The organism is Stenotrophomonas sp. Steno-C18 (assembly GCF_056393195.1).
Genome location: NZ_JBWJOX010000001.1, coordinates 565032 through 622534 on the forward strand (window position 1 = coordinate 565032; position 57503 = coordinate 622534).

Consider the following 57503-nt stretch of genomic DNA (forward strand, 5'->3'; position numbering starts at 1 on the left):
TCGGCCACCGGCCCGCTGAGCGATGCGCAATGGGAACGCCTGCTGGACGTGGTCCAGCGCACGCCGGTGACCCTGGTGATGCGCGAGGGCGCCACCATCACCAGCGAACGCCGCAGCTGAAGAGGAACTACACGCATGTATACGATCGTCGTGCTCTGGGACAACGACAACGCCGAAGTCACCCAATGGGAAGATGCCCCGATGGTGACCACCTGGAAGGACCGCGAGATCTCGCTGCGTGCAGGCCCGCGTGAGCGGGTGGACGAACACGGCACGGTCAGCCAGGTGGCGGTCTACCTGCCCGACGAGCTGAACGAGGAAGAGTTCCAGGAGCTGTTCGCCGTGCACGAGAAGCAGGTACCGGAACTGCACCTGCACGGATGACCGGACCGCCTCCTACGGTTGAATGAACAACGGCGCCTTTCGGCGCCGTTGTCGTTCAGCCCTTCTTCGCGCGGCGCCGGCGCAGCCACACGCGCAGGCACCACAACAGGAAGCCGCCGACGATCAGCAGCGGCAACAGGCCCGCCGCCACGCGGATCATGTAGGCCAGGCTGGTGGTGAAGATCTCGCCGGAATCGCCGAATGCACGGCCGATCTCGCTGCGATTGCGTTGGCTGTTGGTCGACTCGAAATCCAGGGTGACCAACTGGGTGTCGATGCGACGATGCTGTTGCGCGGCGTCGCGGTCGGCCTGCTGCAACCCGGCCTCGATCTCGGACAGCCGCTGCGAGATGGTCAACAGGTCGGCCACCGCCAGGTCACTGCGCTGCTGGTACTGGACCAGGCGCGCATGCTCGTTCTTCAGGCGATCCTGCATCAACCGGGTATCGGCGACCTGCTGGGCCAGGTCCTCGGCCTCGGTGTTGCGGTTGGTGACCTCGCCCTTGTCGGCGGCCAGGGCGATCAGTGGCTCCACGCCCTTGGGGGCGATGCGCACCTTGATCGTCCCGCGCGGCGCGTCGCCGGCCTGCTGCGAGACATTCAACACGGCGCAGTCGCCGAACGTCGCGCTCTGGCAGGCCTCGGCCACCGCCTTCACCCGCGGCGCGATCTCCTTGCCCGGCAGCTGCAGCTGCACGGTGTGTTCATAGGCCAGGAAGGCCCCTTCCGGCGATTGCACCGCCTCGGCCGCCACCGCGCCGGCGCTGGCCATTTCATGCTTGCCGCAGCCGGCCAATGCCAGCAATGCGCCCAACCCGACCGCCCAGCCCATTCCCTGCAGATACTTCATGCGTCCTTGTTCCCCGTGAATTGATCGTGCCGCGCAAGCATAACCACCTGCCTGAATACGAACGCTAAGGAAATGTGCAGGCGCGGTGGCGCCTGCCCCTGCCCGATCCGGCACGGCCCGCCCAACCAACGGCAGGTGCGCCCCGCCCCGCACCCGGCCTATGCTCGGGGTTTCCCAACGCTCCAGGATCAACGATGCGCAAGCACCTGCTCGCCGCCGCCCTGCTCGCCGGCCTGGCCGGTTGCCAGGACGGCCAAGCCCCCACCGCTCCGACCGCCAGCACCGAGCAGGCCGGCCAGAGCCAGGCCGACGCCCAGTTCGCCGAACTGTCGAAGAAGGCGCTGGATACCTGGATGCAGCTGTCCCCGGTCAGCGCCACCCAGATCGGCGACCACCGCTACGACGGCGAGCTCGACGACCTCAGCGCCGACGGGCAGAAGAAGAGCCTGGAAGCCAGCAAGGCCCTGCTCGCCGACCTGGACAAGGTCGACGTCAGCAAGCTCGGCCGCGAGAACCAGGTCGACGCCGCGATCCTGCGCAACCAGTTGCAGTCCGATATCTGGAACAACGAAACCCTGCAGTCCTGGCAGTGGGATCCGCAGGTCTACAACGGCCTGGCCGGCAGTGCCATCTATGGCCTGATGGCCCGCGAGTTCGCGCCGCTGCCCGAGCGCCTGAAGTCGGCTACCGCGCGCATCGAGAAGATCCCGCAGATCTTCGCCGCCGCACGTGCCAACCTGGACCCGGCCCGCGTGCCGAAGATCCACGCCGAGACCGTTGCCAAGCAGAACAAGGGCATCCTCAGCCTGGTCGAGACCTTCATCACGCCCAACATCGGCCAGCTCGAGGCCGCCGACCAGCAGCGCCTGACCGCTGCCATCGACGCCCTCAACAAGGCCGTGGCCGAGCAGCAGGAATGGCTGGACAAGACCCTGGTGCCGAACGCCAAGGGCGATTTCCGCATCGGTGCGGAGAAGTACGACCAGAAGCTGAAGTTCTCGCTCAACTCCTCGCTCTCGCGCGCCGAGATCGGCGAGCGTGCCCGCGCCGAGCTGACCCGCGTGCGCGCGGACATGTACGGCATCGCCCAGCAGGTGCTGAAGGACAAGCCGGGCGCACCGGAAATGCCGGCCAACCCGACCGACGACCAGCAGCAGAAGGCCATCGAGGCCGCACTGGAACTGGCCTATGCCGACAAGCCGGCGCGCGACAAGGTGGTCGACGACGCCAAGGCCTCGCTGGCCCAGTCCACCGAGTTCGTGCGCACGCATGACCTGATGACCCTGCCCGATGCACCGGTGGACATCATCCTGATGCCGGAGTTCCAGCGCGGCGTGGCCGTGGCCTACTGCGACTCGCCCGGCCCGCTGGACAAGAACCTGAAGACCTTCTACGCCGTCTCGCCGATCCCGGACGACTGGAACGACAAGCAGGTTGACTCGTTCCTGCGCGAGTACAACAGCCGCATGATCCACCTGCTGTCGATCCACGAAGGCACGCCGGGCCATTACCTGGAAGGCTGGCACTCGGGCAAGTTCCCGTCCACGCTGCGCGCCGTGCTGCGTTCGGGCCTGTTCGCCGAAGGCTGGGCGGTGTACACCGAGCGCATGATGCAGGAACAGGGCTACCTGGATAACGACCCGCTGTTCCACCTGGTGCAGCTGAAGTTCTACCTGCGCACGATCTCCAACGCCATCCTCGACCAGGGCGTGCACGTGGACAACTGGAGCCGCGAGCAGGCCATGCACCTGATGACCCACGACGCCTTCCAGCAGGAAAGCGAAGCGGCCGGCAAGTGGGTGCGTGCGCAGCTGACCTCGGCACAGCTGCCGACCTACTTCGTCGGTGCGCAGGAGCACTTCGACACCCGCAAGGCGGTGCAGGACAAGCAGGGGGCCAACTTCAACCTGAAGGCCTACCACGACCAGATCCTGTCCTACGGCGCACCGCCGGTGCGTTTCGCCCGCCAGCTGATGCTGGACCAGCCGATCCAGTAAGCACGCGGCCGGCTGTACGTCCCCTGCCAACGCCCGGGTTCTCCCGGGCGTTGGCTTTTCCGGCAGGCGTCCGCACGCACGGACCGCTCGCAGACGGTGGTGTAATGCCTCCCCTGCCCGTCCCGAGGCGTACCGCCATGAACCTTGCCGCCGTCGAGATCAAGGCCTCCGTTCCCACGCGCGAGCTCGTCCGGTCCATGGCGTTCCACAGTATGCTGGGCTTCTAGATCCCGTGGTCTTCCGACGCGCTGGCCTACGTGCGGCACGGTGGCACCCGCTTCCTGCTGCAGCCGTTCTTCGTGGCCGAGCATGCCGGCAATTTCATGATGCACCTGCGGGTGGAAAACGCCGATGACTGGCATCAGCACGTGCGGGAAAGCGGCGTGATCGAGCACTTCCAGACCCGGGTGGGCGAGATTGCCGACCCGCCGTGGGACATGCGCGACTTCACGCTGGTCGATCCAGCCGGCGTGCTGTGGCGCATCGGGCACAACCTCTGAGCCATCACCGGCCATTGCCGATGCACTGGATGGACGGGCATCACGCGCGTAGCATCGCTGCGTCATGACCACGCTCGACACCCGCCTTCCGCCACCGATCGTGCTGTTGCTGTGCGGCCTGCTCGCCTGGCTGTGTGCCCACCAACTGCCGGGCTTCGCCTTTTCCCTGCCGATGCGGGTCACCATCGTCACCGTGACGGCGACCGCCGGGGTACTGCTCAACCTGGTGCCCAAGCTGCTGTTCCAGCGCGCCGGCACCACGGTCAACCCACTACGCCCGCAGCGTACGGCGCACCTGGTGACGCACGGCGTCTACCGCTTCACCCGCAACCCCATGTACCTGGGCCAGGCGCTGGTCCTGCTGGCCGCCTGCCTGTGGCTGCGCAATGCCGTCGCACTCGGGGTGGTCCCTGTCTTCATCGCCTACGTCACGCGCTTCCAGATCCTCCCCGAGGAACGTCATCTGGCACAGCGCTTCGGCCCTGCCTTCGACGCCTTCCGTACCCGCACGCGACGCTGGCTGTAAGGTCCTCACCCCTGAAGGAATGCTGTATGCCCCTCGACCGTGAACAACTGCTGCGCCAGGCGAACGCCGTCCTCGACTGGAACCGCCGGCATCTGAATGCCACCTCGGTGCTGAGCGAAGCGCAGGTTGGCGAATGCTTCGCCGAGCACTTCGTGGTCGAGCCGAATGGGCGCCACTACGCCGCCAGCCGTGCCGACTACCTGGCCTTCCTCAACGGCATGAAGGCCGGCATGGCGGGCATCAACTACGACGTCGACCACGCGCTGGCCGATGGCGATGCCGTCACCCTGTCGATGCGGGCGCACATCGCCTACGGCGACGGCCGCCGCGAACACTTCCGCGCGATGCTGCTGATGCGCTTCGACGCGGATGGCAAGGTCGTGCTGTGGCACGAGGTCTACGTCCCCCTGCCGGCAGCCACCTGACGTCGGCAGTACTGCACAACCCGCATCGCCGTGGTGGCCTCATCCACCACCGCAGGATGAGCCACAACCACCGAGGCACCATGGAAACGATCGATTGGAATGACTTCACCAAGGTCGAACTGCGCGTCGGCCGCATCATTGCCGCCGAACCGTTCGCCGAAGCCCGCAAGCCTGCCTACAAGCTGCAGGTCGACTTCGGCCCGGAACTGGGCGTGCGCAAGTCCAGCGCCCAGATCACCGCCCTGTACGACCCCGCCACGCTGGTTGGCAAGCAAGTGGTGGCGGTGGTCAATTTCCCGCCCAAGCAGATCGGCCCGATCATGTCCGAATGCCTGGTCACCGGCTTCCACGATGCCGAGGGCCGGGTCAGCCTGTGCGTGCCCGAGCACGACGTCCCGCTGGGCACGCGGCTGCTGTGAGGCCGCCGGTGGATCCCGACGGCGCCCTCACGCCGTCGGCCGATACTGTGCGGCAACCACGTACCCACCACTGACCGGCAGAAACCACACATGGGCAAGGGCAGGCTTGAAGCATTCAGTGATGGGGTCCTGGCCATCATCATCACCATCATGGTGCTGGAGGTGAAAACGCCGGAGGGCGGCACCCTGCAGGCCTTGCGCCCGCTGATCCCCACCCTGCTGGCCTACCTGCTCAGCTTCATCTACGTGGGCATCTACTGGAACAACCATCACCACCTGCTGCAGGCCTGCAAGCGCATCTCCGGCAGCGTGCTGTGGGCCAACCTGCACCTGCTGTTCTGGTTGTCGCTGCTGCCGTTCGCCACGCGCTGGATGGATGACTACTACCTGCTGCCGCTGCCTACCGCCGCCTACGGCGGTGTACTGCTGGCCGCGGCCATCGCCTATGCATTCCTGCAACAACGCATCGTTGCCGCCGAAGGCCGGGAGTCGACCCTGCGCGAGGTACTCGGCCGGGACTGGAAGGGAAAACTGTCGCCGCTGCTCTACCTCACCGGCATCGGCGTCAGTTTCGTGCAGGTGCATGTCGCGCAGGCGATCTACGTCGGCGTGGCACTGATGTGGCTGATCCCCGACCGTCGCATCGAGCGCGGGCTGGCCGTCGACCCTCCCGCCCCCTGATCCTGGCCGGCAGGCCCGTGCGATCATGCGCCGACCCGGACACTGGCAGCGGCATGAACGACACCCCCGATGAACTGGAGCAGATCCATCACCGCGCCTATGCCGCGGTGGATGATGGCGCGCTGGAAGACGCCGCACGCGATTTCGGCACCCTGCTCCAGCATCACCCGGACAACCGCTACTACCACTACATGCAGGGGCTGGTGCACAAGTACCTGCTGGACTGGCCCACCTCGCTGCGGCACAACCTGCAGGTCATCGTCCTGAACGAGGAACACGGCCAGGCCGAGCATTGGAACGCGGCCATCGCCGCCACCGCGCTCGGCCGCTGGGACACCGTGCGTGAACTATGGACCGCCTGCGGCATCGCCCTGCCCGGCACCGAAGGCCCGATCGATGGCGACTTCGGCGTGGCCGTGGTTCGCCTGAACCCCTGGCAGGGTGGCGAGACCGTCTTCGTGCGCCGCGTTGATCCGGTGCGCGCACGCGTGCTCAACGTACCGCTGCCGGAAAGCGGCCACCGCTTCGGCGACATCGTGCTGCACGATGGTGCGTCGACCGGCAGCCGCTTCGACGGCGAGCGCGAGGTGCATGTGTTCAACCAGTTGGGCCGGCTGGTGCCGTCGTTGTTCCAGACCTTCGTGGTGTTCGTTCGCGCCGATGGCCAGGACGACCTGGATGCGCTGCTGCGGGCGACCGTGCCCGGCATCGGCCACGCCGAGGACTGGACGCGCAGCATCCGCCACTACTGCCTGCGTTGCAGTTACGGTGCGCCGCATCAGCACGCCGCACAGGAAGACGCCGCGTGGCAGTCCGAGCGCAACCTTGGCATCGCCGCGCAGAGCCGCAGGTCGGTGGAGAAGCTGCTCAGGGATTGGGCCGATGGCCATGCCGGGCGTCACGTTGACGCCATCGAAACACGCGAATGCGCGCCCCCGCCCCCGGTGGCCGTCAGCGCCTGGTGGCAGTCCCTCGAGGACGAGGGTGAAGAAGACGACGCGGACGAGGAAGAATGAGTCAACGGGCGCAGCGTTGATCGCAGCGCCCGTTGCCACTCACGCGCCTGCGAACACCGGCTCCAGCAGTTCGAATGTGCCGGCATCGGCGTCCATCGCCACCTTGCCGCCGACCGGCACGATGAACTGCTCGCGGATGTGGCCGATCATCGCACCGCGATAGGCCGGGATCTTCAGCGGCAGGATGTAGTCGTCGAAGATCTGGTCCAGCGTCAGCGAGCCGTAACCGTCGCCCGGCGTGCAATCGGTGCATTCGCCGAAGATGAAGCCGGCGACCTTGTCCAGCGCGCCCATCAGCTTCAACGTGCTGAACATGCGGTCGATGCGGTAAGGCGCCTCTTCCACGTCCTCCAGGAACAGGATCTTGCCGGTGAAGTCCGGCAGGTACGGCGACCCGGCCAAGGCGGTCAGCACGGTGAGGTTGCCGCCGACCAACTCGCCTTGGGCCGTGCCACCGCGCAGGGTCAGCGTGCGGTGGCGGCGCGGCACCAGCTCGTCGTCGGCATCCACCACCGGGTTCTGGTAGTGCATCAGCTCGCGCTTGAAGAACAGGCGCTCGAACTGGTCGGCGTTGAAGCGGTTCCAGGTGCCCGAGCCGATCTGCCCATGGAACGTCACCAACCCGGTCCGGGCCTGGATGGCGCTGTGCAGGGCGGTGATGTCCGAGTAACCCAGCAGGATCTTGGGGTTGGCGCGGATGCGGGCGTAGTCCAGCAGCGGCAGCAGCCGCGCGGCACCGGAGCCACCCCGCACGCAGACGATCGCCTTGACCTGCGTGTCGGCGAACATCGCGTTGAGGTCACCGGCGCGCTCGGCATCGGTACCGGCCAGGTGGCCATGGCGCGCGTCGTAGTGTGCGCCGGTCTTCACCTTCAGGCCGAACGCTTCCATCGCTTCGCGCGCCAGCTGCAGGCTCAATCGATCGCTGCTGGCCGAGGACGGGCTGACCAGCCCGACGGTGTCGCCCTTGTTCAGGGCCGGCGGCAGCAGACGCCCACGCGGCGCTGCCATCGCGCCCTGCAGGCCGAGCAGCGGCAGCGTGGCTGCCAGGGCGGTACCACCGATGAAACGCCGTCTATCCATGTTGCTGCCTGCTACCGGGAGTCAGCACAAGAGTAACAGCGCGCCGCGGTAGAGCGGAGCCACGCTCCGCTGCGGCCCTGCCGATACTGCAGGCTTCGTGCCGAGCATCGCTCGGCACTACCCGCTTCGATTACATGTTGCGGCGGTACTCGCCCCCCACGTCGTACAAGGCATGGCTGATCTGCCCCAGGCTGTGGGTCTTGACCGCCTCGATCAACGCTTCGAACACATTGCGGCGATCACGCGCGGTCTTCTGCAGATATGCCAGGCCATGGCCGTCATGCACATCGCTTTCATCAGCCGCCACGCCTTCAACCTCATGCGAATGCGAGGTCTCGCCGGCCGGTGCCAGCGCGTTGCGGTTGCGCTGCCAGTTGTGCACGTTCTCGATCTGCTGGCCCTTCTCTTCCTCGGTCGAGCGGATCAGCTCGATCTCGGTGGCCACCTCGCCGGCATGCTCCTTGGGCAGGAACATGTTGACGCCGACCAGCGGCAGGCTACCGTCGTGCTTCTTGTGCTCGTAATACAGCGACTCCTCCTGGATCTTGCCGCGCTGGTACATGGTGTCCATCGCGCCCAGCACGCCACCGCGCTCGCTGATCGCCTCGAACTCCTTGTACACGGCTTCCTCGACGATGTCGGTCAGCTTGTCGACGATGAAACTGCCCTGCCACGGGTTCTCGCAGAAGTTCAGCCCCAGCTCCTTGTTGATGATCATCTGGATCGCCACCGCGCGGCGCACGCTCTCCTCGGTCGGCGTGGTGATCGCCTCGTCGTAGGCGTTGGTGTGCAGGCTGTTGCAGTTGTCGAACAGCGCATACAGCGCCTGCAACGTGGTGCGGATGTCGTTGAACTGGATCTCCTGCGCGTGCAGCGAGCGGCCGGAGGTCTGGATGTGGTACTTCATCATCTGGCTGCGTTCGTTGGCGCCATAACGCTCGCGCATCGCCCGCGCCCAGATGCGGCGCGCCACGCGGCCGATCACGGTGTACTCCGGGTCCATTCCGTTGGAGAAGAAGAACGACAGGTTGGGCGCGAAGTCATCGATCTTCATGCCACGCGCCAGGTAGTACTCGACGATGGTGAAACCGTTGGACAAGGTGAAGGCCAACTGGCTGATCGGGTTCGCGCCGGCTTCGGCGATGTGATAGCCGGAGATCGACACCGAGTAGAAGTTGCGCACCTTGTGGTCGACGAAGTACTGCTGGATGTCGCCCATCATCCGCAACGCGAACTCGGTGGAGAAGATGCAGGTGTTCTGCGCCTGGTCTTCCTTGAGGATGTCCGCCTGCACGGTGCCGCGCACGGTGGACAGCGTCTCGGCCTTGATGCGCGCGTAGGTGTCGGCATCGACCAGCTGGTCACCGGTGACACCCAGCAGCGCCAGGCCCAGGCCGTTGTTGGTTGGCGGCAGTTCGCCGTGGTACTGCGGTCGGGTGCGCCCTTCGAAGATCCTCGCGATCTTCGCCTCGGCCTCGGCCCAGCGCACCGGGTCTTCCTGCAGGTACTTCTCGACCTGCTGGTCGATGGCGGTGTTCATGAACATCGCCAGGATCATCGGCGCCGGGCCATTGATGGTCATCGACACCGAGGTGGTCGGCGCGCACAGGTCGAAGCCGGAGTACAGCTTCTTCATGTCGTCCAGCGTGGGGATGTTGACGCCGGAGTTGCCGATCTTGCCGTAGATGTCCGGGCGCGGCGCCGGGTCCTCGCCATACAGCGTCACGCTGTCGAAGGCGGTGGACAGGCGCGCGGCCGGCTGGCCGACGCTGAGGTAATGGAAGCGGCGGTTGGTGCGCTCGGGCGTGCCTTCGCCGGCGAACATGCGGATCGGGTCCTCGCCGCTGCGGCGGTACGGGTAGACGCCGCCGGTGTACGGGTACGAGCCCGGCAGGTTCTCCTTCTGCAGGAACACCAGCAGCTCGCCCCAGCTGCGGTAGGTGGGCGCGGCGATCTTGGGAATCTGCTGGTGGCTGAGCGACTCGCGGTAGTTCTCCACGCGGATGGTCTTGCCGCGCACCTGGTACTCATTGACCGGCTCGGTGATCGATTTCAGGCGTGCGGGCCACTCGCGCAACAGGCGCAGTGCTTCGGAATCGAGCGACTGCACGGCATCGTTGTAGCGCTGGCGCAGGGTGCGGATGCTGTTGTCGGCAGCGGCGTCGGTCAGGGCATCGGCCGGGTACAGGTCGAGCGCGCCCGGCAATGCCGCATCACCCAGTTCCTTCAGCGCCTGCCACAGGCTCTGCGCACGCTCGGCCACCTCGGCCTGCGAGTCGATGCGGGCGTTGATGCCACGGCCCTGCTCGGCGATCTCGGCCAGGTAGCGCACACGGCTGCCCGGGATCAGCACGGTGGCGCGCGGCTCCTTGAGCGTCGTATCGATGCGCGGCTGCAGCCCGGTGTCGGCCTTGACCTTCTCGCGCAGCAGGCGGCACAGGTTGGCGAACATCCAGCTGATGCCCGGGTCGTTGAACTGGCTTGCGATGGTCGGGTAGACCGGCACGTCCTCGTCCTTCATCGTGAAGGCGGTGCGGTTGCGCTTCCACTGCTTGCGCACGTCGCGCAGCGCATCCTCGGCGCCGCGCTTGTCGAACTTGTTGAGCACCACCAGCTCGGCGTAATCGAGCATGTCGATCTTTTCCAGCTGGCTCGGCGCACCGAAATCGCTGGTCATCACGTACATCGGGAAATCGACCAGGTCGACGATCTCCGAATCGCTCTGGCCGATACCAGCGGTCTCGACGATCACCAGATCGAACTGCAGCGACTTCAGGAAGCCGATGCAATCGCGCAGCACGGTGTTGATCGCCGCGTGCTGGCGGCGGGTGGCCATCGAGCGCATGTACACGCGCTTGGAGCGCAGCGAGTTCATGCGGATGCGGTCGCCCAGCAGCGCGCCACCGGTGCGGCGGCGGGTCGGGTCCACCGAGATCACGGCGATGCGCATCTGCGGGAAGCTGGCCAGGAAGCGGTTGAGCAGCTCGTCGGTCACCGAGGACTTGCCGGCGCCGCCGGTGCCGGTGATGCCCACCACCGGCGTCCTGCCGGAGGCCAGCTGCCACTGCTTGCGCAGGTGCGCCAGCTCCGCCTCGGAATGGTCGCCGTCCTCCAGCTGCGACAGCACCCGACCGATGCCGATCTCGTCCTCGATCGCCGGGGCGGTGTCGCCGGACTCCACCGCGCGGGCGTCGCGCGCCTTGCCCGCGCGCGCCACCACGTCCTCGATCATCTCCACCAGCCCCATCTTCATGCCGTCGTTGGGGTGGTAGATGCGCTCCACGCCGTAGGCCTGCAGCTCGCGGATCTCCTCGGGGGTGATGGTGCCGCCGCCACCGCCGAACACCTTGATGTGGCCGGCCCCACGCTCCCTGAGCATATCGACCATGTACTTGAAGTACTCCACGTGGCCGCCCTGGTAGGAGGACAGCGCGATCGCGTCGGCGTCCTCCTGCAGCGCCGCCCGCACCACATCCTCGACGCTGCGGTTGTGGCCCAGGTGGATGACCTCCGCGCCCTGCGCCTGGATCAGGCGGCGCATGATGTTGATCGCCGCGTCGTGGCCATCGAACAGGCTGGCGGCGGTGACGAAGCGCAGCGGGGTGGACTCCGGCTGGACTTGCGGGAGCTGGGAGGCGGGAGTACTCATGGGCCGTGCAACATCCGGTTTCTGTTGAAACCGATGATAGAACCGCGCGCGCGGCAGGTCAGGTTGCAGCGCAGCGTGACCTTTTCGCCGTTTGCGCTATCGGGTGATGGCGACGCGCCCTGTCTGGGCAAAGCCAAGCGCCCAGTCAGGTACTACCGTCCTGAACATTCCCCTACCGGGAATGGATTAGAATGGCGGCCCGCGACCCCCGTCCTGCACACGAGGAAGTCGCATTTTTTGTTTTCCGGCCTGCTGTTTGCCTGCAGGATCACTGACGTTGTGGCAACAAACGCCATCGGAGCTTCCATGCTTTTCGAAACCCTCGAGACTTCCGGCCATGAACAGGTCGTGTTCTGCCAGAACCGCGAAGCCGGCCTGAAGGCAATCATCGCCATCCACAACACCACCCTCGGCCCGGCGCTGGGCGGGGTGCGCATGCGCCCCTACGCCAACACCGACGACGCCCTGCGCGACGTGCTGCGGCTCAGCCGGACCATGACCTACAAGAACGCGCTGGCCGGGCTGAACGTCGGCGGCGGCAAGGCGGTGATCATCGGCGACCCGCGCACCGACAAGAGCGAGGTGCTGTTCCGCGCCTTCGGCCGCCAGGTCGAGGCCCTGGGCGGGCGCTACATCACCGCCGAGGACGTCGGCACCGACGTCAACGACATGGAGAACATCTACCTGGAGACCGGCTACGTCACCGGCGTCCACCAGGTCCATGGCGGCTCCGGCGATCCGGCCCCGTTCACCGCCTATGGCGCCCTGCAGGCACTGATGGCCTCGGTCAAGCGCCAGTTCGGGCACGAGGAGATCGGCAAGCTCGGCATCGCCGTGCAGGGCCTGGGCCATATCGGCATGGAGCTGGTGAAGCTGCTGCGCGAGCGCGGCGCCAAGCTGTACGTGACCGACCTGGACCCGGTGCTGGTGCAGCGCGCGGTCAGCGAGTACGGCTGCGAGGCAGTCAAGCCCGACGCCATCTACGATGTCGCCGCCGACGTGCTGGCGCCCTGCGCGATGGAAGGCGCGATCGACATGGCCACGCTGGACCGGCTCAAGGTCAAGGTCATCTGCGGCACCGCCAACAACCAGCTGGCCAGCCATGCGGTGGGCGACGAGCTGTACAAGCGCGGCGTGCTGTGGGCCCCGGATTACGCGGTCAACGCCGGCGGCGTGATGAATGTGTCGCTGGAGATCGACGGCTACAACCGCGAACGCGCGATGCGCCTGATCCGCAGCATCTACCACAACCTCGGCAGGATCTTCGACCAGTCCGAGCGTGAGGATGTCTCCCCGCAGCGCGCGGCCGACCGCATCGCCGAAGCCCGGCTGGAAGCCATCGGCAAGCTGAAGATGCCGATGGGCCGTTCCACCCCGCGGATGAACCGCCTGCGCGGCGAGTAAGGCGCAACCTCCCCTGAGGGAGCGGGATGACAGGGCGGCAACTGCCCACGCGGCGCCTGGCCTCGGCTCAGGGGCTGATGAAGGAAGTAAGGAGAGGAGGCATTCCGGCCTCCCCGTCCATCGCCCCTCCATTGGCCTGCGCTCTTCTGCATTGCTGCAGCGCGGCCCAAGGCGAAGGCGATGCTGCCTTCGCCCCTGCCCCTTCCCCCAAGCCCTCAGAAAGCCTGGGAGAGCCGTAGCGACACCTGCTGGATGTCCTTTCGCGTTCCAAACCGCTGGTCGTAGCCCAAGAACAGCCGCGTGTTACGCGACAACCACGAATCCAGCGACAAGCCAAGCAGCCCCCCCGAGCGTGCCGGCTGCAGACCCGCCAACGGCGCCCATGCGTCGATACCGACAAAGCCTGCATCCAGCACCATGCCATTGGCGGAAAACGCGTGTTGCCATTCGGCGTAGCCGTTGACCGCCAATCCGCGCCACAGATACTGCCCACGTACACCCGCCAGCGCCTGTGTACGGTTGCTGCTCCAGCCCCCGGCTTGCAGGCCGAAGCCGTAGCCCCCCTGCTCGCGGAAGGCATCGTTGTCGATACGGGTGTACTCGGCCGCCAGATAGGGCGTGAGTGACACGCTGCCCTGCCCGCCCAGACGGTAGCCTCCCTCCACGCTGCCAGACAGGAAGTTACCGCTGTACCGCGCATGCACGCCGGCACGTTCATTGCCCAGCAGCAGGTTGCGATCCATCTCGCGCTGGTACTGGCCAAAGCCGGCCTGGCCCAACACGTACGCCTGGCCCATGCGCCAACCGGCGTACAACTGGGACTGGGCCTGTCGATCCCGGCTGCGGTCCTGCGCGCCACCCGCCGTGGTGCTGGCACGGGTTTCGCCGAAAGCGAAACCCAGTACGCCACCGCCGATACCGATCTCCTGTCCCATCATCCAACCACTTGCGTTGTAGTCATTGCCCAGATATCCCCCTTGGCCAGTTCCTCCCAACGAGCGCATCCAGCTCGCCGGGTTCGGCCCGTTGCCGGTGCTCTGTGCGAACTGGGTGGAGAGCGCCCGCCGGTTCATGTCGATGCTGTCGAAGGTCATCACCGTGGCTGCCGCGTGCGCCTGGCCGGACAGACTTTCGAGTGTCCGGTTCAATGCCTGCACATCCGGCACTCGCTGCACCTGGGCTGCAGCGGAAATGAAGTCATGGTCAACCACCACGTTCCTGTCGGGAGCGACCGGCTGCAGCACCGCATCAATCGCCTGGAATGCCCCCTCGACGCGACGCGCGGCCGATAACGACGCAGGGCTGATGTCCGCCATCCGCAGCGCGGTGGTGGCCACATCGGCGCGGTCCACATCCAGCCATACCCGATCAGCTCCATATCCCACTGTCGCATCCAGCAGGAGCCCGGCGTTGTATCCCTGCCAGGCAAACTCCCCGTTGACACCGCCATCGGCGATCAGGATTTCGGTCTTGTGCCGCGCTATGTAACCAGGCGCCAGCCCATGGATGTACAGACCGCCATCCAACGTCGCACTGCCCTCGATGTGCAGCGGGTCGGTCCCCAGATACGTCCAGTATTCACCGGTGGCGGATTGGGTGAAATCGCCCCCCAGCGTGGTATGGGAGAAATCGCGGTTGAAGAAGACTCCGTTGTTGACGACGTCACCGTTCAAACGGGTTTCGACCTGCACGTGCTCGGCCGAGTTGATCTGCATCACGCCGTTGTTGATCACACCACCCTGCAACGTCACTTCCCATGCATACAGGTAGGAACCCTTCCCCACGGTAACGTCGGACACGAGGCTGCCGTTCACCGAAACCGTGGCACCACCGGTGATGGCAAGCCCACCCGTGAACGTGTGCTGCCCACTCAGTGAAAGCGTGGGATCTTCCACGCCATCGACCACTTCACCACCGCCATCGATGGTCAGGCCACCCGCTCCACTGATGCTGTTCCACCACGGCTCCGAGTTTCCCTTGGGCAGAACGACATGCACATCGCCCCAGTCCAGCCTGGCCGGCCCGCGCATGGACTTGCCGACGTTCAGCAGACCGTACCCGAACACGGCATCCGGCCCCGGCGCGCCCAGGTCGGTGGCCGATCCCAGCAACGTCTGCCGCACCAGGTCGTTGTTGAAATAGGGGTACTTCTGCCACACCAATGCTGCGGCACCGGACACCAACGGCGCGGCGAACGATGTACCGCTGTTGTATTGATAGCGCAGGTTGCCCGTGGTGCTGTCATGGCTGACGTACGCCGCCGTACCCGGTGCGACCAGACAGTAGTTCTTCGCCACACCGCAGGCATTGGAGTAGGACGCCAGCTGTGTCGGATTGGCGGTATCGAGCGCGGCCACGGCCAGCCAGCCTCGTTCCAGGTCCGCCGCAGGCAGCGTGCCGTTGGGCCCCGGCTGGCTCGGCAGCGCAGCCATGCTGGAAGGATTGGTGCGAGACTCGTTGCCGGTGGCAAACACCACCAGCCCGTCATTGTCGATGATGAAGGGCCGGTATTCGGCGGCGATGGGCGCGGTCGCGGTGGGCCGGGTCCAATACAGCCCTCCCCAGGAGTTGTTCATGATCCGCACGCCGGCACGGATCAGGTCCTCATGGATCGGGGCGAAGCCCAGTGCACCGTCCACTTCGTTGCCCTGCCCCGAGCCATCGTCGGTAGGCCGCTCGTCGGCGATGATCCGCGCCGAGACGATCTGCGCCCCCGGCGCGATGCCGCCCGGCCAGGAGCCGGTGGGTGCGCCCGCGGCCAACTCCGCCACGGCCGTGCCATGCCCCACCACATCATCCACATTGGCATTGTTCCGCTCGGGGTCCAGGTAGAAGTAGCTGGCGACCACACGCCCCGCCAACGCAGGGTGATTGCGCATCACCCCCGAGTCGACCACACCGATACGGATGCCAGCACCGTTGTAAGCCCCCCCTCGCCCATCCCACGCATTGGTCAGCGCAAGATGTGCATCAATGGCCGGCTGGGGAATGACTGGCGGCGTTACCGGTGGCGTAACCGGTGGCGTCGTGGGCGGTGGACTCACCGGTGGTGGTGGGTTGGATTTGCTTCCGCCACCGCCCCCACAGCCCGTCAGCGCCAGCAGCAGCGCCACGGCCAACAGATTGACTTGCGCATTGGTCCCCATTCCCACTCTCCCCGTAGTGACATCACCAATTCAGGTATTCGCCGCATCAGGCTACGGCACCCCCACCTTCTATACTGCAACGACAGTCCGCCCCCCTGATGGATGTGCCGATGGTCCAATGGGCCTGCCACCGGGGACGTTCGATAATTGCCGCAAGGTATAACCGAGATTGCCCATGTCCGACATCGTCATCGCCGCCGCCAAGCGCACTGCCATTGGCTCCTTCCTTGGCCAGTTCAACGGCGTCCCCACCCCGACCCTGGGTTCGGCCGCGATCAGCGCCGCCCTCGCCCAGTCCGGCGTTGCCGCTGGCGACGTTTCCGAAGTGATCATGGGCTGCGTGCTGCCCGCCAACCTGGGCCAGGCCCCGGCCCGCCAGGCCGCACTGGCCGCCGGCCTGCCGATCAGCACCGGCGCCACCACGCTCAACAAGGTCTGCGGTTCGGGCATGAAGGCCATCATGCTGGGCCATGACCTGATCAAGGCCGGCTCGGCCAGCATCGTGGTGGCCGGCGGCATGGAGTCCATGTCCAACGCCCCGCACATGCTGCCCAACTCGCGCACCGGCAACCGCTACGGCAACTTCCAGGCCGTGGACCACATGGCATGGGATGGCCTGACCAACCCGTACGACGGCCAGGCCATGGGCGTGTTCGCCGAAGCCACCGTCAGCAAGTTCGGCTTCACCCGCGAGGAGCAGGACGCCTACGCCATCGAGTCGGTCAAGCGCGCCCAGGCCGCCCAGGCCAACGGTGCCTTCAACGACGAGATCGTTGCGGTGAAGGTCGCCACCCGCAAGGGCGAGGTCGAGGTGGACCAGGACGAGCAGCCCGGCAAGTCGGACATCGCCAAGATCCCGACCCTGCGCCCGGCCTTCAAGAAGGACGGCAGCGTCACCGCCGCCAGCTCGTCCAGCATTTCCGACGGCGCTGCCGCGGTGGTCCTGCTGTCGGCCGACGATGCCGCCAAGCGTGGCGTGCAGCCGCTGGCCCGCATCGTGGCCCATGCCACCTTCTCGCAGGAGCCGGAATGGTTCACCACCGCCCCGCTCGGCGCGATCGGCAAGGTGCTGGAAAAGGCCGGCTGGAGCGTGGCCGACGTGGACCTGTTCGAGATCAATGAAGCCTTCGCCGTCGTGGCCATGGCGCCGATCCGCGAAATGGGCATTCCGCACGGCAAGGTCAACGTCAATGGCGGTGCCTGCGCACTGGGCCACCCGATCGGCGCCTCGGGCGCGCGCCTGGTGGTTACGCTGGTAAATGCCTTGCGCACGCGCGGCCTCAAGCGCGGTGTCGCATCGTTGTGCATCGGCGGCGGCGAAGCAACCGCAATTGCCATCGAATTGATCTGATTGGAATTTCTCAGATTTTCTCAAACCTGAATGCGTACCCGCTTGACACCCCAAATGGGCTTGTCATCATGTTCCCGGCGCGCAATGGCGCGTTGCCAAATTTCACGACGAGGATTCACAAATGAGCATCAACAAGCTGCTGATCGCGATGACCCTGGGTCTGGCCCTGGCTGCCTGCTCGAAGCAGGAACAGGCTGCTGACGCTGCCGCCGACGCCAACCAGGCTGCCACCGAAGCCCAGGCTGCTGCTGACCAGGCTGCCACCGCTGGCGCCGCCACCGCTGACGCCGCTCAGGCTGCTGCCGACACCGCCGCCACCGCTGCTGACGCCGCTGGCGACGCTGCCCAGGCTGCTGCTGGCGCCGCCACCGACGCCGCTGCCGGCGCCGCTGCCGACGCTGCCGACGCCGCCAAGGACGTCGCTGCTGAAGCCAAGGACGCTGCTGAAGAAGCCAAGAAGTAATAACTTCTGCTTCCACGCTTGTCTTGAAAAGCCGCTGGTTCGCCAGCGGCTTTTTTTATTGCCGGTGTCCGGCGCGTTGACAAGATCTGAATACGTGTCGCCCTAGATTGTGGCCGGGTTCCCACACAAGGAGAGACACGATGAAGCTGCTCACCCCGCTGCTGGCCACCAGCCTGGTCCTAGCCCTGGCTGCCTGCAACAACCCCGATGCCGAGCAGGCCAAGCGTGATGCCGCCGCCGCGGCACGCAACGCGGCCGATTCGGCCGCCGATGCGACCCGCGATGCCGCGCACGAAGCCGCCCAGGCCACCCGTGATGCCGCCGCCGAATCACAGCAGGCGCTGGACAAGGCCGCCGATGCCACCGCCCAGGCTGCCCGCGACGCTGGCAGTGCCGCCAGGGAAGCCGCCGCCGATGCCGACGCTGCAGCCAAGCAGGCCGCCGCCGACGCCAGCGCGGCAACCGCCAACGCCGCGCAGAAGGCCGCCGACCATGCGCATGACGTCGCCCAGGACGCGCGCGCCAAGGCCGACGAAGCCAAGCATTGACCTGAACCGCCACGCGGCCGCCTGAGCGCGGCTGCGTGGCGTTCTTCCCGCAGGCCCGAAGCCTTGCCGCCGAAGCAGCCCCATGCGGCGGCTTCGCCGCAGCGGCAACGGCGAACGGTTCAGGCCGGCAACGCGCGCGCCAGGATCCCTGCGAAGGGCAGGTCGGCGGGCAGTTGCCCGTAGACGCCACCACTGCGCGCAACCCGCGACTGCACGAACGCCTCCGCCAGCGGGCTGCCGGCTTTCCGCAGCACCACGGCCTGCAGCAGCACCGCCAACCGTGCCACCAGCGAGCGCGCATCGGCCTCGGCCACCTCACCGGCGGCCAGTTGCACGCGCAGCGCCTCCAGCGCAGCGTCATACGCCCCGCCCTGCCCTTCGGCCTGCTGCAGTTCATCCAGCAACGCCTGCAGTGCGCGCGGCTCGCGCGCCAATGCACGCAGCACGTCCAGGCACTGCACGTTGCCACTGCCTTCCCAGATCGAGTTCAACGGTGCCTGCCGGTACAACCGCGGCAACATCGACTCCTCGACATAGCCCGCGCCGCCCAGGCATTCCTGGGCCTCATTGACGAACGCGGGAACGCGCTTGCAGACCCAGAACTTGCCGATCGCGGTGGCGATGCGCGCGAACGCGGCCTCGGCCGGCTGGGTCGGGGCGGCGTCCACCGCCCGTGCCACCCGCATCGCCAATGACGTGGCCGCTTCCGATTCGATGGCCAGGTCCGCCAGCACGTTGGCCATCAGCGCGTGTTCGACCAGCCGCTTGCCGAACGTGCGCCGGTGCCGGGCATGGTGCAGTGCCTGTGCCAGCGCCATGCGCATCTCCGCCGCCGCACCGAGCATGCAATCCAGGCGGGTGAACATGACCATCTCGATGATGGTGGCCACGCCCCGCCCTTCCTCGCCCACCCGCCGCGCCCACGCCCCGCAGAACTCCACCTCGCTGGAGGCGTTGGCCCAATCACCCAGCTTGTCCTTCAGCCGCATCAGGTGGAAGGCATTGCGACGGCCGCACGGCAGCCGTCGCGGCATCAGCAGGCAGGTCAGGCCACCGGGGGCCTGCGCCAGCACCAGCCAGCCATCGGACATCGGTGCCGAGAAGAACCACTTGTGGCCGACCAGGCTGTATTCCCCGTCGACGGCCAGTGGCGTGGCCGTGGTGGTATTGCCGCGCACGTCCGAACCGCCCTGCTTTTCGGTCATGCCCATGCCCAGCGTGATGCCAACCTTGTCGCCGATCGGCAGGTCGCGCGGGTCGTAGAAGGGTGCGGCGGCCTTGTCGGCCCAGTCGGCCAGCGCCGGCTCCTGCCGCAGCACCGGCACCGCGGCATGGGTCATGGTCAACGGGCAACTGGTCCCGGCCTCGGCCTGGTGGTGCAGGTAACTCAGCGCCGCCCGCGCCACATGCCCGCCCGGACGCGGGCGATGCCATGACAGGCCAGCGACGCCGTGGGTTTTGGCGGTGGCCATCAGCTGGTGGTACGCAGGATGGAAATCCACCGTATCGATGCGATGCCCCTGCGCATCGTGGGTGCGCAGCTGCGGGCGCTGGCGGTTGGCATCGAAACCGGCGCGGTACAGGTCACCACCGGCCAGCGTGCCGTAGTGGCGCAGTTCGGCGCTGAAGAACGCCGCGCCCTCGCGCACCACCGCCTGCTGCAGGGCCAGGTCGTCCTGCCACAGGTCCCGCCCGCCGAAGGGCGGCACCTGGTTGTCGACGACGTGGGTTTCGAACGGTGGCGGCTGCGATGGCATGGCGTCGGCTCCCGGGGTCTGACACCCGATTCTGCCGCATGCCCGCCAAGGGCGTGCTAACGGCCGTGGTGTTCCTGCAGCGCGGCGATGAAGGCCTCCTCCAGCGGCAACCTGCCAAACAGGCCGTGCTGGGTGCCGCTGAGCACGCGCAGCATGTGTCCCCGGCCGCCCGGCATGCGCCCCATCGGCTTGAACAACAGGTCGCGTGCGCGCGCCACCCAGTCGCGGTCGGACTGGAACACCGGCGTCAGCCAGCGGCTCCAGAACTGGTACATGCCCACATGCGCCTTGCGCTGCGCCTGGTAGCGGGCCAGCGCCACATCGACATCGTCCTCGGCGCGCAGCACGTCGCGCAGCGCCAGCGCATCCAGCAACGCCATGTTCACGCCCTGGCCCAGCTGCGGGCTCATCGAATGGGCCGCGTCGCCGGCCAGCACCAGCCGCCCCCGGTACCAGCGGTCCATCACCGCGTCGCGGTAGCTGGCCCGCGCCAGCTGGGACTGCACGGTGACACCGTGCAGACGCGCGCGTGCTTCGGGCCACAGTTGCGCGATTTCTTCCAGCCACGGCGCCAGCCCGGCCTCCTCCCAGGCCGCAAAGCCATCACGCGGCAGGCTCCAGAAGAAGCTCAGGCGCGGCGTGTCGTCACCCGGGCGGGTCCCCACCGGCAGCAGCCCGATCATCTTGCGCGCGGCCACGTAGCGCTGCCGCAGTTCGTCGGCGAATGCCCAGTCATCGGCCGGCAACAGGCACCACAGGGCGCCCCACGGATAGACGCGGTCCAGCCGCGTACCCTGCACCTGCGCACGCAGGCCCGACGCCGAACCGTCGGTGGCGATCACCAGGTCGAACGGGCCATGCCAGTGGCCGTGCTGGTCCTGCACGCGCCGGGTACTGTCATCGATGGCGGTGATGCGGCTGTCCACGTGCAGCGCCGCGGATGCATCCCAGGCCTGGTCCAGCAGCGCGAACAGGGCGCCGCGCTGCATGCCCACGCCGTACAGTCGCCGGTCCAGCCCGGCGTAGGTCATGTCCATCACCGCCCGCCCGCACGGCGTCTCGCCATACAGGCGGCGCACCACTGCCCCATGCGCGAACACCTGCGGCAGCAGTTGCATCTGCCACAGCACCTGCAGGCCGGTCGGCTGCAGCAGGAAGCCCGCGCCCACCGGCCCCGGCCGCGGCACCTGCTCGAACACCTGCACCCGGTGCCCATCCCGGCTCAGCAGCACCGCCAGCGACTGGCCGGCCGTGCCGTAACCGACAATGGCGATATCCAACGACTTGCGCATTCCCAGTTCTCCCTGGCCCGGCCACGGCCACTAAAAAAAAACCCCGCCTCAGCGGGGTTTTTTCGGCACAACCGAGTGGATTACTCGGCCGGCGTGATATTGGAAGCCTGGGCACCCTTCGGGCCCTGGGTCACGTCATACGTGACGCGCTGGCCTTCCTGCAGGCTGCGGAAGCCCTTGGAATTGATCGCGGAGAAGTGCGCGAAGACATCGGCGCTGCCGTCCTCCGGTGAGATGAAGCCAAATCCCTTGGCGTCGTTGAACCACTTGACGGTACCGTTCGGCATGGTGATGCGAGACCTTGTTCGATGAATGGATTGATGCACGCTGAATGAAGCGCACGGACGGAGTATGCAAAGCTTGGGCCGGGAAGACAATCACCCCCGGGCCAGTTCTCCGACCAAAGTCGGCAAACCCGCCGAGGCGGCGTCCACGTTGGCCAGCACCTCGGCCATGGTGATCTCCCCGGCGTCGCCGCAGCCGGCGGCCCAGTTGGCGATGATCGCCAGGCAGGCGTATTCCAGCCCCAGTTCACGCGCCAGGCCCGCCTCCGGCATGCCGGTCATGCCCACCAGGTCACAGCCATCACGGCGCATCCGCGCGATTTCCGCGTTGGTTTCCAGGCGCGGCCCCTGGGTGGCGCCGTAGCAGCCACCGTCCTGCACCACCACGCCCCTGGCCTGCGCGGCAGCCAGCACCTTGGCACGGAAAGACGGCGTGTACGGATGGCCGAAGTCCACGTGCAGCACCTCGCTGCCTTCCTCCTCGCTGAGCGTGGAGATACGGCCCCAGGTGTAGTCGATCAACTGGTCCGGGCAGGCCAGCACGCGCGGGCCGAACTGCTCGGTGATGCCACCGACGGTGTTCAGTGCCAGCACCCGGGTCACGCCCAGCTGCTGCAGCGCGGCCAGGTTGGCGCGGTAGTTGATCTTGTGCGGCGGGATCGAATGGCCCTCGCCGTGGCGGGCCAGGAAGGCCACGCGCTGGCCGTTGAGCAGGCCGACCCGGATCGGGCCGGACGGAGCGCCGTAGCGGGTTTCCACCTCATGGGCCTGGACATCGTCCAGGGCGGCGAGCTTGTAGACACCGGTGCCGCCGATCACGGCCAGGGCGATGGGTTCCATGTTTGTTTCCTGAAGGTACGGGTACGCAATGGGGCCGGGCCGCGCCTGCGCACGACCGGCCCCACGTTTGGACAGCACGCACCCGGACCCGTCCGGTCCGGGTGCGGCTTCGTGTTTGTTACTGCTTCATCGCGTAGATGGCCGGCAGCGAACGCAGCGACTCGTCCACGTCCATGCCGAAGCCGAACACGAAACGATCCGGCAGGTTCACACCGGCGTAGTCGGCCTTGACGCCCGCCAGGCAGCGGTCGTGCTGCTTGACCGTCAGCACCGCGATGCGCACGTCGGTAGCCCCCTGCTCCATGCACCAGTCACGCACGCCCTGCAGGGTGAAGCCCTCGTCCAGGATGTCGTCGACCAGGATCACGCGACGGCCGAACAGCGCCGACACCGGGCGGTGCTTCCAGACCAGCTCGCCGCCGGTCTCGCCGTGGTAGCGCGAGGCCTGCATGTAATCGAACTGCGCGTCCTGGCCACGTGCGCCCAGTTCCAGCGCGAGCTGGCCGGCGAACGGCAGCGCGCCATTCATGATCGACAGGAACACCGGGACCTCGCCCTTGTAATCGCGCGCGATGGCGTCGGCGATACCGGCGATGGCCTTGTCGATGGTGGGACGGTCGACCAGCAGGTCGGCCTGGGCCACCGCTTGTTCAAGAGTGAGTTTGGACATCAGACAGTTCTTCCAAGGTTTTCAAGCAAACGGTTACGGGTATCGCCATGGCGGGTATCGGCGAGCAGGCCGCCCCAACCCATCGCGCCACGGCCGATCAGGCCGAGCAGCGCGGCGGTATTCAAGCTGCGGCCGGCCACGGCCTGCAGCGATTCTTCGACCAGTTCCGGGTGGCAGACCAGCACCACGTCGCAACCGGCATCCAGGTGGGCATCGACCCGGGCCTTGACGCCACCGGCGGCGAACGAAGCCGCCATGCCGATGTCGTCGGAGAACACCACGCCGCGGAAGCCCATGTCCTGGCGCAGGATCTGGTTGATCCAGCGCGGCGAATAGCCGGCCGGCTCGGGCGCGACCTGCGGGTAGATGACATGGGCCATCATCACCGCATCGGCGCCCGCGGCGATGCCTGCGCGGAACGGTACCAGATCATGCGTTTCCATTGCCTGCAGCGGGCGCGGGTCCACGGCGGTATCGACGTGGGTGTCCTCGCGCACCGTGCCGTGCCCGGGGAAATGCTTGAGCGTGGCGGCCATGCCGACCGAGTGCATGCCGCGCACGTAGGCCGCGGTCAGCGCGGCCACGGCCTGCGGGTCCTCGCTGAAGGCGCGGTTGCCGATGGCCAGGTTGCCGTGGCCGACATCGACCACCGGCGCGAAGCTCAGGTCCAGCCCGCTGGCGCGGATCTCGCTGGCCATCAGCCAGGCGTGCTGCTCGGCCAGGGCCAGCGCCGCTTCCGGGTCGGTGGCGAACAACTTGCCGAAGCCGTCCAGCGGCGGCAGATCGGCGTAGCCCTCGCGGAAACGCTGCACCCGTCCGCCTTCCTGGTCCACCGCCACCAGCAACGGGCGCGCGGTGGCGGCACGGATCGCCGAGGTCAGCTCGACCACCTGCGCACGCGAGGCGAAATTGCGCTTGAACAGCACCACCCCGGCCACGGCATCGTGCTGCAGCCAGTCACGTTCCTGGGCGGTCAGTTCGGTTCCGGCGACGCCGATCAAAAGCATGCAAAGACTCCTGGTCGCCGCAGGCGGCGGCGAAGCCGTGCATTGTCGCAGATGGCGCCAGCGCCGTCAGATGCTGCAGCCGTCCGGACCGCAGGCCTGTTCATCCTGCGCCGGGGCCGGCGCCAGCTCGGCGGCGACCTTGGCCAGTACCTCGGCGAACACTTCCGGCGGCTGCGCGCCCTGGACGGCATAGCGGCCGTTGATGACGAAGGTCGGCACCGACTGGATGCCCAGCGCCTGCGCCTGGCCCAGCCCGGCACGGACCTCGTTCATGCCCTCGTCCGAGGCCAGCAACGCCTGCACACGCTCGGCCGGGATACCGCCCGCCGCCGCGGCCTCGGCCAGCACCTGCGGGTCGGCCAGGTTGCGGCCCTGGGCGAAATGGGCCTGGAACAGCGCCTCCCCCACGGGTGCCTGCACGCCTTCACGCCCGGCCAGCCACAGCAGCCGGTGCGCCGGCAGCGTGGTCACCTTGACCTGGCCCTGGTCGAAGTCCATTGGCAGGCCCTCGGCCTGGGCGGTGGACTGGGTCTGGGCCAGCATCTGGTTGGTGCGCTCCACGCCACCGAACTTGGCGGCATAGGCCTCGCGCAGCGGTACCGGGGTTTCATCGGCATCCGGGGCCAGCAGGAACGGATGCCAATGCACCTCGACCTCCGGGGCCTTGTCGCCCAGCAGCGCCAGGCCGCGTTCGAAACGGTGCTTGCCGATCCAGCACCAGGGGCAGACCACGTCGGACCAGATGTCGATGCGCATGGGGATTCTTCTTTCGCAAAGGGGATGGATCAGCCTAGCGAAGTCTGCGCCGTCGGCGTTACGACCTGATGGATTGGATCGTGCCGTGGATGGGATGGTCGAGCGTCCCCCCTCCCCAACCCTCCCCTTGCCTGCGGCAAAGGGAGGGGGCGGTTCGTGCAGCGCGCTCAGATCACAGCGAAGCCCGCTCTGGCCCCCGCCCTTTGCCGCAGGCAAGGGGAGGGTTGGGGAGGGGTCTGCCGTTCCGCCGTTCAGCCCTTCCCGCTTCGCGGCCGAGGCCGCTCCTACCAGCGGCTGTACGGGTGCGAGGCCAACGCCAGGTTGTAATAACGCAGCTCGTCGGTCACTTCGGCACCCGCCCAGCCCGGCCTGTCGAACGTCTGGTCAGCGCTCTGCAGCTCCACTTCGGCCACCACCAGCCCGGCGTTGTCGCCGAGGAATTCATCCACTTCCCACAGCAGGCCGCCGTGGTGGACCAGGTGGCGGCGCTTGTCGATCAGCCCACCCACGCACAGCGCCAGCAGATCGCGCGCGTCACCCACCGGGATCGGGTAGTCGAACTCCTGGCGGGTGTGGCCCAGCTCGCGCGACTTGATGTTCAGGTAGGCCGCGTCGCCCTGGATGCGCACCCGCACCGAAGCCTTCTGCGCACCGCTGTCCATCGCCGCGGTGTCGTTGATGTAGCCCTGCGCCATCGGGATGACCGCATGCGCGGCGGCACGCCAGTCGTCGTTGGTGACCAGGAACTTGCGCTCGATCTCGATGCCCATGGCTTACCTCTTCTCGAAGACGGCGATGCTCTCCACGTGCGCGGTGTGCGGGAACATATCCATCGCGCCGGCACTGACCAGGGTGAAGCCCTGCTCGTTGACCAGGTAGCCGGCATCGCGTGCCAGCGAGCCCGGATGGCAGCTGACGTAGACGATGCGCTTGAATTGTTTCAGCGGCAGCTGCTGCAGCACGTCGATCGCGCCCGAGCGCGGCGGGTCCAGCAGCAGCTTGTCGAAGCCCTGCTTCATCCACGGCGTGTTGCGCTGGTCCTGGGTCAGGTCGGCGGCGAAGAACTGCGCGTTGTCCAGGCCATTGCGCTGCGCGTTCTCACGCGCACGCGCCACCAGCCCGGCCTCGCCCTCCACGCCCACCACTTCGCGCACGGTGCGTGCCAGCGGCAGGGTGAAGTTGCCCAGGCCGCAGAACAGGTCGAGCACGCGCTCGTCCGGCTGCGCGTCGAGCAGGGTCAGCGCATGCGCGATCATCTGCTGGTTGAGCTTGGCATTGACCTGGATGAAGTCCAGCGGACGGAACGCCAGCTCCACGTCCCATTGCGGCAACGCGAACGACAGCGGGACGCCTTCGGCCGGCCACAGCGGGTGCACCGACTCCAACCCACCGGGCTGCAGATAGATCGCGAAGCCGTGCTCCTGGCCGAATGCGGCCCATGCCTGCGTGTCGGCATCGGACAACGGCTGCAGGTGGCGCACGGTCAGTGCGATGGCGGCATCGCCACCAATGAACTCGATCTGTGGGATGTCGCGCTTGCCGTCCAGTGTCTCGATGAAGGCAGACAGCGCCGACACCTTGGTGCCGATCTCCGGGATCACGGTCAGGCACTGGCCCAGGTCGGCGACGAAGCGCGGGTCCTGCTCGCGGAAACCGACCAGCGTCTTGTCCTTCTTCTCGACGCGGCGCACCGAGAACCGCCCCTTGCGACGGTAGCCCCAGGCCTCGCCCGACAACGGCGGCAGCACGGTGCCCGGCGTGACGTGACCGATGCGCTCTAGGTTGTCCATCAGCACGCGCTGCTTGGCGATGATCTGCTGCGGCTCGTCAAGGTGCTGCAGCACGCAGCCGGCGCAGACGCCGAAATGCGGGCAACGCGGCGCGACCCGGTGCGTCGAGGCGGTGATCACCTCGACGGTGCGTGCCTCATCGAAATGGCGACTCTTGCCGGTCTGCTCGGCCATCACCGTTTCCTGCGGCAGCGCGCCGCTGATGAAGGTCACCTTGCCGCCCTCGCCTTCACGGCGGGCAACGCCGCGGCCGTCGTGGCTCAGGTCGAGGATGTCGGTCTGGAACGGGGTCTTGTCTATGCGGGATCTGGATCGGGCCACGTGGCGAACGGCTGCGGGCAAAAGGGGGCGTATTGTCGCAGAAGCGGGCCGGGAGGAACCCGGCCGCTTGCGCCTGACGATCCTGCGGCTAATATGCAAAAGGACGCTGGCATGGAGGCAGCAGATGAATACGCAACGACAGGGAACCATCCCGCACCTGCTGCTGGTCGAGGACGACATGACCAGCCAAGGTTTTTTCCAGTTCGCCCTTGAATCGCTGCCAGCGACGGTGGACATCGCCGACTCGTTCGCCAGCGCGCTGCGTCGCGCCGAATCCGCGCATTACGACCTGCTGCTAATCGACGTGAACCTGCCCGACGGCGATGGCCCGAGCCTGCTGCAGCACCTGCGTGCCCGCGATCCGCAGGTGACGGCGCTGGCGCATACCGCCGATGCCAGCAGCGAAATGCAGCAGAACCTGCAACGCGCGGGCTTCAGCGAAACGCTGATCAAGCCGATGAGCCGCGAAACGCTGCTCAAGGCGATCCGCCGCACCCTGGCCAAGTCCGCGGCCAACAGCAACGAAGTGGACGACAACCAGGAAGTCCCGGACTGGGACGAGACCGTGGCGTTGAGCGCGCTGAATGGGCAGCAGGCACACCTGCGCGCCCTGCGCGAGCTGTTCCTGTCCGAACTGCCCAACGCGCGCGATGCGGTGCGCCGCGCCCTGGAGCACCAGGACGAGGACGAGGCCCGCAGCCAATTGCACCGGCTCAAGGCCAGCTGCGGCTTCGTCGGCGCGCTGCGCCTGGCCCGGGCCGTGCGCCAGTTGCATGCCCATCCGGGCTCGGCACCGGCACGCCAGCAGTTCGAGCTGGCCGTCGGCACGCTGCTCCGCTGAGCGCAGGCCCTACTCCGCCGGGCGGCTCAGGTCGCCCAGCATCTCCCAGGACTTCAACCCACGCCCGCCCAGGTGGTGCAGCAGCACCGCGCGCATCTGCGGGCGCAGGCTGGCCAGGTCGGCGGCCCCGGGGCAACGGTCCTCGGCCAGGGCCAGCAATGCGGCACCGGTGGCCAGCGCGCGCCGCTCCTGGCTGCTGCGCTCGCTAAGCTGCCGCAATGGCCCCTCCTGCGGATCCAGCCGGTACCGGGCCGCCGGGTCGATCGGCTCACCGTCGGCCGCGCTGCTCCAGTCAAACCCCACCCCCAGCGCCTCCAGCAGGTCCCGCTCGAACCGCCGCAGCGACCAGGCCAGGGGGCCGTCCTGTTCCAGCCGCGCGCGCAGTTGGCCGTAAGCGGCATGCAGTTCCGGCAGCGGATCCTGGCGGGGCGCCAGCCGCATCACCAGTTCATTGACATAGAAGCCGGCCAGCATGGCGTGGCCATGCAGGCGCGGCGCCACATCACAACTTTCGGCACGGCGCAGCTGGGCCAGCTCACCGCCCATCACCGCATCGAAACGGATCGACTGCAGCGGCTGCAGGGCGGCCCGCATGGCCTGCTTCTTCGGCCCCTGCACGCCGCGCGCCAGCAGGCCCAGACGGCCATGCTCCAGGCTCAACACCTCGACCAGCAGGCTGGTCTCGCGCCAGGGGCGCGCATGCAGTACGTAGGCCGGCTGGTCTTCGATACGCATCGGGGGGAACCGGGACAGTAATCAGGGGGCGATGGCCGGCCTGTGAGGGCGTGCGGCCATGCCGGGTCGGGCAGGCGGGGAACGGCCAGCGCTCCCGCCCGCACTCACGGCTTACTCGCCGTAGCCGAAGGCCTTCAGGGCGGCTTCGTCGTCGGACCAGCCTTCGCGCACGCGCACCCAGGTTTCCAGGAACACCTTGGCTCCGAACAGGCGCTCCATCTGCAGGCGGGCCTTGGCACCGATCTCCTTCAGGCGGGTACCGCCCTTGCCGATCACGATGGCCTTCTGGCCTTCGCGCTCGACCCAGATCACCGCGCCGATGCGCAACAGCCCGCCGTCCTCGGCGAACCGCTCGATCTCCACGGTGGTGGCATATGGCAGTTCCTCGCCCAATTGGCGCATCAACTGCTCACGGACCAGCTCGCCGGCCAGGAAGCGCTGGCTGCGGTCGGTGATTTCATCCTCGCCGAACATCGGCGGCGCTTCCGGCACCAGCCCGATCAGGTCGCGCACCAGCGCTTCCAGGCCGTTGCGCTTGAGCGCGGAAATCGGGTGCACGGCGGCGAACTCGCGGCCAACGGTGATTTCCTGCAGGAACGGCAGCAGCGCGCCCTTCTCCTTCAGGCGGTCCACCTTGTTGACCACCAGCACCACCGGGATGCCGGCGTCACGCAGCACGTTGAAGGCCAGCGTGTCCTCCTCGTCCCAGCGCCCGGCCTCGATCACCAGCAGGCCGGCGTCCACGCCTTCCAGCGAGCTGCGCGCGGCGCGGTTCATCACCCGGTTCATCGCCCGCTTCTGCTGGCGGTGCAACCCGGGCGTGTCGACCAGCACCAGCTGGCCTTCCGGGAAGGTGGCGATGCCCAGCAGGCGATGGCGCGTGGTCTGCGGGCGGTTGGAAACGATGCTGATCTTGGCGCCGACCAGGGCATTGGTCAGGGTCGATTTGCCGACATTCGGGCGGCCGATGACCGCGACGCTGCCACAGCGATGGGAAGTGGTGTCGTTCACTTGGGATCCAGTTGTTCGATCGCGGCAGCCGCCGCCTGTTGTTCGGCCAGTCGTCGCGAAGTGCCTTCGCCTTCGGTGGTCACGGCCGGGTCAGCCACGCTGCAGCGCACATGGAAGTGCTTGGCGTGGTCGTCGCCGGTCTCCGATACCAGCTCGTATACCGGCAGGGGCTTCTGCCGGGCCTGCAGCCATTCCTGCAGGCGGGTCTTGGGGTCCTTCTCCGGCTTGCCGGCCGGCACCGCGGCCAGCGAGGCCTCGAACCACGGCAGCACGCGCGCGCGGCAGGCTTCGAAGCCGGCATCCAAGTAGATCGCGGCGACCACCGCCTCGACGGTGTCGGCCAGGATCGAGTCACGGCGGTGGCCACCGGACTTCATCTCGCCCGGCCCCAGCGTCAGGCGCTCGCCGAGGTTCAGGGTCCGCGCGATCACCGCCAACGCGCTCTCGCATACCAGCGAGGCGCGGGCGCGAGTCAACGCGCCCTCGTCGGCCTTGGGCCAACGGCTGAAAAGCGCTTCGGCGATCAGCAGGTTGACGATGCTGTCGCCGAGGAACTCCAGGCGCTCGTTGTGCGGAGCGCCGGCACTACGGTGGGTCAGGGCCTGCTTGAGCAGGTCCTGATCCTTGAATGGATGACCGATCAGGTCATTCCGTTGGAACGTCTTAGTTACCACTGCCTGAAGTCAGATCCTGGGAATGTTCAAAATTGCCAACGATGTCCAGGTTGCCGACCAGCGGGCGACGGACCTCGTACTTCACGTTCATCCGCCAACCGCCGTCGATGCGGTCGAACTTGATGTTGTCGCGCTTGATGCTCTCGGAATAGTTCATGTCCATGCGCTTGAAGAACATCTCCGTCGCCTTGCCCGGATCGACCTCGCCACCGGCACTCAGTTCAGCGGCCATCGACTTCATCGAGGACTTCATCCCGTAGTACTCCTGGTACATCGGGAACAGCTTCATCGCGATATACAGCGCGAAGCCGACCACGGCCAGCACCGTCACGAACGACAGCAGCGTCATACCACCTTGCTTGTGCTTCATAGCGATCTCCCCAGATACGCGTTGATGGATCATTGGATGCCCGTCCCGATCCGGGACGGTTCAAAACTCGCCTTGCAGAACCAGCCCGAGCAGTTGAGCCAGATCATGAAGGCCTTGCCGCGCAGGTTCTCTTCCGGGAGGAAGTGGGTCTGCGTCCAGAAACGGCTGTCTTCGCTGTTGTCGCGGTTGTCGCCCATCACGAAGTACTGCCCTTCCGGCACCACCCAGTCACCCTGCCCGCGCGGATCGGCGCGGCCCAGCAGTTCCAGCACGGTATGGGTACGCCCCGGCAGGTCTTCGGTCAACAGGCTGGCGCCGGTCATCTCCGCGCCCGGGCCCTTGCCGATGTACTCGCCCTTCTCCTGGTAGCCCAGCGGCTGGCCATTGATGGACAGGGTGTCGCCGTGGAAGCCGATGCGGTCGCCCGGCAGGCCGACCACGCGCTTGATCCAGTTCTGGTCCGGCGCGTGCGGCGGCTTGAACACCACCACGTCGCCGCGCTTGGGCTCGCCGACCGGGATGATCTTGGTGTTGGTGATCGGCAGGCGGAAGCCGTAGGAGAACTTGTTGACCAGGATGAAATCGCCGATCAGCAGGTTCGGCATCATCGAGCTGGACGGGATCTTGTACGGCTCGGCGACGAAGCTGCGCAGGACCAGCACCACCGCCAGCACCGGGAAGAACGCCCGGGAGTAATCGACGACGGCCGGCTCGTCGCCGTCCAGCAGGCCGGCCTTGGCCGCCCGGCGCTTGGCCAGGAACAGCTTGTCGGCCAGCAGGATCAGGCCGGAGCCCAGGGTCAGCACGACCAGGAGGATCTCAAACAGTTTCATTCACGGTCCTTTGCAGCGTTGGCCGGTGCATCGCACCGGCCCCAGAGGCTTGCTTACTTGTCCATCTGCAGCACGGCCAGGAAGGCTTCCTGCGGGATCTCCACGCGGCCCACCTGCTTCATGCGCTTCTTGCCTTCCTTCTGCTTCTCCAGCAGCTTCTTCTTGCGCGAAACGTCGCCACCATAGCACTTGGCCAACACGTTCTTGCGCATGGCCTTGACCGTGGTACGGGCGATGATCTGCGCACCGATCGCGGCCTGGATGGCCACGTCGAACATCTGCCGGGGAATGAGGTCCTTCATCTTCTCGCACAGCTCGCGGCCACGGCGATCGGCGTGGCTGCGGTGGGCGATCAGCGACAACGCGTCGACCTTGTCGCCGTTGATCAGCACGTCCACGCGCACGAACGGGCCGGCCTCGAAACGGACGAAGTGGTAGTCCAGCGAGGCATAGCCGCGGCTGACCGACTTGAGCTTGTCGAAGAAGTCCAGCACCACTTCGGCCATCGGCAGCTCGTAGCTGATCTGCACCTGGCTGCCCATGTAGGTGATGCTGATCTGGTTGCCGCGCTTTTCCTCGCACAGCTTGATGATGCTGCCGATGTACTCCTCGGGGGTGAGGATGTTGGCGCGGATGATCGGCTCGCGGATTTCCTCGACCGTGTTGATCGGCGGCAGCTTGGCCGGGTTGTCCATCATCACGATGGTCCCGTCGCTCTTGAGCACCTCGTAGATCACCGTCGGCGCGGTGCTGATCAGGTCGAGGTTGTACTCGCGCTCCAGGCGCTCCTGCACGATTTCCATGTGCAGCATGCCCAGGAAGCCGCAGCGGAAGCCGAAGCCCATCGCCTCGGAGCTCTCCGGCTCGAAGCGCAGCGCGGCGTCGTTCAGGCGCAGCTTGTCCAGCGCCTCGCGCAGGTCCGGGTAGTCCTCGGCATCGACCGGGAACAGGCCGGCGAACACGCGCGGCTGCATTTCCTGGAAGCCCGGCAGCGGTTCCGGCGCCGGGTCGGCCAGCAGGGTCAGCGTATCGCCGACCGGTGCGCCGTGGACATCCTTGATGCTGGCGTTGATCCAGCCCACCTCGCCGGCGCGCAGGGACGGCATTTCCTTGCGCTTGGGGGTGAACACGCCGACCTTGTCGACCTGGTGCCAGCGGCCGGTGGACATGACCTGGATCTTGTCGCCGGCCTTGATCTCGCCCTGCATCACGCGCACCAGCGAGACCACGCCCAGGTAGTTGTCGAACCAGGAGTCGATGATCAGCGCCTGCAGCTTGTTGCTGCCACGGTCAGCCGGGGCCGGGATGCGGTGCACGATGGCTTCCAGCACCTCCTCGATGTTCAGGCCGGTCTTGGCGCTGACCGCCACCGCGTCGGAGGCGTCGATGCCGATCACGGCCTCGATCTCGGCCTTGGCACGGTCGATGTCGGCGGTCGGCAGGTCGATCTTGTTGAGGATCGGCACCACCTCCAGGCCCTGCTCGATGGCCGTGTAGCAGTTGGCCACCGACTGCGCCTCCACGCCCTGGGCGGCATCGACCACCAGCAGCGCGCCCTCGCACGCGGCCAGCGAGCGGCTGACCTCGTAGGAGAAGTCGACGTGCCCGGGGGTGTCGATGAAGTTCAGGAAATAGGTCTGGCCGTTGCGGGCGGTATACGGCACCGACACCGACTGCGACTTGATGGTGATGCCACGCTCGCGCTCGATCGGGTTGTTGTCGAGCACCTGCGCTTCCATTTCACGCGCGCTCAGGCCGCCACACAACTGGATGATGCGATCGGCCAGGGTGGACTTGCCGTGGTCGACGTGGGCGATGATGGAGAAGTTGCGGATCATCCGCATTGAATCGTGGGACATAGGTAGCGGCGGCGCGCGGCGTCGTCAGGATAACGGGGCATTATCGCATGCCCGGAAGCAGCCCAGCACCAAGGCCTGAACGGGCTGAACGAAAGGAGCCGCCCGAAGGCGGCTCCCCTTGCAACGGCTGGGCCTGCGGGCTCAGTCGCCGGCGCGGATGGCCACGAAGGCACTGTTGGCACCGGCCCGGACCAGCAGCATCACCACGTCACCCTTCTTGTAGCCGGCCAGCTCCCGGTTCAGCGCCGCGACGCTGCCCACCGGGGTACGCCCCACCTGCAGCACCACCATGCCCGGGGCCAGTTGGGCCTCGCGGCCTGCCTGGCTGTTGACCCGGGTGATCCGGACGCCTTCGTTGGCCCCCAGCCCCAGCTGGCGGCGCTCGGGCGCGGTCAGGTCGGCCACGTCCAGGCCCAGCAGGGCGTTGGCGCCCACCTGCGGCTTGGCCTCATCAGCCGCCCCCGGGGCCGGGGCGGCCCCCTGCGCGTCCTCGGCCAGCTCGCTCAGGGTGACCGTGATGTCACGGGCCCGGCCATCGCGCAGGATCCCCATCCGCACCTTGCTGCCCGGCGCCATCGCGCCGATCAGCGGCGGCAGGTCGCTGGAGGAATTGATCTCGGTGCCATTGACCGAACGGATCACGTCGCCCACCTCGATGCCCGCCTTGGCGGCGGCACTGTCCGGCACCAGCTGGTTGACCAGCGCACCGCGGCCGTCCGGCAGCTTCAGGCCCTCGGCCGCGTCGGCGTTGATCGCCCCGACCATCACGCCCAGCTGGCCACGGCTGACCTTGCCGGTCTTCTTGATCTGGTCCACCGCATTCATCGCCAGGTCGATCGGGATGGCGAAGCTGATGCCCATGTAGCCGCCGGAGGCGGAGAAGATCTGGGAGTTGATGCCCACCACTTCGCCGCGCGTATTCAGCAACGGGCCGCCGGAATTGCCCTGGTTGATCGCCACGTCGGTCTGGATGAACGGCACATAGCGCTGCTCCTGCCCACCGGTGCTGCGACCCAGCGCGCTGACGATGCCGGCGGTGACCGAATGGTCCAGGCCGAACGGCGAGCCGATCGCCACCACCCACTGGCCCGGCTTGAGGGTATTGGAATCACCCACGCGCACGGTCGGCAGGTTCCGGCCCTCGATCTTGAGCAGGGCCACGTCGTACTGGGCATCGCTGCCAACCACCTTGGCGGTGAACTCGCGGCGGTCGCTGAGCTTGACCTTGACCGACTCGGCGCCGTCGATGACGTGGTGGTTGGTCAGCACGTAGCCGTCATTGGAAATGATGAAGCCTGAGCCCATGCCCCGGCCGCGCGGCCCGCTGTCCGGCGCCTGCTGGCCCGGCCCCGGCATCTGGAAATCCGGGCCGAAGAAGCGCCGGAAGAACTCCGGCATGTCGTCCATGCCCGGGCCATTGACCATGCGGGGGTTGCGGCGCGCGCCGATGATGGTCTCCACGTTGACCACGCCCGGGCCCACCTGGTCCACCAGCTGGGTAAAGTCCGGCAGGCCGCTGACCAGCGGTGCGGCAGGGGCCTGCGGGCGCGCCGCGGCGACCTGCTCGGTCGGGGCGGACGGGGCAGTGGTCTGTGCGCAGGCGGCCAGCGGCAGGGTCATCGCCAGCAGGCCCAGCATCTGGGCATGGATACGGTTGGACATCAGCGTCGAGCCTCCGATTCAGGAATTGGGGTCAAGGAGATCCGTCAGGGCAGGCGTGCAGCATGCCATCCGGGGTCAAGGGGGAAGGTCCGGCCAGCGCCTGTGGCCAGCCGGGAAGTACTCAGCGATGCAATGGCAGGCGCGGCAGGTCGGCCTGTTCGGCATCCTGCGCCGGCAGACGCGGCTCGAACGGATAGAAGGTCGCACCGCCCTGCTGGGCCGGGAAACTGGCATTGAACGCCCCGCCCTGCGACAGCGCCGAGCGCGGCCATGGACGTGCCTGCAGGGTGCCGGCCGCGGCGAACGGATCGGCCGCCTGCAGCGGGTCATGGACGGCGCGAGCGGCCGGCAGCACCGGCGCCGCGGCGGCGATTGCACGCTGCGGCTCGCTGGCCCGTGCCACGGCCGAGGCACGGGCGGCCTGTTGGGTCCGGGTGGCACTGCCACGCCGCGGCGCGGACTCACGGCGGGCCACGGCGGCTGCCACGGCCGGTGCCGCCGCAGCCAGGCCGGCGGCGTCATTGAGCACCGCGCCCTGCTGCGGTGCCGGGGCCGACGGCGCGGCCGGCGTCGCCACCTGTGCCGCCGAGGCGATCACCGGTTCCGGCGCACTGTTGTCAGGCAGTTGCTCGCGGGCCATGAACAGGGCCACGGCCGCCACCGACGCCGCCAGCGCGGCCCCGCCGCCCCAACGCCGCCAGCCACTGCGTGGCTTGGCCCGCGCGACCTGCACCGGCCCCTGCGCCTGGAGGTCGGCGGCAACGGCCGCCTGCACCCGCGCACTGAAATCCAGCGGTGCCGGGGCCACGGCGCGTCCGCGCAGCACGTCACCCACCAGCTGCCAGCGCTCCTGGCAGCTGGCCAGTTCGGTGTCGTGTTCGATCCGACGCAACAGGAAGCGCGCTTCGTCAGCGGCCAGCTCGCCATCCACCAGGCAGGACAACTGCAGGCGGTTGTGGAGGTCCAGCTTGTCGGGGGTGTCGGTCATTTCCGGGGTACGGCCTGTGGGGTTCATACGCGGCTCCGCTCACGGGTGGCACTGGCGGTGTCCAGCAAGGGGCGCAACTGGGCGTCGATGGCTTCGCGCGCACGGAAGATCCGCGAACGCACCGTGCCGATCGGGCAGCCCATCTTCTGTGCGATTTCCTCGTAGCTCATGCCTTCCACCTCTCGCAACGTAATGGCCGAGCGCAGCTCTTCGGGCAACGCGTCGACCGCCTTCATCACGGTCTGTTCCAGCTCCTGACGCATCAACTCGCGCTCGGGCGTATCGGTATCCCGCAGCCGGGTACCGCTGTCGAACTGTTCGGCGTCGCCGATTTCCACGTCATCGGTCGGCGGTCGCCGGTTGTGTGCAGCCAGGTAGTTCTTTGCGGTATTCACTGCGATTCGATGCAACCAGGTATAAAACTGGGCGTCGCCACGGAAATTCCCGATCGCGCGGTAGGCGCGGACGAAAGTGTCCTGGGCCACGTCCTGACATTCACTCCAGTCGGCGATGTAGCGCCCGATCAGCGCGATGATCCGATGCTGGTACTTGCGCACTAGGACATCGAACGCCGCGCTCTCGCCGCGCTGCACGCGCCGGACCAGCTCCAGATCCAGCTCCTGCGGTGTTTCAACCTCGGCCATAACGGGCCGCACTCCTGTCAGCCCAACCGACGTCGGGCGTTATGACCGCTGCTCGCGGAAAAAGTTCAGTCCCCTCGCCAGAGGGGGGCGAACCCGCTTTTAACTTCCGTTCGGATAGCCTGCCCTGAACCGGCGGCGGTGCGAACGCATCACATCCCCAAGCATTGGGATTTGACGCCGAGGAAACAACCTCTGGATCATAGCGATCTTCTCCATACACAACCGGATGGAACGTCCCATGCTTTCAGGCTTCGATGGGCTCCGCTTCAATCATTGGCACACCGAGCTGCGGCAGGACGGCATCGCCGTGCTCAGCCTCGACCGCAAGGACAGCCCCGTCAACGCGATGTCGCAGGACGTGCTGCTGGAATTGGGTGACATCATCGAGCGCCTGGCGATCGATCCGCCCAAGGGCGTGGTGGTGCGCTCGACCAAGCCGGCCGGCTTCATCGCCGGCGCCGACCTGAAGGAATTCCAGGAATTCGACCGCCGCGGCACCGTCAATGACGCGATCCGACGTGGCCAGACCGTCTACCAGAAGCTGTCCGAGCTGCCCTGCCCGACCGTGGCCGCCATCCACGGCCACTGCCTGGGCGGCGGCACCGAGCTGGCGCTGGCCTGCCGCTACCGGGTGGCCTCCAACGACGCCTCCACCCGCATCGGCCTGCCGGAAACCCAGTTGGGCATCTTCCCGGGCTGGGGTGGCAGCGCACGCCTGCCACAGTTGGTCGGCGCCCCGGCGGCGATGGACATGATGCTGACCGGGCGCACCCTGTCGGCCTCGGCCGCGCGCGCGATCGGGCTGGTCGACAAGGTGGCCGCACCTGCGGTGCTGGTGGACGCGGCGGTGTCGCTGGCGCAGTCGGGCACCACCCGGCCGTTCAAGCAACGTGCCACCGCGTGGGCCACCAATACCTGGCTGGCGCGTAAGATCCTGGCCCCGCAGATGGCCAAGCAGGTCGCCCGCAAGGCCAGGAAGGACCAGTACCCGGCGCCGTACGCGCTGATCAGCACCTGGGAGCGCACCGGTGGCAGCCCGATCCAGAAGCGCCTGGACGCCGAGCGCCGCGCGGTGGTCAAGCTGGCCAGCAGCCCGACCGCACGCAACCTGATCCGCATCTTCTTCCTGACCGAACGGCTCAAGGGCCTGGGCGGCAAGGATTCGGGCATCCAGCACGTGCATGTGGTCGGTGCCGGCGTGATGGGCGGTGACATCGCCGCGTGGGCGGCCTACAAGGGCTTCACCGTGACCCTGCAGGACCGCGAGCAGCGCTTCATCGACCCGGCCATGACCCGCGCCCAGGCACTGTTCGAGAAGAAGGTGAAGGACCCGGCCAAGCGCCCGGAGGTCGCCGCGCGCCTGAAGGCCGACCTGGCCGGCGACGGCGTGGCCCAGGCCGACCTGGTGATCGAGGCCATCATCGAGAACCCGGAGGCCAAGCGTGCGCTGTACCAGTCGCTGGAGCCAAAGATGAAGGCCGATGCGCTGCTGACCACCAATACCTCGTCGATCCCGCTGGTCGAGCTGCGCGACCACATCCAGCGCCCGGCGCAGTTCGCCGGCCTGCACTACTTCAACCCGGTCGCGCAGATGCCGCTGGTGGAGATCATCCACCACGACGGCATGGCCCCGGAAACCGAGAAGCGGCTGGCCGCGTTCTGCAAGGCGCTGGGCAAGTTCCCGGTGCCGGTGGCCGGCACCCCGGGCTTCCTGGTCAACCGCGTGCTGTTCCCGTACATGCTGGAAGCGGCCACCGCCTATGCCGAAGGCATCCCCGGCCCGGTGATCGACAGGGCGGCGGTGAAGTTCGGCATGCCGATGGGGCCGATCGAGCTGCTCGACACCGTGGGCCTGGACGTGGCTGCCGGCGTGGGCAAGGAGCTGGCACCGTTCCTGGGCCTGCAGATCCCGGCGGCGCTGGCGACCGTCGAGCAGGACAAGCGCGGCAAGAAGGACGGCCAAGGCATCTACAAGTGGGAAAACAGCCGTGCGGTGAAGCCGGAAGTGGCCAAGGACTACCAGGCCCCGGGTGACCTGGAAGACCGCCTGATCCTGCCCCTGCTCAACGAAGCGGTGGCCTGCCTGCACGACGGCGTGGTCGCCGATGCCGACCTGCTCGACGCAGGCGTGATCTTCGGCACCGGCTTCGCCCCGTTCCGCGGCGGCCCGATCCAGTACATCCGGTCGGCCGGGGCTGATGGCCTGGTCGAGAAACTCAAGGTCCTGCAGGCCCGCCATGGCGACCGCTTCGCGCCGCGCCCGGGCTGGGACCTGCCGGTGCTGCGCGAACCGGTGGCCTGACGGTTCACCCGACCACCCTGTGGAATACGAAAACGGAGCCTGCAAGGGCTCCGTTTTCCTTTCGTGGCCGGTGCGGCTGCCGGCTTCGCGGCCCAGGTCGCTCCTGCCGGCAGGTGCTCAGCGATGGACGTGGCCGTGATGGCCCTGCGCGTCCGGGCCGTGATCGTGATCGTGATCGTGATCGTGATCAGCCTGCGGCTTCGGCACGGCGCAGTCATCACCGCAATGGTCGATTTCCATCTGCAACGTCACATGGTCGATCGCGAAGCGCTCGTGCAGCAGGTCAGCCAGCTGGCGACGCAGGTTGTCCTGCTCGCGGCCGTCGGTGATCACCACGTGCGCGGTCAACGCCGGGGTGCTGGATGCCAGCGCCCACACGTGCAGGTCGTGGATTCCCGCCACGCCGTCGTGGCTGCGCAGCGCCTGTTCGATGTCGCCCAGCACCACGCCCTTCGGCACGCCTTCGAGCAGCACGTTGATCGCATCACGCAGCAGCACCCAGGTGCGCGGGATCACCCACAGGCCGATCAGCACCGCCAGGATCGGGTCGACCAGGGTCCAGCCGGTGAAGTGGATGATCAGGCCGCCGGCGATCACCGCCACCGAACCGAGCATGTCGCTCCACACTTCCAGGTAGGCCCCCTTGATGTTCAGGCTCTCGCCGCTGCCGGCGCTGAGCAGGCGCATGGCGATCAGGTTGACCACCAGGCCGAACGCGGCCACCCACATCATGCCGGTCGAGGCGATCGCCTGCGGTTCGCGGAAGCGATCGACGGCTTCCCACAGGATGTACAGGCCCACGCCGAACAGCAGCAGGCCATTGACCACCGCTCCCAGCGCCTCCAGGCGGGCGTAGCCATAGGTGCGGCGGGCGTCGGGGGGGCGCCGGCTCAGGCGAACGGCGGTCAGCGCGATCACCAGGCCGATGGCGTCGGTAGCCATGTGCGCCGCATCGGACAACAGCGCCAGGCTGTTGGTCCAGAACGCGCCTACCACTTCGACGATGAGGTAGGACGTGGTCAGGCCCAGCGCCCACCACAAGGGCTTCTCGTGGCGGATCTCGCTGGGCAGGTGGTTGTGGTCGTGGCTCATGGCAGGCTCCAGGAAACAGGGCCAGCTTAGTCAGGCGCGTGCGGCGGAGACTATTACATCGCCTACATCGCCGCACGCGCCCATGCGCGTGTTCAGCGCGGGCCGAGCACGGTCTGCAGGTCGGCCCCCTGCGGCAGGCCCGAGCGCATCTGCACCGCGCCATCAGCGTCCTTGAACACGATGCCCGGCGTTCCCTGGAACCCCAGTTCCATCATCAACATCTCGTTGGCGCGCAGCTGGGCCTGCACCTCGGCCGGCACGCTCGCCAACGGCTTGATGCCGCCCTTGGCGAAGTTGCGCTCGTTCTCCAGCAGCGCCTGCTCCGGCGATGCCGCTGCCAGGATGGCGGCAGCCTTGTTGGCGCTGTCCTGGCGGATCACGCCGACCAGGATCTCGCGGATCTGCACCTTGCCCGCCTCCACCCACGGCCGCGCGGCTTCCCAGAAGTGGTTGCAGTACGGGCAGTTCGGGTCGCTGAAGGCATAGATCACGCGCGGGGCGTCGGCCTTACCGTCTGCCACCCAATGGCTGGCTTCCACCTTGCTCCATGCCTGCGCGCCCATCGGGCCGGACACCAGTTCCTTCAACTTGCCGGCACCGATGTCCTCGCCCTTGGCGTTGACCAGCGTGCCGACCACCGCGTACTGGCCATCCTTGGACACGTAGACCGCCAGCGGTTGCTGGCCTGCCGCACCGGCGTAGCCGGTCAGGCCCAGCGGCGTTTCGAAGGTACCCATGAACTCCACGCCCTGCGTGCGCAGCGTCCGGATCACTTCCGGCTCATTGGCCTGGCCCGGCGTGGCGGCGGACGCAGCAGGTGCCTGCGCCTTGGCCGGCTCGGCATCACGCGCACAGGCTGCCGGCACGAGCGCGGCGGTGGCCAACAGGAACAACATCGAACGGGGGCGGATCATCATCAACCTCGTCATCAGGATTTGGAATTCATTGCAGCTCACGCAGGCGCGTTTCCAGCGTTGCCCGCGACAGTTCGCCCATGTGCACGTCGCGCAGACGGCCATCGGCGCCAAAGAACAGGGTCGTCGGCAATGCGCGTGCACCGGTCTGCTGCATCACCGCCGAGTCCGCGTCGAGCAGTACGTTCTCCAGCCCGAGCTGGCCCGACTGCAGGAAGTCGATGACCTCCTCCGCTGTTTCGCCCTGGTTGGCGAACACGAAATCGACCGATGCATGCGCCTTCTGCGCGGCAGCCAGCACCGGCATCTCGCGCCGGCACGGGCCGCACCAGGTCGCCCACAGGTTGATCACCACCGGCTTTCCGGCGAAGGCCGTGAGCGGCGCCGGTTGCCCCTGCAGGTCCTGCAGCACCGTTTCGGGCAAGGGAATGGAAGCACGCTGCAACGCGAACAGGCTCATGCCACCAATGGCCCAGAACGCCGCACCCGCGGCCAACCCCAGCAACACCGGCTTGCGCGGCACCCCCGCACGCGTCCTCCACAACGCATACGCGGCAGCCACCAGCACGCCGGCCCAGATCGACCAGCCGCCATCGCCGAGGCGGATGATCGACAGTGGCTGGGACAGATAGTCCGGCGCATGCAGGAGCACGTGCACCAGGCGCGCGCCCAGCAGCGCCAGCAACAGCGCATCGAGCACGACCGCGCCGGTGCGGGTGCGCAGGCCGTCGACGGCCGGGACCAATGCACGCGCGAAAAACCACGCAATGGCAAACGCCACCAGCGCGATCACTGCCATCATCGGGAACGGCCCGGCGCTGATCACAGCGCGCTCCGCATATCAGGAAAAGCCATGCAAACAGATTGGACGGCAGCTGGAGACTTCCGCACACTACTTCCTAAAGTTACCGTTGAATTTGCCGATACAGGGCACCTGCCTGCCGGCGGTTGCCTATCCTACGCATGAAACCTGCATCTCCCCACTCCTGCGATCCCGAGGCTTGCCCGCTGGTTGCTGGCTGGCAACAAAGCCTGGCCGCCGCAGGCCCCGCCGCCCATGCACTGCTGGCCGCGATCGCCAGCGACCACGCCCCGGCATTGGCGGCCCATTTCTACAAGGTCATGCTGAACGACAGCCGTGCATCACGCTCGATGTCGCACGACCAGGTGCGGGTGCGATTGCAGCCGGCCATGCAGCGCTGGCTGACCGGACTGCTGGGCGCGACGCCGGACGACGTCGAGCAGTTGCTGGCCGCGCAACGCGTGATCGGCGACGTGCATGCGCGCGTGGGCATCCCGGTGGACCTGGTCACGCGTGGCACGCGCGTACTGAAGCAACGCATCTTCAGCCTGATCGTGGAGCAGGCCGGGCACGGCGAAACCGCGCACGCGGCAATCGCCAGCCTGACCGCATCCTTCGACATCGCGCTGGAAGGCATGACCCTGGCCTATTCCAACGCCCGCGAGCGTTCCTCGCGCACGGATGCCGCCTACCGGCTGTTCTCGCTGGTGCAGAACGTCAGCACCGAGCGCGAGCGCCAGCGTGCACTGCTGCTGGACTGGGAGAACACCCTGCTCTACGCCCTGGCAAGCACGGGCCGGATGCCCGGCTTCCAGTCATTGGCGCGTTCGGAGTTCGGCCTGTGGTTCACCCACAAGGGCATTCCCAGCTTTGGCGAGAGCACCGAGACCAACCAGATCCTCCACCTGATCGCGGAAGTGGACCGGCTGCTGGAGCACACGCTCTCCAGCCACGAGGACGCCACCCTGCGCGCCGCGCAGCTGCAGGACGTACGCATGAAGGTGGGCCAGGTGCGCAACCTGCTCGGCATGCTGTTCGAGCGCATCGGCGAACTGGATGCCGGCTGCGATGCGCTGACCAACCTGCTCAACCGCCGCTTCCTGCCCACCGTGCTGCGCAGGGAGATCGAACTGGCCGAGAAATCGGCAGGCAGCTTCGCCGTGCTGCTGCTGGACCTGGACCACTTCAAGCACATCAACGACGCGCATGGCCATGAATCCGGCGACCGCGCACTGCAGCATGTGGCCGGCATCCTGACCCAGTTCACCCGCGGCAGCGACTACGTGTTCCGGTACGGCGGCGAAGAGTTCGTCGTGGTGCTGGTCGCGGTCGACCAGCGCCAGGCGCTGGTGATCGCCGAAGGGCTGTGCCGTCGCATCGCCGATTCACCGGTGGCCCTGGCCGACGGGCAGTTGCTGGACGTCAGCTCCAGCATCGGCGTGGCGATGTACGACGGCCACCCCGACTACGAGCGGGTGATGGCGCGCGCCGACGCGGCGATGTACCAGGCCAAGAAGCAGGGCCGCAACCGCGTCGTACTCGGCGATGAAGGACTGCCGACCGCCCCGGGCCGGGCCGCGTTGCAGCGCGGCTGAGGCCGACCATCGGCACATGCCTGGCGGCATGGCGGCGGCATATGCTCGGAGTCGATGCCGCCCACCTCCGCCGCCTGCTCCCTGCCGATGTCCCTGCTCCGCGCCGCCACCCTGCTGCTGTGCCTGCTCCCGATGATCGCGGCAGCCGCCGAACCGGTGGCGCCTGCCGAACACGTCGATGCCGATGGGCCCTATGTGTTCCGCAACGGCAAGCGGTTGCAGGCGCACTGGATCTGCGATGACCAGGTGGTCTCGCGCACGCTGCGGCAGCGCCTGCGCGGCGCGCGGCTGCCCCCGCGATGCGGCTATCCCCATCCCCTGCGTCTGGCCGCACCGGTTGCATCGGCGGCTGCCGTACTGCCCGCGGTGCCGCGCATCGTGGCGGTCTCCGACATCCATGGCCAGTACGATCTGCTGGTCCGCCTGCTGCGCGCACACCATGTGATCGACGCACGGGATCGCTGGTCGCTGGGCCGCGACACCCTGGTGGTGGCCGGTGATGTGTTCGACCGGGGCCCGCAGGTGACCGAAGCCTTCTGGCTGCTCTACAGCCTGCAGCAGCAGGCCGCCGACGCCGGTGGCGCGGTGCATTTCGTCCTTGGCAACCACGAAACGATGGTGCTCTACGACGACCTGCGCTACGTCAATCCCAAGTACCTGCGCAGTGCGCAGCGGTTGGGGCGCAGCTACCCGGACCTGTACGGTGCCGACTCGGTGATCGGACAATGGCTGCGCACTCGCCCGGTGTTGCTGCGCATCGGCGACACGCTGTTCCTGCACGGCGGCATTGCACCGGAAGCGGTGCAGATGGCGCTGGCGCCGGAGTCGACCAACGCGGCCTACCGCGCGTCGCTGGGCAGGCCCAAGGCCGAGGTGAAGGCGGACCCGGCCACTGCACCGCTGTATGACGGCAAGACCAGCCCGATCTGGTACCGCGGCTACTTCGATGGCCGCCTGGATGCCGGTGGGGTGCAACAGGTGCTCGACCAGCTCGATCTGCGCCGCATCGTGGTCGGTCACACCTCGATGCCGCATGTCAGCCAGTTCCACGATGGGCGCGTGATCGCCATCGACAGCAGCATCAAGGACGGCCAAAGCGGGGAACTGCTGTTCATCGAGAACGACCAGCTCAGCCGCGGGCTGCTGGATGGCAGCCGTGTGCCGCTGGCCGAAGGCACCCTCGACGCGGACGACTGACGCCCAGCCCACGCCGAAGTGTTGCAATCCGCAACACCCGCGGCCCACGCCCGGCCGGTTTCCGGCGCCGCGCACGCTCACGGATTCTCACCCGCACGGGAGCCGGTCACGCCTTGCCCGCATCACAAGGGGCGTGTGCGGCTGCCCATCGCCGGATTTCGACTTTTTTCGGTTTGTTTCACATTCCTGTTATGAAATCTGGGTCAACGTGACCGAGGGGGAACGTCGCCGGACATCGGGAACTGCCAGGCGACCACACTGAGAACAGAAGCCGCGCACGGGCCAGCGCCTGTCGCGACGTGGTGTTTTGCATAGCTTGGGACAGGCGATGAAACCACGAAAACTTGCGATGCTGCCGTTGCTCCTGGCCCCGGGAGCCGCTCTCGCCCAGGACTCCGTCGGTGCCCTGAGGCAGGAGATCACCCAGGTGCAGGCACACCTGCAGGCCCTGACCGCGCGCCTGGACGCGCTGGAACGCGAACAGGGCAAGGATCCACCGCCATACACGCCAACAAGCCCGTCGCCCGCGCAAGCATCTGATACGCAGGCGACGGCGCCACTGGCGCAAGCTGAAACCGCAGCGTCCCCCACCCGTGGCGCGGCCGCCGCACCGTCCATCCTGCCGCCACGCGACTCGGTCGCCGACCCGTCCACGGCGGCATCGCGCCCGGACAACGCGCCCTCGCCCACCGATCCGGAACTGAAGGGCTTCTTCGCCATTCCCGGCACCGAGACCCTGATCCGCCTGGGCGGCTACGCCAAGCTCGATGCCATCGCCGACAGCCGCGCGGCCGGTGACAACCAGCAGTTCGTCACCTCGTCCATCCCGGTCGGCGGCCCGCATCGCGATGTCTCGCATTTCGACATGCATGCCAAGCAGACGCGCTTCAGCTTCGAGGCGCGCCGCCCAACCACCCACGGCAACCTGCGCTTCTACCTGGAGAACGACTTCTTCGGCAGTAGCGACAGCTATGAATTCCGCCTGCGCCATGCCTATGGGCAGCTGGGCAACACCTACGCCGGCTACGGCTATTCCACGTTCATGGATGCCGACTCGCTGCCGGACACCCTGGATTTCGCCGGACCCGGTGCAGCCGGCTACCTGTTGGTGGCCGGCATCCACCACAGCTTCGCGCTGGGCAAGGGCAACACCCTGACCCTCGCTGCCGAAGACCCCGACTCACAGCTGGCCAATCCCGGCGATGCCGACATCAGCACCGAGCGGCTACCCGACATCAGCCTGGTCGCACGCATGGAGCGCGACTGGGGCCACCTGCAGCTTGGCGCGGTCGCGCGCAGCCTCGGCTATGACGGCGACGGGCGCAGCGACCGTACCTTCGGCGGTGGCCTGCAGTTGAGCGGCTCGTTTGCCATCGCCGAACGCGACCTGCTGTTGTTCGGCGTGGTCGGCGGCAAGGGCATCAGCCGCTACACCGCCGACCTCACCGGCTCGGGGCTGGATGCGGCGATCAACGCCAACGGCCAGCTCAAGGCGCTGCCGCTGTATGGCGGCTTCTTCGGCTACACCCACTACTGGTCGGACATGTGGCGCTCGAACCTGATCTACGGCCAACTGCATCTGGACGACGCCGACGCGCTGGCCCGCGATGCCTTCCGCCGCAGCCAGTACGGCGCGCTCAACCTGATCTGGAGCCCTGCCCCGTCCTGGACGATGGGCATGGAGGTGCTTTACGGCCAGCAGCGCCTGCAGGACGGCCGCAGCGCGGACACCCTGCGCGTGCAGGGCAGCCTGCAGTACAGCTTCATCAAGTAGCCAGCCCGCACGCCGGCAGCAGCGCGGCCGGCCGCCAGCTATCGAGAACGTCCACCGCCTTTCCCTGTAATCACACCGGCATCCCCGGTGAAAGGAGACACCCATGGCAGGTCAGAAGAAAATCGGCGTGGTCGGTGCAACCTTCCTGGTCGCCGGCAACATGATGGGCTCGGGCGTGTTCCTGCTGCCCTCCAGCCTGGCCAAGATCGGCACCGCCTCGATCTGGGGCTGGCTGATCACCACCGCCGGCGCACTGCTGCTGGCGTTCGTGTTCGCCAAGCTCGGCAAGCTCGCCCCGCAGGCCGGCGGCCCCTATGCCTACGCACGTGACTGGTTCGGCCCGTACATGGGCTTCCAGACCAATACCATCTACTGGTTCGCCAACTGGATCGGCAATGTGGCCATCCCGATCGCGGCGGTGGGCTACTTCAGCTACTTCTTCCCGATCCTGTCCCAACCGCTGCCGCGCTGCATCGCGGTGCTGCTGCTGGTGTGGGCGCTGAGCTTCGCCAACGTGATCGGCCCGGCCTTCGTCAGCCGCGTGCAGACGGTGACCACCAGCTTCGCGCTGGTGCCGATCCTGGGCATCGCGATCTTCGGCTGGTTCTTCTTCGACCCGACCATCTTCAAGGGTGCCTACAACGTCTCCGGCGAATCCAACTTCGGCGCGGTATCCAGCGCCGCGGCGCTGACGCTGTGGGCCTTCATCGGCGTGGAATCGGCCTCGGTCACCGCCGGCGTGGTCGAGAACCCGGAGAAGAACGTCGCCCGTGCCACGCTTGCCGGGGTATTCCTCGCGGCGATCGCCTACATCGCCAGCTCCTCGGTGATCATGGGCATGGTGCCGAACGCGGACCTGCAGGTCTCCGACGCGCCGTTCGCCCTGGCCGCGGCCAATGCGGTCGGTGGCTGGGGCGGTGCGCTGGTCAGCCTGTGCGCCTTCATCGGTGCGGCCGGTTCGCTCGGCGGCTGGATCCTGCTGACCGCGCAAAGCGCCAAGGCGGCCTCGGACGACGGGCTGTTCCCCAGCATCTTCAGCAAGATCAACAAGGACGAAGTGCCGGTCAAGGGCGTGCTGATCGTGGCGGTGCTGATGACCCTGGCGGTGCTGATCACCTCCACCTCGGAAACCGCGTCGGCGCAGTTCGACGTCATCACCTCCGCGGCGGTGGTGCTGACCCTGCTGCCCTACATCTACTCCTGCGTGGCCTGCTACTTCGTGGTGGAGCGCTCGCACACGCTGGTGCATACCGGCGCGTTCTGGGTGCTGACCAGCATCACGGTGGTGTATTGCCTGTGGGCCATCTTCGGCTCGTCCGGCACGATCGTGCAGTACGCGTTCCTGTTCGTGCTGTTCATCACCGTCTTCTATCCCTTCTTCAGCGAAGAACGCCGCAAGCAACGGCTTGCCCGCTTCTCGCCCACCGGCACGCCGCGTGCCGCTTCGAACTGAATCCCCCGCTCGGTAGAAAAGGAAACCACCATGTACTTCAAGTCCCTGGACTATCCCATCGTCATCATCGACGCGGACTACGAGTCGCCGCGCATCAACGGCATCCTGATCCGCGCCCTGGCCGACGAGCTGCGCCACAACGACCAGCGCGTGCTGTGCGGCCTGACCCTGGATGACGCGCGCGCCGGCGCACGCACCTATGTGGCCGCCTCGGCGGTGTTGATCTCCATCGACGGCACCGAGGAGAACGACGACCAGTTTCAGCAGCTGCTCGCCTTCCTCCGCGAGCAGAGCAAGCGCCGCGCCGACCTGCCGGTATTCCTGTACGGCGACCGCCGTACCATCGAGAAGGTGCCGAGCAAGCTACTCAAGTACGTGCACGGCTACATCTTCCTGTTCGAGGACACCAAGAGCTTCATCGCCCGCCAGGTGATGCGCGCGGCCGAAGACTACATGGCCACGCTGTTGCCGCCGTTCTTCAAGGCGCTGATCCACCACGCCGCCGAGTCCAACTATTCCTGGCATACCCCCGGCCACGCCGGTGGCGTGGCGTTCACCAAGTCGCCGGTGGGCCGTGCGCTGCACCAGTTCTACGGCGAGAACACGCTGCGCAGCGACCTGTCGATCTCGGTACCGGAACTCGGCTCGCTGCTCGACCACACCGGCCCGATCCGCGATGCCGAAACCGAGGCCGCGCGCAACTTCGGCGCCGACCACACCTTCTTCGTCACCAACGGCACCTCCACCGCCAACAAGATCGTCTGGCACGGCACCGTGGCGCGCGGGGACATCGTGTTCGTGGACCGCAACTGCCACAAGTCGCTGCTGCACTCGCTGATCATGACCGGCGGCATCCCGGTGTACTTCACCCCCAGCCGCAACGCGCACGGCATCATCGGCCCGATCAGCCTGGACCAGTTCTCCGGCGAGGCGCTGCAGCGGATGATCCAGGCCAATCCGCTGGCCAGCAAGGCGGCCAAGCCGGGTGCCAAGCCGCGCATCGCGGTGGTCACCAACTCCACCTACGACGGGCTCTGCTACAACGCCGAGAAGATCGCCGACAACCTCGGCACCGCGGTGGACTTCCTGCACTTCGACGAAGCCTGGTACGGCTACGCCGCGTTCCACCCGTTCTACGAGAACCATTACGGCATGGCCAAGGGCAAGCCGCGCGAGCAGGACGCGATCATCTTCACCACCCAGTCCACGCACAAGCTGCTGGCCGCGTTCTCGCAGGCCTCGATGATCCACGTGCGCAATGCCGCCACCCGCGAGCTGGATGCCGAGCGGTTCAACGAATCGTTCATGATGCACACCTCCACCAGCCCGCACTACGGCATCATCGCCTCCTGCGATGTCGCCTCGAAGATGATGGAAGGCGAGGCCGGGCGGTCGCTGGTGCAGGAGATGCACGACGAGGCGGTGGCGTTCCGCCGGGCGATGCTGCATGTCAGCGAGGACCTGGACCGGGACGAATGGTGGTTCAAGGTCTGGCAGCCCGATGGCGTGGAGCGCACGCTGGCCCATGAGGACCGCAGCAAGCCGATGGTCACTTCGCGGCCTGACTGGTACCTGCGTCCGGACGCCCGCTGGCACGGCTTCGACAACCTGGCCGATGACTACGTGCTGATCGACCCGGTCAAGGTCACCCTGCTCACGCCGGGCCTGTCGATGGACGGGGAAATGGGCAAGCTGGGCATCCCGGCCGCGGTGCTGAGCAAGTTCCTGTGGACCCGCGGCATCACCGTGGAGAAGACCAACCTGTACTCGGTGCTGTTCCTGTTCTCGATGGGCATCACCAAGGGCAAGTGGAGCACGCTGGTCACCGAGCTGATGGCGTTCAAGGACCTCTACGACGCCAACGCCCCGTTGAGCCAATCACTGCCCAGCCTGATCCAGGACCACCCGGCCGCCTACGCCAACTGGGGCCTGCGTGACCTGTGCGCGGCCCTGCATGCCTTCAACCGGGAGTTCCGCGTGGCCGAGGTCATGCGCGAGATGTACGTGGACCTGCCCGAACCGGTGATGACGCCGGCCGAGGCCTACAACCACCTGGTGCGCGGCGAGATCGAACGCGTGGACATCGACCAGATCAGCGGTCGGGTGGCCGGCACGATGCTGGTGCCGTATCCGCCGGGCATCCCGACCATCATGCCGGGCGAGCGCTTCGGCGCGCAGGATGAACCGATCATCCAGTCGCTGCGTATCGCCCGCGAGCAGAACGCGCGCTTCCCCGGCTTCGAGTCGGACGTGCATGGGCTGATCATCGACGACAGCGGCGCGCAGCCCAGCTACAAGGTGGAGGTCCTGAAGCTGTAACCGCCGGCGCGGCGCAGGGGGGTGCGGCAAGCGCCCTCACCCCAACCCCTCTCCCGCCTGCGGGAGAGGGGCTCTGGCACGGCAGATGCCCGCTCCTGCTTCAGCGGGTTGCACGGCAGCGGCGATGCCCCCGCTGCTCCCTTCTCCCGCCCCGGCGGGAGAAGGTGCCCGCCAGGGCGGATGAGGGTGCTTTGTGCTTTCCCTTCAGCCCGGTCGCACCCTGGCCGGGCACTGCCGCCCCCCGGAGAAGCGGCTACGATGCGGGCGACACCCGCCGCCCCCGCGATGACGGGAACCAACGGATGCACCACGGCACGCCTTGATGACCAGCACCGGCCAGGAACAACGCGTCTTGCAACTGTCGATCGCGGCGACCGTCCTGGTCGCGGCGATCGGTTTCTTCGGGGGCCTGCTGGCCCGGTCGCAGGCGATCCTGTTCGACGGCATCTACAGCCTGGTCGATGTCGCGCTGACCCTGGTGGCGCTGGCGGTACTGCGGTTGATGGCCAACGAACAGAGCCCGCGCTTCCAGTACGGGTTCTGGCACCTGGAACCGATGGTCGAGGCATTGGGCGGCGCAATCCTGAGCCTGGCCTGCATCTACGCGCTGGCCAATGCCGTCATCGGCTTCAGCGATGGCGGGCACGAGACACGGCTCGGCCCCGGCCTGGCCTGGGCGGCATTGCTGGCGGTGGTCGACCTGGTCATGGCGGTCTGGATCGGCCGCCACGCCCGCCGCCTGCAATCCGGTTTGCTGGCCCTGGATGCCCGTGCGTGGCTGCTGACCGGGCTGATGAGCCTGGCGGTGGTGCTGTCCTTCCTCATCGCCTTTGCCCTGCGCGGTGGCGCACACGCGCATTGGATCCCCTACATCGACCCGCTGGTGCTGGCCGCGATCAGCGTGGTGGCATTGCCGGTGCCGCTGCGCGCGGCATGGAAGGCCGCCCGTGAGGTGCTGCAGGTGGCCCCGGACGACCTGGACCGACGGGTGCGCGAGGTCATGCAGCAGTTCGTCGACGAACACGGTTTCGACGGCTTCACCAGCCACGTCGCCAAGATCGGCCGCATGCAGTTCATCGAGATCCACGTGCTGACCCGGCCGGACGCCCGGCTTGGCAGCATCGGCGACGTCGACCGCCTGCGCGACGGCATCGCCAACCGTCTGGACGCCCGCTCGGGCCGCTTCTGGCTGACCATCGACTTCACCTCCGACCCGGCCTGGACATGAGCACCTCCGCCCCGCGCAAGATGGGCCTGACCATGGCCACCATGCTGGTCGCCGGCAACATGATCGGCACCGGCGTGTTCCTGCTGCCGGCCAACCTAGCCATGGTCGGCAGCATCTCCTCCTTCGGCTGGATGATCGCCACCGCCGGGGCGATCGCGCTGGGCCTGGTGTTTGCCCGCCTGTCGCAACTCAACCCGCAGCCGGGCGGGCCCTATGCCTATGCGCGTGACACGTTCGGCAACTACATCGGCTTCGTCAGCAACTACGCCTACTGGTTCGGCAACTGGATCGGCAACGTCGCCATCGCGCTGGTGGTCACCGGCTACCTGAGCCAGCTGTGGCCCTGGCTGGAAGGCATCTACCCGCGGCTGGGGTTCACCCTGGCGGTGATCTGGCTGCTGAGCCTGGCCAACGCACGCGGCGCCCGATGGATCGGCGCGCTGGAGACCGGCACCCTGTTGCTGGCGTTGGTCCCGATCCTGGGCATCGCCATCGCCGGCTGGTGGTGGTTCGACCCGGACCTGTTCCGCGCCGGCTGGAACGTCAGCGGCATGAGCGACAGTGCCGCGATCTCGCGCAGCGCGTCGATCGCGCTGTGGGCCTTCATGGGCGTGGAGAGCGCGGCGGTCTCGGCCGACGTCATCGACGACCCGCGCCGCAACATCCCGCTGGCCACCCTGTTCGGGTTGGCATTGGCAGCGGTGATCTACGTCAGCTGCTCGCTGGTGATCATGGGCATGCTGCCGATGGAACAGCTGCGCGACTCCTCGGCACCGTTCGCCGAGGTGGCCAGGCTGATGATCGGCCCCTGGGGCGTGGTGGTGATCGCGCTGTGCGCCATCTTCAAGTCCGTGGGCGCGCTGGGCGGCTGGATGCTGCTGGTCGGGCAGTCGGCCAAGGCGGCCGCCGAGGATGGCCTGTTCCCGCGCGTGTTCTGCCGGCTCAACCGGCATGGCATGCCCGGCACCGGCCTGATGATCGTGGCGGTGCTGATGAGCGGGCTGCTGCTGGTCACCTCCTCGCCCACCCTGGCCCGCCAGTTCGACCAGCTCACCAACATCGCGGTGCTGCTGACCATCATCCCCTACCTGTTCTCGGCCGGCGCGCTGGTCGCGACCACGCTGGAGCGCAACGAGCAGGGCGCGCTGCGCGCCGGCTGCCTGTTCATCGCCGCCACCGCCGTGGCCTATTGCCTGTATGCGCTGGTTGGCGCCGACGCCCAGTTGCTGGCCTACGCCACCGTCGCCCTGCTGTTCAGCGCGGCGTTGTACCCGTTCTTCCGCCAGCGCATGCACACGCAGGGCAACCGGGACTGACCCCGGCCGGCTCGCCCGGCCTCCCGCTTCGTCCTGCCCGCGCCCAGCCACTACAATGCCCCCTTTGTGGCAGCCCCCTGCCCGGCTATCGAAGTGGAATGCGCGTGACCGAGAAAAAGCCCGAACACACCCCGTTGATGAAGCACGATGGATTCATCGGAATCATATGCAAGCAAGCCCTTCTGCAGCAATGACTCCGGCCCATTGGCGGCCGAACAGCGCTTAAAACGCAACACCGTCGCAACAAGCCCCCTGCAGCAAGCCCGACCCATTTTTGTTGATTGGAATCGATTCCAATGTCGGAGTCTGAGGAGATGAGACACGAGGGGTAGTAGGATTGAGTTGTCCCATTCACCTGGTCACTCAACAGCTGCCTGATGACGAAATCCATCCAGGTTATTTCTGCATCTAAGTTCGCTACAACTTTTGCCCTCCGACCCGAGCTTCACGCGTGGCTTCTCGGTGCCGGCGCTTCTGCGGCCTCCGGCATCCCGACCGGCTACGACATGATCCTGGACTTCAAAGCCAGGCTCTATTGCCAAGAGACCCGGTTCCCTCGCCGAAACGTTGATCCGAGTGATCCACTGTGGGTTCAGCGCATTGACGAGTTCTTCTCTCGCACCCCTCTCCTTCCGCCCCCTAACGATCCGACCGAGTATGCGGCCGCGTTCGAGGCGATTTATCCGCAAGAGACCCATCGTCGCCAATACATCGCTGACGCCATCAGCAAGGGCACCCCCTGTTTTGGGCACCGCATGCTGGCCGGTCTGATAAGCGCCTCAAAGGCTCCCTGCGTCTTCACGACCAACTTTGATCCTCTGATTGAAGAATCCAGCCTGCTGGCGGCATCGCTAATGCCCCCAGGAGCCGCGCGCAAGCCTACGGTGGCGACTCTAGACTCTGCACACCTGGCTACGCGCTGCCTGGATGAGTCTGACTGGCCCCTCATCGCCAAGATTCATGGCGACTACCGTTCAACATCCCTGAAGAACACCACGAGCGAGCTGGCTTCCCAAGACTATGATCTGCGCCGGGCTATGGTTGAAGCTTGCAAGCGGTTCGGTCTGGTCGTAGTCGGCTACAGCGGACGCGATTCCTCCGTGATGGAGGCGCTTGAGTCGGTCCTGGCCTACGAGAACCCCTTCCCAAGCGGCCTCTACTGGTGTGCGTCTTCCCGCTCCAAGCTCCTGCCGGCTGTGAATGATTTTTTGCAGAAGGCTGTGTCTGCGGGAGTCAGCGTCTTCATCATCGAGTCCGCGACGTTCGACGAGTTGGCCGGCGACCTGCTCAACCAAATCAGCCTTCCAAGCCCGCTGCTGGACCATGTCCTGTCGTTCCAGCCGACCCAGCTCGCAGCTCCCATCCCGGTGCGCACGGCGGAAGCACGGAAGTTCCCCGTGCTGCGCCTCTCCGCATTGCTGGTTGAAAGTCTCCCCATAACGGCAAGAAGAGTAGCCTTGGGCCGCCCATCCTCCATCGTTGAGGTGCGGGAAATGCTCAAGGCCACGAATTGCCGGTCGGCGGTGGCAATGGTTGGGAATGAGCTCGCAGCCTTCGGCAAAGATGCAGAAATCCTCGCTTCATTGCACAGTCTGAAACCAGTGCTAAACGGGCATTGGACGCTGGACCCCGTCCAAGACAGCTGGGCGCTAGGCCTCATCTACGATGCTCTCCTTCGCGCATTGGCTCGGCGACGACCGTTAATTCCGAGACTTAAGCGTTCCGGGCACTCGCTTATGGTTGCCAGCGCAAGGGTCAACGAAACAGACGAGCAGCGACATCGTCGCGAAAGCCAACTATCCAAGCTCAAGGCGGCCTATGGAAGCGAGCTCACGGGGAATAAGTTCGGTCGCAACTACAACGAAGCCATCTCGGTTCGGCTGGAAGAGATTGAGGGACGCTGGTGGTGCGGGTTTGACCCCTACACTGCCGTAGAAGCACCGCAAGATGAGCGGCTGACTCCTTCTGACACGGCCCAAGGCGACCCGCTGGGCTGGTCGACGCAGCGCAAGCCAGATCCGACCGCTGACTGGAGACGAGAGCGCTGGGCGACCAAGTACAACGGTGCTTGGGCCAACATCATCGACGCGTGGGCAAGCTTGCTCACGTCCCCACACGGCGCCACCTTTCACGCGTTCGGAATAGAAGATCAAGAGGGAGTCGATGCAGCCTTTCGCATTTCACCGCTCACCGGCTTCAGTCGTCCTGGACATCACGACAAATACTTTGACCGGAGGCAGTGATGGTAGATGTTTCTCGCTCGCAGCTACCGCCGCTGTCCTTGCTTTCGGAACCGGAGCTGGCCTTTTCTCCTGAGCACTCCGGGGGGCGAGACGTCCACCCCCTTCGCGGGCTGGCGCACTACGGCCCCTTCTCGTCCCAGACATTCAGCCAGTTCACGCCCACCGTTCGCATCGCCACAGTGGGCCCAGCAAGTGCGTTCTGGACTCGCGGCGCACTTATGGCATCGCTGAAAGAGCGACATGGGGCTAGCGATAGAAGTGGCTACGCCCCAGATTTTCCTGGTTTCGCCAGCATCTTCGGCGTGGACTTGGCTTCCTCGGACAAGGCCAACCACATCCGCTGGCCCGACTCCATCAACGATCTTCCAGGATCTGGCCCGCTTCAGCATCGCCTGGTGGCCGCCTTCGACGCAGCTCTCTCGCAACTAAGCACAAGACACGAACAGTTTGACGTGGTTCTAGTCCATCTCCCAGAAGCGTGGCTTCCTCACACGTCCGGGGACGGGTTCGACGCGCACGATGTCCTCAAGGCATTGGGAGCAAAGCACGGCATCCCAACCCAAGTGGTCAACGACCGGACCTTCAGCTTCTCCAACAAGGCTCAGCTGGCCTGGAGGCTGTCGATCGCACTCTATGTCAAAGCCGGCGGCATTCCTTGGAAGCTCGCCCCTCTGGCGGGAGTGCCCGCGGATACTGCCTACATTGGTTTGGCATACGCGCTGAAGAAGGTCAACGACGAAACCCACTTTGTCACCTGCTGCTCGCAGGTGTTCGACATGGACGGGGGCGGCATGCAGTTCGTGGCGTTCGAGGCAAAGGATCCGGTCAAGGACGTGCGCGAAGCACGAAGGAATCCGTTCTTGTCACGAGAAGACATGCGAGCAGTTATTGCCCGCAGTCTATCGATCTACCAACAGCGCAATGGGGGCATTCTTCCCCGGCGAATGGTCATTCACAAGAGCAATGCGTTCAAAGAAGAGGAGGTTCTTGGTGCTCGCGACGCCTTGACCGCCGTCCCCGAGGTGGAATGCATCGAGATCAGCTCCAGACCGACTTGGCGGGGAGTATGGCTGGTCAAATCCTCTGGTGGGACCGCGCGCACCCAGCCAGCGAGATACCCAGTCCCCCGCGGCACCTTCGTCCCCCGGTCGGGCACGTCCGCTCTTCTTTGGGCTGCAGGCAATGTTTCAGACGTTTCAAGCAAATCAGACTACTACCAAGGCGGGAAGAGCATCCCCCGTCCACTTCTACTGACCCGTCACGCGGGCAGCGGACCGCTGGAAACGATCGCCCACGAAACGCTGGCGCTGACCAAGATGGACTGGAACAACGACGCACTCTACGACCCAGTGCCCGTCAGCATCCGCTACTCCCAGAAGCTCGCCAGGACCATTTCCAATGTTAAGGACCTTCCCGGAAACAGCTATCCATACCGTCTATTCATGTAGCAGCTTCCCAATGCAAGGAGAACACGTTCAACGTAATGTTCGAACTGCGCCCAATGCCTTCATTTAATGGGTGTCGGACTTTCGTCGACGGCCAGATGGTTCACCCAAGCCTTAATCACTGCGCCGCGCCGCGCTCGCAATCATTAGCGCTGACCAATCAATCGACCAGGCATGTCTCTTTAAAACGCAGAGACATGTCGACATGGACGACGACTCCACTGCTCTCAGCGCAACCCTATTACGCAAGCTCTTCTATGGTTGGATTTGCAGCCAAGAAGGAGCTCCAGTCGGCGTCGGACGCCAACGAACCGAAAGGTTCCTTGGACGTCACCGTCAGGCCGATCGTATCTTTATGATGGTGCCACAAGGCAAAAACTTCGCCTGGTTGGTTTCGATGGAACGAGGACCAGGTAAGCCCATGAACGGTCTGCCCGAAACGTTGAAACAGTTCCAAGCCCATCGCTTGATAGGGGGCATATCGCTTGAACGCAACGTCTCTTCCATCCAGACCCAGATACTTTCGGTTCCGACCATCGATTCGAAGGAAAAGGGATGGCCGCTCTGAACGATAGCGCGCGACCTTGTAACTCTCGGCACGACGACGCAGCCACTGGTAGTTCCCGGATGGATTCTCAGAGAGAATGTGGCACTCCACTGCAACGGTTGGAATGTTTTTCCCCAGGTACAGCACAGCATAGTCGCCCTTATGCCCGTCGGGAGGATCCACCCGAGCATTCCGATACTTCTCCTCCGGCGGCTCGAGATGTGCGCCGTCGTGTCGAAAGAGGCGAACGAGGTCATTCTGGGGATCAAGCAGGACGACTTCCAAGTCACTAGCATCAATCACGCGATCCCTCGCTTAGTATTGGGAGTGGACATCCGCAGCCGCGACAACCGCAGCACGGCGCTTGCTGCCGTCTTGCGTCAACAACCACTGCCCTGCAGCGACATCCCGCGCACTGGTCAGCTTGCCCAAGAGCACTTCAATCGGTGTCAGTCCTGCCAGTGATTCATTGATCCCAGTGAAGAATGCAAAGGCCTCCG

At 66.6% G+C, this 57503-nt stretch carries 51 protein-coding genes (2 of these 51 cut by a window edge); 24 read left to right on the top strand and 27 right to left on the bottom strand.

What is annotated here, in order from left to right; translation table 11 throughout:
• Positions 1-120, top strand: partial view of an OsmC family protein gene (locus AC06FE_RS02690; protein ID WP_132865159.1) — the final stretch only. 273 nt of this gene lie to the left of the window's left edge; 120 of the gene's 393 nt are visible here — the last part of the coding sequence; its start codon lies beyond the left edge, outside the window; the stop codon is at positions 118-120.
• 15 nt (positions 121-135) lie between these two features.
• Entirely contained in the window at positions 136-384 is a 249-nt protein-coding gene (locus AC06FE_RS02695; protein ID WP_132865160.1) for a hypothetical protein, read from the top strand.
• A gap of 55 nt (positions 385-439) precedes the next feature.
• On the opposite strand, the gene AC06FE_RS02700 is transcribed toward AC06FE_RS02695, so the two are convergent.
• On the bottom strand, positions 440-1234 hold the full coding sequence (locus AC06FE_RS02700) for a DUF4349 domain-containing protein (RefSeq protein WP_478072169.1): 795 nt from the start codon (positions 1232-1234) through the stop codon (positions 440-442).
• 194 nt (positions 1235-1428) lie between these two features.
• On the opposite strand from AC06FE_RS02700, the gene AC06FE_RS02705 reads away from it, so the two are divergent.
• The 7 genes from AC06FE_RS02705 to AC06FE_RS02735 all read left to right on the top strand — a co-directional run bounded on the left by AC06FE_RS02705 (position 1429) and on the right by AC06FE_RS02735 (position 6798).
• Positions 1429-3231, top strand: a complete 1803-nt coding sequence (locus AC06FE_RS02705) for a DUF885 domain-containing protein (protein WP_132865162.1) — start codon at positions 1429-1431, stop codon at positions 3229-3231.
• 257 nt (positions 3232-3488) lie between these two features.
• Positions 3489-3731: a VOC family protein gene (locus AC06FE_RS02710; protein WP_478072170.1), complete on the top strand. Its 243-nt coding sequence runs from the start codon at positions 3489-3491 to the stop codon at positions 3729-3731.
• Between the two features lie 64 nt (positions 3732-3795).
• Positions 3796-4257 carry a methyltransferase family protein gene (locus AC06FE_RS02715; RefSeq protein WP_478072171.1) on the top strand — a complete coding sequence of 154 codons (462 nt, stop codon included), beginning with the start codon at positions 3796-3798 and terminating at the stop codon, positions 4255-4257.
• A gap of 26 nt (positions 4258-4283) precedes the next feature.
• Positions 4284-4682, top strand: a complete 399-nt coding sequence (locus AC06FE_RS02720; RefSeq protein ID WP_478072172.1) for a nuclear transport factor 2 family protein — start codon at positions 4284-4286, stop codon at positions 4680-4682.
• A gap of 80 nt (positions 4683-4762) precedes the next feature.
• Positions 4763-5101, top strand: coding sequence for a tRNA-binding protein (locus AC06FE_RS02725; RefSeq protein WP_132865165.1), 339 nt, complete (start codon positions 4763-4765; stop codon positions 5099-5101).
• 90 nt (positions 5102-5191) lie between these two features.
• Entirely contained in the window at positions 5192-5782 is a 591-nt protein-coding gene (locus AC06FE_RS02730) for a TMEM175 family protein (protein ID WP_478072173.1), read from the top strand.
• Between the two features lie 53 nt (positions 5783-5835).
• Complete coding sequence (locus tag AC06FE_RS02735) at positions 5836-6798, top strand: tetratricopeptide repeat protein (RefSeq protein ID WP_478072174.1); 963 nt, start codon at positions 5836-5838, stop codon at positions 6796-6798.
• Positions 6799-6837: 39 nt separating this feature from the next.
• Here the strand turns inward: AC06FE_RS02735 and AC06FE_RS02740 are convergent, their stop codons facing one another.
• Complete coding sequence (locus AC06FE_RS02740) at positions 6838-7881, bottom strand: S66 peptidase family protein (protein WP_478072175.1); 1044 nt, start codon at positions 7879-7881, stop codon at positions 6838-6840.
• A 130-nt stretch (positions 7882-8011) separates the two neighbouring features.
• A complete protein-coding gene (locus AC06FE_RS02745; RefSeq protein ID WP_478072176.1) occupies positions 8012-11530 on the bottom strand; it encodes a methylmalonyl-CoA mutase family protein in 3519 nt (1172 codons plus the stop codon).
• 306 nt (positions 11531-11836) lie between these two features.
• On the opposite strand from AC06FE_RS02745, the gene AC06FE_RS02750 reads away from it, so the two are divergent.
• Entirely contained in the window at positions 11837-12934 is a 1098-nt protein-coding gene (locus tag AC06FE_RS02750; protein WP_132865170.1) for a Glu/Leu/Phe/Val family dehydrogenase, read from the top strand.
• A gap of 215 nt (positions 12935-13149) precedes the next feature.
• Here the strand turns inward: AC06FE_RS02750 and AC06FE_RS02755 are convergent, their stop codons facing one another.
• Positions 13150-16080: a S8 family peptidase gene (locus AC06FE_RS02755; RefSeq protein WP_478072177.1), complete on the bottom strand. Its 2931-nt coding sequence runs from the start codon at positions 16078-16080 to the stop codon at positions 13150-13152.
• Between the two features lie 175 nt (positions 16081-16255).
• On the opposite strand from AC06FE_RS02755, the gene AC06FE_RS02760 reads away from it, so the two are divergent.
• The 3 genes from AC06FE_RS02760 (at position 16256) to AC06FE_RS02770 (ending at position 18442) form a co-directional block, all read left to right on the top strand.
• Positions 16256-17431, top strand: a complete 1176-nt coding sequence (locus tag AC06FE_RS02760; protein WP_323439334.1) for a thiolase family protein — start codon at positions 16256-16258, stop codon at positions 17429-17431.
• Positions 17432-17552: 121 nt separating this feature from the next.
• Positions 17553-17894, top strand: coding sequence for a hypothetical protein (locus AC06FE_RS02765; RefSeq protein ID WP_132865173.1), 342 nt, complete (start codon positions 17553-17555; stop codon positions 17892-17894).
• Between the two features lie 140 nt (positions 17895-18034).
• Positions 18035-18442: a hypothetical protein gene (locus tag AC06FE_RS02770; RefSeq protein WP_478072178.1), complete on the top strand. Its 408-nt coding sequence runs from the start codon at positions 18035-18037 to the stop codon at positions 18440-18442.
• A gap of 119 nt (positions 18443-18561) precedes the next feature.
• Here AC06FE_RS02770 and AC06FE_RS02775 read toward each other — a convergent pair whose 3' ends face one another.
• From AC06FE_RS02775 to rlmD, 9 genes are all read right to left on the bottom strand, one after another.
• Entirely contained in the window at positions 18562-20199 is a 1638-nt protein-coding gene (locus AC06FE_RS02775) for an acyl-CoA dehydrogenase family protein (protein ID WP_478072179.1), read from the bottom strand.
• 56 nt (positions 20200-20255) lie between these two features.
• Entirely contained in the window at positions 20256-21491 is a 1236-nt protein-coding gene (locus AC06FE_RS02780; protein ID WP_478072180.1) for an FAD-dependent oxidoreductase, read from the bottom strand.
• Positions 21492-21571: 80 nt separating this feature from the next.
• A complete protein-coding gene (locus tag AC06FE_RS02785) occupies positions 21572-21778 on the bottom strand; it encodes a cold-shock protein (RefSeq protein ID WP_005410590.1) in 207 nt (68 codons plus the stop codon).
• 90 nt (positions 21779-21868) lie between these two features.
• A complete protein-coding gene (locus AC06FE_RS02790; RefSeq protein ID WP_478072181.1) occupies positions 21869-22615 on the bottom strand; it encodes an S-methyl-5'-thioinosine phosphorylase in 747 nt (248 codons plus the stop codon).
• A gap of 118 nt (positions 22616-22733) precedes the next feature.
• Positions 22734-23285, bottom strand: coding sequence for a hypoxanthine-guanine phosphoribosyltransferase (locus AC06FE_RS02795; RefSeq protein ID WP_132865178.1), 552 nt, complete (start codon positions 23283-23285; stop codon positions 22734-22736).
• Positions 23285-24292, bottom strand: a complete 1008-nt coding sequence (gene nagZ / locus AC06FE_RS02800) for a beta-N-acetylhexosaminidase (RefSeq protein ID WP_132865179.1) — start codon at positions 24290-24292, stop codon at positions 23285-23287. Before nagZ ends, AC06FE_RS02795 begins: the two co-directional genes overlap by 1 nt.
• 66 nt (positions 24293-24358) lie before the next feature.
• Entirely contained in the window at positions 24359-25048 is a 690-nt protein-coding gene (locus AC06FE_RS02805) for a DsbA family oxidoreductase (protein ID WP_446540240.1), read from the bottom strand.
• 284 nt (positions 25049-25332) lie between these two features.
• Positions 25333-25818, bottom strand: coding sequence for a CYTH domain-containing protein (locus tag AC06FE_RS02810; RefSeq protein ID WP_478072182.1), 486 nt, complete (start codon positions 25816-25818; stop codon positions 25333-25335).
• Positions 25819-25821: 3 nt separating this feature from the next.
• A complete protein-coding gene (gene rlmD, locus AC06FE_RS02815; RefSeq protein WP_478072183.1) occupies positions 25822-27159 on the bottom strand; it encodes a 23S rRNA (uracil(1939)-C(5))-methyltransferase RlmD in 1338 nt (445 codons plus the stop codon).
• A 124-nt stretch (positions 27160-27283) separates the two neighbouring features.
• On the opposite strand from rlmD, the gene AC06FE_RS02820 reads away from it, so the two are divergent.
• Complete coding sequence (locus tag AC06FE_RS02820; RefSeq protein ID WP_132865183.1) at positions 27284-28000, top strand: Hpt domain-containing response regulator; 717 nt, start codon at positions 27284-27286, stop codon at positions 27998-28000.
• A gap of 9 nt (positions 28001-28009) precedes the next feature.
• Here the strand turns inward: AC06FE_RS02820 and recO are convergent, their stop codons facing one another.
• The 9 genes from recO to rpoE form a co-directional block, all read right to left on the bottom strand.
• The gene (recO, locus tag AC06FE_RS02825) at positions 28010-28735 is read right to left on the bottom strand and encodes a DNA repair protein RecO (RefSeq protein WP_478072184.1); all 726 of its coding nucleotides are present in this window, start codon (positions 28733-28735) and stop codon (positions 28010-28012) included.
• Positions 28736-28846: 111 nt separating this feature from the next.
• Positions 28847-29746: a GTPase Era gene (gene era / locus AC06FE_RS02830; RefSeq protein ID WP_132865185.1), complete on the bottom strand. Its 900-nt coding sequence runs from the start codon at positions 29744-29746 to the stop codon at positions 28847-28849.
• A complete protein-coding gene (gene rnc / locus AC06FE_RS02835; protein WP_192288539.1) occupies positions 29743-30420 on the bottom strand; it encodes a ribonuclease III in 678 nt (225 codons plus the stop codon). Before rnc ends, era begins: the two co-directional genes overlap by 4 nt.
• Entirely contained in the window at positions 30410-30790 is a 381-nt protein-coding gene (locus tag AC06FE_RS02840) for a DUF4845 domain-containing protein (RefSeq protein WP_192288538.1), read from the bottom strand. The genes rnc and AC06FE_RS02840 overlap by 11 nt, the downstream gene beginning before the upstream one ends.
• 29 nt (positions 30791-30819) lie before the next feature.
• A complete protein-coding gene (gene lepB, locus AC06FE_RS02845; protein WP_478072185.1) occupies positions 30820-31623 on the bottom strand; it encodes a signal peptidase I in 804 nt (267 codons plus the stop codon).
• Between the two features lie 53 nt (positions 31624-31676).
• Complete coding sequence (gene lepA, locus AC06FE_RS02850; protein ID WP_165931246.1) at positions 31677-33467, bottom strand: translation elongation factor 4; 1791 nt, start codon at positions 33465-33467, stop codon at positions 31677-31679.
• 156 nt (positions 33468-33623) lie between these two features.
• Positions 33624-35144, bottom strand: a complete 1521-nt coding sequence (locus AC06FE_RS02855; RefSeq protein ID WP_446540235.1) for a DegQ family serine endoprotease — start codon at positions 35142-35144, stop codon at positions 33624-33626.
• A gap of 121 nt (positions 35145-35265) precedes the next feature.
• The gene (locus tag AC06FE_RS02860) at positions 35266-36159 is read right to left on the bottom strand and encodes a sigma-E factor negative regulatory protein (RefSeq protein WP_478072186.1); all 894 of its coding nucleotides are present in this window, start codon (positions 36157-36159) and stop codon (positions 35266-35268) included.
• Positions 36156-36776 carry an RNA polymerase sigma factor RpoE gene (gene rpoE, locus AC06FE_RS02865; protein WP_132865191.1) on the bottom strand — a complete coding sequence of 207 codons (621 nt, stop codon included), beginning with the start codon at positions 36774-36776 and terminating at the stop codon, positions 36156-36158. The genes AC06FE_RS02860 and rpoE overlap by 4 nt, the downstream gene beginning before the upstream one ends.
• A gap of 238 nt (positions 36777-37014) precedes the next feature.
• Between rpoE and AC06FE_RS02870 the strand changes: the two genes are divergently transcribed.
• Positions 37015-39078: a 3-hydroxyacyl-CoA dehydrogenase NAD-binding domain-containing protein gene (locus tag AC06FE_RS02870; protein WP_478072187.1), complete on the top strand. Its 2064-nt coding sequence runs from the start codon at positions 37015-37017 to the stop codon at positions 39076-39078.
• 117 nt (positions 39079-39195) lie between these two features.
• On the opposite strand, the gene AC06FE_RS02875 is transcribed toward AC06FE_RS02870, so the two are convergent.
• The 3 genes from AC06FE_RS02875 to AC06FE_RS02885 form a co-directional block, all read right to left on the bottom strand.
• Positions 39196-40170 carry a cation diffusion facilitator family transporter gene (locus AC06FE_RS02875; RefSeq protein ID WP_478072188.1) on the bottom strand — a complete coding sequence of 325 codons (975 nt, stop codon included), beginning with the start codon at positions 40168-40170 and terminating at the stop codon, positions 39196-39198.
• A 92-nt stretch (positions 40171-40262) separates the two neighbouring features.
• Positions 40263-41084, bottom strand: a complete 822-nt coding sequence (dsbG, locus tag AC06FE_RS02880; protein ID WP_313251573.1) for a thiol:disulfide interchange protein DsbG — start codon at positions 41082-41084, stop codon at positions 40263-40265.
• Positions 41085-41112: 28 nt separating this feature from the next.
• Positions 41113-41910 carry a TlpA family protein disulfide reductase gene (locus AC06FE_RS02885; RefSeq protein WP_478072189.1) on the bottom strand — a complete coding sequence of 266 codons (798 nt, stop codon included), beginning with the start codon at positions 41908-41910 and terminating at the stop codon, positions 41113-41115.
• A gap of 137 nt (positions 41911-42047) precedes the next feature.
• On the opposite strand from AC06FE_RS02885, the gene AC06FE_RS02890 reads away from it, so the two are divergent.
• The 9 genes from AC06FE_RS02890 (at position 42048) to AC06FE_RS02930 (ending at position 56459) form a co-directional block, all read left to right on the top strand.
• Positions 42048-43481 carry a GGDEF domain-containing protein gene (locus AC06FE_RS02890; RefSeq protein WP_313251576.1) on the top strand — a complete coding sequence of 478 codons (1434 nt, stop codon included), beginning with the start codon at positions 42048-42050 and terminating at the stop codon, positions 43479-43481.
• 87 nt (positions 43482-43568) lie between these two features.
• Positions 43569-44678 carry a metallophosphoesterase gene (locus AC06FE_RS02895; RefSeq protein WP_478072190.1) on the top strand — a complete coding sequence of 370 codons (1110 nt, stop codon included), beginning with the start codon at positions 43569-43571 and terminating at the stop codon, positions 44676-44678.
• A 349-nt stretch (positions 44679-45027) separates the two neighbouring features.
• Positions 45028-46452 (top strand): DcaP family trimeric outer membrane transporter, encoded by a 1425-nt coding sequence (locus AC06FE_RS02900; protein WP_478072191.1) that lies wholly within the window; start codon positions 45028-45030, stop codon positions 46450-46452.
• A gap of 103 nt (positions 46453-46555) precedes the next feature.
• On the top strand, positions 46556-47905 hold the full coding sequence (gene adiC / locus AC06FE_RS02905) for an arginine/agmatine antiporter (protein WP_192287342.1): 1350 nt from the start codon (positions 46556-46558) through the stop codon (positions 47903-47905).
• 30 nt (positions 47906-47935) lie between these two features.
• Positions 47936-50224 carry an Orn/Lys/Arg family decarboxylase gene (locus tag AC06FE_RS02910; protein ID WP_478072192.1) on the top strand — a complete coding sequence of 763 codons (2289 nt, stop codon included), beginning with the start codon at positions 47936-47938 and terminating at the stop codon, positions 50222-50224.
• A gap of 352 nt (positions 50225-50576) precedes the next feature.
• Entirely contained in the window at positions 50577-51452 is an 876-nt protein-coding gene (locus tag AC06FE_RS02915) for a cation diffusion facilitator family transporter (RefSeq protein WP_263863711.1), read from the top strand.
• Complete coding sequence (locus tag AC06FE_RS02920; RefSeq protein ID WP_478072193.1) at positions 51449-52768, top strand: amino acid permease; 1320 nt, start codon at positions 51449-51451, stop codon at positions 52766-52768. Before AC06FE_RS02915 ends, AC06FE_RS02920 begins: the two co-directional genes overlap by 4 nt.
• A 377-nt stretch (positions 52769-53145) precedes the next feature.
• Positions 53146-55011, top strand: a complete 1866-nt coding sequence (locus AC06FE_RS02925) for an SIR2 family protein (protein ID WP_478072194.1) — start codon at positions 53146-53148, stop codon at positions 55009-55011.
• Positions 55011-56459 carry an argonaute/piwi family protein gene (locus AC06FE_RS02930; RefSeq protein ID WP_141057172.1) on the top strand — a complete coding sequence of 483 codons (1449 nt, stop codon included), beginning with the start codon at positions 55011-55013 and terminating at the stop codon, positions 56457-56459. Before AC06FE_RS02925 ends, AC06FE_RS02930 begins: the two co-directional genes overlap by 1 nt.
• Positions 56460-56697: 238 nt before the next feature.
• On the opposite strand, the gene AC06FE_RS02935 is transcribed toward AC06FE_RS02930, so the two are convergent.
• Both AC06FE_RS02935 and AC06FE_RS02940 read right to left on the bottom strand, forming a co-directional pair.
• Complete coding sequence (locus AC06FE_RS02935) at positions 56698-57288, bottom strand: RES domain-containing protein (RefSeq protein WP_158229528.1); 591 nt, start codon at positions 57286-57288, stop codon at positions 56698-56700.
• A 30-nt stretch (positions 57289-57318) separates the two neighbouring features.
• Positions 57319-57503, bottom strand: the end of a protein-coding gene (locus AC06FE_RS02940; RefSeq protein WP_099588551.1) for a MerR family transcriptional regulator. It continues 733 nt past the right edge of the window; the window shows 185 of its 918 coding nt (coding positions 734-918); the start codon falls outside the window, past its right edge — the gene reads right to left on this strand; its stop codon occupies positions 57319-57321.

Bases quoted from the DNA above. Each gene is read 5' to 3' on its own strand.
- AC06FE_RS02695 (WP_132865160.1), top strand. From the start codon at position 136: ATGTATACGATCGTCGTGCTCTGGGACAACGACAACGCCGAAGTCACC.
- AC06FE_RS02700 (WP_478072169.1), bottom strand. From the start codon at position 1,234: ATGAAGTATCTGCAGGGAATGGGCTGGGCGGTCGGGTTGGGCGCATTG.
- AC06FE_RS02705 (WP_132865162.1), top strand. From the start codon at position 1,429: ATGCGCAAGCACCTGCTCGCCGCCGCCCTGCTCGCCGGCCTGGCCGGT.
- AC06FE_RS02715 (WP_478072171.1), top strand. From the start codon at position 3,796: ATGACCACGCTCGACACCCGCCTTCCGCCACCGATCGTGCTGTTGCTG.
- AC06FE_RS02720 (WP_478072172.1), top strand. From the start codon at position 4,284: ATGCCCCTCGACCGTGAACAACTGCTGCGCCAGGCGAACGCCGTCCTC.
- AC06FE_RS02725 (WP_132865165.1), top strand. From the start codon at position 4,763: ATGGAAACGATCGATTGGAATGACTTCACCAAGGTCGAACTGCGCGTC.
- AC06FE_RS02730 (WP_478072173.1), top strand. From the start codon at position 5,192: ATGGGCAAGGGCAGGCTTGAAGCATTCAGTGATGGGGTCCTGGCCATC.
- AC06FE_RS02735 (WP_478072174.1), top strand. From the start codon at position 5,836: ATGAACGACACCCCCGATGAACTGGAGCAGATCCATCACCGCGCCTAT.
- AC06FE_RS02740 (WP_478072175.1), bottom strand. From the start codon at position 7,881: ATGGATAGACGGCGTTTCATCGGTGGTACCGCCCTGGCAGCCACGCTG.
- AC06FE_RS02745 (WP_478072176.1), bottom strand. From the start codon at position 11,530: ATGAGTACTCCCGCCTCCCAGCTCCCGCAAGTCCAGCCGGAGTCCACC.
- AC06FE_RS02750 (WP_132865170.1), top strand. From the start codon at position 11,837: ATGCTTTTCGAAACCCTCGAGACTTCCGGCCATGAACAGGTCGTGTTC.
- AC06FE_RS02755 (WP_478072177.1), bottom strand. From the start codon at position 16,080: ATGGGGACCAATGCGCAAGTCAATCTGTTGGCCGTGGCGCTGCTGCTG.
- AC06FE_RS02760 (WP_323439334.1), top strand. From the start codon at position 16,256: ATGTCCGACATCGTCATCGCCGCCGCCAAGCGCACTGCCATTGGCTCC.
- AC06FE_RS02765 (WP_132865173.1), top strand. From the start codon at position 17,553: ATGAGCATCAACAAGCTGCTGATCGCGATGACCCTGGGTCTGGCCCTG.
- AC06FE_RS02770 (WP_478072178.1), top strand. From the start codon at position 18,035: ATGAAGCTGCTCACCCCGCTGCTGGCCACCAGCCTGGTCCTAGCCCTG.
- AC06FE_RS02775 (WP_478072179.1), bottom strand. From the start codon at position 20,199: ATGCCATCGCAGCCGCCACCGTTCGAAACCCACGTCGTCGACAACCAG.
- AC06FE_RS02780 (WP_478072180.1), bottom strand. From the start codon at position 21,491: ATGCGCAAGTCGTTGGATATCGCCATTGTCGGTTACGGCACGGCCGGC.
- AC06FE_RS02785 (WP_005410590.1), bottom strand. From the start codon at position 21,778: ATGCCGAACGGTACCGTCAAGTGGTTCAACGACGCCAAGGGATTTGGC.
- AC06FE_RS02790 (WP_478072181.1), bottom strand. From the start codon at position 22,615: ATGGAACCCATCGCCCTGGCCGTGATCGGCGGCACCGGTGTCTACAAG.
- AC06FE_RS02795 (WP_132865178.1), bottom strand. From the start codon at position 23,285: ATGTCCAAACTCACTCTTGAACAAGCGGTGGCCCAGGCCGACCTGCTG.
- nagZ (WP_132865179.1), bottom strand. From the start codon at position 24,292: ATGCTTTTGATCGGCGTCGCCGGAACCGAACTGACCGCCCAGGAACGT.
- AC06FE_RS02805 (WP_446540240.1), bottom strand. From the start codon at position 25,048: ATGCGCATCGACATCTGGTCCGACGTGGTCTGCCCCTGGTGCTGGATC.
- AC06FE_RS02810 (WP_478072182.1), bottom strand. From the start codon at position 25,818: ATGGGCATCGAGATCGAGCGCAAGTTCCTGGTCACCAACGACGACTGG.
- AC06FE_RS02820 (WP_132865183.1), top strand. From the start codon at position 27,284: ATGAATACGCAACGACAGGGAACCATCCCGCACCTGCTGCTGGTCGAG.
- recO (WP_478072184.1), bottom strand. From the start codon at position 28,735: ATGCGTATCGAAGACCAGCCGGCCTACGTACTGCATGCGCGCCCCTGG.
- AC06FE_RS02840 (WP_192288538.1), bottom strand. From the start codon at position 30,790: ATGAAGCACAAGCAAGGTGGTATGACGCTGCTGTCGTTCGTGACGGTG.
- lepB (WP_478072185.1), bottom strand. From the start codon at position 31,623: ATGAAACTGTTTGAGATCCTCCTGGTCGTGCTGACCCTGGGCTCCGGC.
- lepA (WP_165931246.1), bottom strand. From the start codon at position 33,467: ATGCGGATGATCCGCAACTTCTCCATCATCGCCCACGTCGACCACGGC.
- AC06FE_RS02855 (WP_446540235.1), bottom strand. From the start codon at position 35,144: ATGTCCAACCGTATCCATGCCCAGATGCTGGGCCTGCTGGCGATGACC.
- AC06FE_RS02860 (WP_478072186.1), bottom strand. From the start codon at position 36,159: ATGAACCCCACAGGCCGTACCCCGGAAATGACCGACACCCCCGACAAG.
- rpoE (WP_132865191.1), bottom strand. From the start codon at position 36,776: ATGGCCGAGGTTGAAACACCGCAGGAGCTGGATCTGGAGCTGGTCCGG.
- AC06FE_RS02870 (WP_478072187.1), top strand. From the start codon at position 37,015: ATGCTTTCAGGCTTCGATGGGCTCCGCTTCAATCATTGGCACACCGAG.
- AC06FE_RS02875 (WP_478072188.1), bottom strand. From the start codon at position 40,170: ATGAGCCACGACCACAACCACCTGCCCAGCGAGATCCGCCACGAGAAG.
- dsbG (WP_313251573.1), bottom strand. From the start codon at position 41,084: ATGATCCGCCCCCGTTCGATGTTGTTCCTGTTGGCCACCGCCGCGCTC.
- AC06FE_RS02890 (WP_313251576.1), top strand. From the start codon at position 42,048: ATGAAACCTGCATCTCCCCACTCCTGCGATCCCGAGGCTTGCCCGCTG.
- AC06FE_RS02895 (WP_478072190.1), top strand. From the start codon at position 43,569: ATGTCCCTGCTCCGCGCCGCCACCCTGCTGCTGTGCCTGCTCCCGATG.
- AC06FE_RS02900 (WP_478072191.1), top strand. From the start codon at position 45,028: ATGCTGCCGTTGCTCCTGGCCCCGGGAGCCGCTCTCGCCCAGGACTCC.
- adiC (WP_192287342.1), top strand. From the start codon at position 46,556: ATGGCAGGTCAGAAGAAAATCGGCGTGGTCGGTGCAACCTTCCTGGTC.
- AC06FE_RS02910 (WP_478072192.1), top strand. From the start codon at position 47,936: ATGTACTTCAAGTCCCTGGACTATCCCATCGTCATCATCGACGCGGAC.
- AC06FE_RS02920 (WP_478072193.1), top strand. From the start codon at position 51,449: ATGAGCACCTCCGCCCCGCGCAAGATGGGCCTGACCATGGCCACCATG.
- AC06FE_RS02925 (WP_478072194.1), top strand. From the start codon at position 53,146: ATGACGAAATCCATCCAGGTTATTTCTGCATCTAAGTTCGCTACAACT.
- AC06FE_RS02930 (WP_141057172.1), top strand. From the start codon at position 55,011: ATGGTAGATGTTTCTCGCTCGCAGCTACCGCCGCTGTCCTTGCTTTCG.